This window comes from Streptomyces sp. NPDC020742, from assembly GCF_040641675.1.
Taxonomy (GTDB): domain Bacteria; phylum Actinomycetota; class Actinomycetes; order Streptomycetales; family Streptomycetaceae; genus Streptomyces.
Genome location: NZ_JBFAEA010000032.1, coordinates 1 through 55,632 on the forward strand (window position 1 = coordinate 1; position 55,632 = coordinate 55,632).

Here is a 55,632-nt window from a genome sequence, read left to right on the forward strand (position 1 = left end):
CGCCGATGCTGTGGACGATCGGCTTCCTGATCACCTTCACCTTCGGTGGTCTGACCGGTGTCATCCTGGCCTCGCCGCCGATGGACTTCCACGTCTCGGACTCGTACTTCGTGGTGGCGCACTTCCACTACGTGGTGTTCGGCACGGTCGTCTTCGCGATGTTCGCCGGCTTCCACTTCTGGTGGCCGAAGTTCACCGGCAAGATGCTGGACGAGCGCCTCGGCAAGATCACCTTCTGGACCATGTTCCTCGGCTTCCACGGCACCTTCCTCGTCCAGCACTGGCTCGGTGCGCAGGGGATGCTGCGCCGCATCCCCGACTATCTGGTCGCCGACGGCTTCACCGCCCTGAACACCGTCTCCACCATCTTCTCCTTCCTCCTCGGACTCTCCCTGCTGCCGTTCCTCTACAACGTCTGGAAGACCGCCAAATACGGCAAGCAGGTCGAGGTCGATGACCCCTGGGGCTACGGCCGTTCGCTGGAGTGGGCGACCTCCTGCCCCCCGCCGCGGCACAACTTCCACACCCTGCCGCGCATTCGCTCCGAATCCCCGGCGTTCGACCTGCACCACCCGGAGATCACCGGAGAGATCGAGGCCATGGCGGACGGCCGAGAGGCGCGCGGCACCGAAGTCGGTACCCGCGCATGAATCACCGTCGTACGGAAACCGGCCGAGCTACGCGGACAGGTGGGTGAGGGCCATGGGTGGCAACGAGGAGATGCGCCAGAGCGAGGGCAATCTGGAAACTCCGGGGCTGGAAACGTCCATGGACGAGGCCATCAACGAGATCGAGGGATATCTGCTCTGGGAAGCGGAGAAGGACCGGGCACGCGCCCGTGCGGACGCCTTCTGCGCCGGTCTGCCCTGGCTCACCGACAGCCAGCGGCGGGAGGTGGAGTCGCGCTACTGCGACGACCAGCGCACCGCCTCGCGTGCCTACCTGGAGCGCATTGCGGTCCGCAGCGCCACCCTGCGGACCGAATACGAGGGCGTCTACCGGGTCCTTCGGCGACGGCTGATCGCCGGGTTCCTCAGCGGCACGGTGGCCATGACGGCGCTGGTCACGCTGGCGGCAGGCAGTCTGGTCGCGCGCTGAGCGAAGGACGTGGACCGGCCCCGCTCAGCCCGCGACGGCGATCTGGGACGCGGGGTCGGTGGTGTCGCTGACCTTGTAGGTGGCGTTGAACGTCGAGCTGGTCGCACTGGTGGGGCAGCCGAAACCGCCCGTCACCTTCACGGGTACCGCGGCATGGGTGAAGGTGAGAGTGGCGGGCGCGCCGTTGCTCCAGGTGCCGTTCACGGTGGCCGCTGTGCTGGGGGCGGCGGTCACCGTGCAGGACGCCAACCCGCTGGTCTTGAGGACGAACCCGCCGGAGGGGATGCTCAGCCCGGCGGTCACCGGTGTCCCGTTCTGGATGGCCACACTCCAGGCGCCGGTCGTGCTGACCGCGGCGCTGACGCCGGGCATGCTCGTCGTGCACGAGCGGTACGTGGCCGGGGTGATGGAACTGCCCACCGGGCCGGCCGCGTTGTGGTTGCCGGGGGCCGCCGGTACCTGCCCGCTGGAGGTCGAGACCGTGCAGGTCACGGTCACCGAGCCGGCGGTGAAGGTGGCCTTGCCGCTGAGGGCGGCGGTGAAGCCGTGACCGGCGGGGGTCACCGTGGTGGAGGCGGGTGCCGCCGGGGTCATGGTGGTGGAGGCGGGAGCGGTCGCTGTCCCGACGGGCTGCGCCGCGGCGGTACCCGCCGCCCCGACAGTCAGCCCGAGCAGCGGGACGATCCCGATGCCGACCACGGACAAGGCGCGTCTCCGGGGCGCGCCGTGCAGAGTCTTCGCCATCTCCTGAACGTCCTTCCAGAGGGGGGTGGTTACGGACGTGACTCACTGCTTCTGCCGACGCCGGCTCGCTGCGTACGCCGGCTCATGGGCTCACCGGCTCATGGGGTCGGTGCGGGGCGCTCGCTGCCGGGTTGCTCCCGCTCACCGGCCACCGGCTGCCAGGCGAAGACCATCGAGCCGCCGAGAATCCCGATGACCGTGCCGACGAGAAAGCCACCGAGATTGGACATCACCAGTGCGGCCGCGGCACACAGGACGGTCAGTACGCCCGCGATGCCCCGGTAGTGCGGCGCGAACCACGCCGAGAGCCCCATCACGATCATCACCAGCCCCATCAGCACCGAGGGGATGCCGGCGATGCCCTGTTGCAGCATGACCTTCAGCGGTGCCAGAGGGATGGCGCAGATCTCGGCGCCGGCGAGGACGGTCGCCAGTCCGCCCCAGAAGGGCCGTCCCCTCCTCCAGCGCCGCCACCTCAGAAGCATTCCTTGGCGCCCTTGGAGATCTTCATGCTCAGCCCGGACAGCGTGAAGGTGCCCGCATTGGTGGCCCAGGCGGTCTGCCGCAGCGCGCTGATGCGGACATCGTCGGCCTGCTGGGCGAAGAGGTCCTGCATCCCCTGGGCACTGGCCGGTCCCTTGTCCAGGGTGGAGGCGTCCCGGCCGATCTCGATGTTGTGGAAGGACGCATTGCCGGAGAGCTGGGTGGCGTCCACGAAGAGATTGGATGCCTCAACGGGCCTGCTGCCCGTCCCCGCATGGAGGTTGAGCGAGATATCGCCGATGACCGGCAGGTGCGTGACCACCGACTGACAGAGATTGTTCATTTTGGCCGTCTTGATCGCGGTGACGGCCACCGGCAGCAGATCCCCTCTGGCGTTGGTGTCCACGCTGCCGTACTGGGCGAACCCCTCGCCCGTGAGACTGTCCGCGGAAACCTTGAACTGCTGTCCCGATACGGCGAATGACGCCGCGAGTGCGCCGTTGGCCAGGGCGATGCCGAGGGCCGCGGTGCCGGCGAGGGCCGGAACGGACAGCACGGCGAACTTCCGCCAGCTGATGCGTCCCGTGACGGGTCTGCCTTGGGTGTCCTTCATGGTGTGGGTCCCTTTCGAAGAGCGTGGGGGGCGCTGTCGAAACAAAGTGGGAGGGAATGCGTAAGGGAGGTGCTGAAGAGGCGGGGAGGCGTGGGCCGGTGAGGAGGTGCCCCGGGGCACCACGATTCCGGTTCACGCCGCGCCGAGCCGTCCGCAAGCGGCGGAATGCCGTGCGGCCGTGCTTGTCGTGCGTGCGGGCACAGCTGAGTTGCTGTATGCCGGGCGCAAGGGAATGCCGTGCGGTATTGCCTGCCGTGTGTTACTGGCGAGTTGAATGTAAGTCTGCCCATGACGACTGGCAAGGTTGAGCGACACGCCTTTTTCGGACATAACACGGTGGCCGGTGGTCTTTGCCGTCCACCGGCCACCGCATATGCGCGCTGCGGGGTGTTGCCCGTACGCCGCAGGCCCGTGAGCCGTCAGCCATCGGCCGCCGGCCGGCCGTCAGCGGTCAGCGGTCGGCGATTGGTTGCCCTGCGGCCGTACCACCGCCCCGACCGCAGGTCAGCCGTCCCGCTGCCTTGCTCAGCCGTACTGGACCTGAAGCTCCTTCACCCCGTTGAGCCAGGCCGAGCGCAGCCGTCGGGGGTCACCGATGAGCGAGATGTCGGGCATGGCGTCGGCAATGGCCTGGAAGATCAGGTTGATCTCCAGAACGGCCAGGGACTTCCCGAGGCAGAAGTGCGGGCCGCCGCCACCGAATCCCAGATGCGGATTGGGGTCACGGGTGATGTCGAAGACCTCGGGGCGGTCGAAGACCTCCGGGTCGTGGTTGGCGGAGGCGTAGAAGATCCCCACCCGCTGGCCCTTTTTGATCCGGGCGCCGCCCAGTTCGGTGTCCTGAGTGGCGGTGCGCTGGAAAGAGACCACCGGTGTCGCCCAGCGCACGATCTCCTCGGCCGCCGTCTGTGGGCGCTCGCGTTTGAACAGCTCCCACTGGTCGGGGTGGGTGAGGAAGGCGTGCATCCCGTGGGTGATCGCATTCCGCGTGGTTTCGTTTCCGGCCACCGCCAACAGCAGCACGAAGAGGCCGAATTCGTCGGAGCCGAGATTGCCTTCGTGCTCGGCCGCCACCAACTGGCTGACGATGTCCTTGGCCGGGCATTCCTTGCGCGCCGCGGCGAGGTTCATCGCGTACGAGATCAGCTCCATCGCCGCATTCGAGCCGACCTCTTCGGTGATGGCGAGTTCGGGGTCGTCATAGGCGACCATCTTGTTCGACCAGTCGAAGATGCGGGCCCGGTCCTCCTGGGGGATGCCGATGAGTTCGGCGATCGCCTGGAGCGGGAGTTCGCAGGCGACGTCGGTGACGAAGTCCCCGGAGCCGCGCTCCCGGGCCGCGTCGACGATCTGCCTCGCCCGGTGGCGCAGCGCGTCCTCCAGCGCCCGGATGGAGCGCGGGGTGAAGCCCCGCTGCACGATCTGCCGGACCCTGGTGTGCTCGGGCGGGTCCATGTTCAGCATGATCAGCTTCTGCACGTCGATCTGCTCGCGGGTCATGGACGCGTTGAAGCGGATGATCGCGGTGTTCAGGCTTGCCGAGAAGACGTCCGGCCTGGTGGACACCTCCTTGACGTCCCGGTGACGGGTGACGACCCAGTAGCCGTCGTCGCCGAAGCCGGCGATGCCGTGGGGCTGGGCGTTCCACCAGACGGGCGCGGTCTGGCGTAGTCGCGCGAATTCGGGGAGCGGAACGCGGGACTGGTAGACGTCGGGATCGGTGAAGTCGAACCCCTCGGGCAGCGCTGGGCATGACATCGGCGACTCCTGGGGCCGTGGTTCCGTCCGACATTTTCTGACGATGCATCAGATAGGTTTGCGGTGAAGGTAGTGATGAGTCCCTGAAGTGGCAAGGGGCGGGGCGTCTGATGTTGTGGACGGGGCTTGCATGCCCCTTGCGCCCCGGAGAGCGGCTCATAAGACTGTTTGTAGAACTAGAACGCGTACTAGTTCTTCTTCCGTGGGTGCCGGGACGCCCGCGACGCGAGGAGAGGACGAGTCAGTCATGGCCGCGGAACCCGTCATCGTCGAAGCAGTACGCACCCCCATCGGCAAGCGTCAGGGCGCGCTCGCCAACCTCCACCCCGCCTACCTCCTGGGTGAGACCTACCGGGAACTCCTCGCCCGTACGGGCATCCAGCCGGACTGCATCGAGCAGATCGTTGGGGGAACCGTAACCCATGCAGGTGAGCAGTCCATGAACCCGGCACGCAACGCCTGGCTGGCGATGGGCCTGCCGTACGAGACCGCGGCGACCACCGTGGACTGCCAGTGCGGCTCCTCCCAGCAGGCCAACCACATGGTCGCCAACATGATCGCCGGCGGGGTCATCGACATCGGCATCGGCTGCGGCGTGGAGGCGATGTCCCGGGTGCCGCTCGGCAGCGGCTCCAAGCACGGGCCCGGCAAGCCCTGGCCCGACGAGTGGAACGTCGACCTGCCCAACCAGTTCGAGGCGGCCGAACGGATCGCCCGCAAACGGGGGCTGACCCGCGAGAACGTCGACTCGCTGGGTCTGATCTCGCAGGAGCGGGCGGGCGCGGCGTGGGCCGAGGAGCGCTTCAAACGGGAGACCTTCGCCGTTCAGGTCCCCACCACCGAGGAGGAGCAGGCTGCCGGACAGGGCATGTGGCGGCTGGTCGACCGGGACGAGGGGCTGCGCGACACGAACATGGAGGCGCTGGGCGGGCTCAAGCCCGTCATGCCGACCGCCGTCCACACGGCCGGCAACTCCTCCCAGATCTCCGACGGTGCGGCCGCGGTCATGTGGGCGTCCAAGCGGATGGCGCGGGCCCTCAAACTCAAGCCGCGGGCCCGCATCGTGGCCCAGGCGCTGGTCGGCTCCGATCCGCACTTCCACTTGGACGGCCCGATCGACGCCACCCGCGCCGTCCTCGGCAAGGCCGGGATGTCCCTCAACGACATCGACCTGGTCGAGATCAACGAGGCCTTCGCCTCCGTGGTGCTCTCCTGGGCGCAGGTCTTCGCACAGGACCTGGAGAAGGTGAACGTGAACGGCGGCGCCATTGCCCTGGGGCATCCGGTCGGCGCCACCGGTGCGCGGCTGATCACCACCGCCCTGCACGAACTCGAACGCAGGGACAAGGAGTTCGCCCTGATCACGATGTGTGCGGGCGGTGCGCTGGCGACGGGGACGATCATCCAGCGGTTGTAGTGGAGGCGGGGGGAGGGGCGGCTACCGGCGCCACTCACCCCGTGGAAGGGGAGGCACCTCCCTGCCCGGACTCACCGGCCGGCTCCGGCGCCGGCTCCGGCCCGGGCTCTGGGGCGGGCTCCGGCCCGGCGTCCGGTTCCGGCTTGCTGTCCGGCTCCGGATCAGGCTCCGGTCGTGGCTCCGGCCCGGACTTCGACGGCGGCTCCGGTGCGGCGAAGGAGACCGGGACGTCAAAGGCGGCGCGGCGGGTGGCGCGTCGGAGGGCCTTGAGGATGGTGCCGCCCAGAGTGAAGGTGAGGAGAACGGTGACCAGGGCCCGGGGGAGGTCCCAGCCCAGCGAGGTGGCGAGGCAGTAGGTCAGGAAGCGGGTGAGGTTCTGGCCGAGCGGGTCGCCCGGTACGAAGGAGACCCCCGAGGCCATCCCGCCGATGTACGGCCAGCCCTGGAGGTTCATGATCAGGCCGTAGAGGACCGCGGAGACGGCGCCGTAGCCGGCGAGCAGGGCCAGTTCGCCGCGCCCGCGGAGCCGGTCCGGCCCCGGCAGCAGACCGGCGCCCATCGACACCCAGCCCATGGTCAGCATCTGGAAGGGCATCCACGGGCCGACTCCACCGGTCAGCAGCGCCGAAGCGAACATCGACACGGAACCCAGCACGAAGCCGAAGCCGGGGCCGAGCACCCGTCCCGACAGCACCATCAGAAAGAACATCGGCTCGATACCGGCCGTGCCCGCACCCAACGGCCGCATCGCCGCCCCGGCGGCAGCCAGTACGCCGAGCATGGCAATGGCCTTCGCCTCCAGGCCGCTGTCGGCGATGGTCGCCACCACTACGGCGAGCAGCATCGGCAGCAGCGCGGCGAACAGCCAGGGCGCGTCCTTGGAGTGGGCCAGCCCAGACGTGGAGTCGGCGAGCAGCGGCCAGCCGAAGGCCATCACGCCGATGGCGGAGACCAGGGCCAGCGCGACGACGGACCGTGGGCCGAGCCGGACGGCGCGGGTCCGGCGGCCGGCCGCCTGGGAGCGCGTCCTCATCCGGTGGCCTCCAGGGCGCGGGCCACCTGCGGGACAGTCAGCCAGGGCAGTGGTGCCAGCACCTTGGCGACCTGCGGAGCGAAGGAGGGGGAGGAGACGACGATGTCGTCGGTGGGGCCGTCGGCGACCACCTCACCGTCGGCGAGGATCACCACACGGTGGGCCAGCTCGGCCGCGAGTTCCACGTCATGGGTGGCCAGGACGATCGCGTGGCCCTCGGCGGCCAGGGAGTGCAGCACCTCGATCAGACGGGCCTTCGCGGCGTAGTCCAGGCCGCGGGTGGGCTCGTCGAGGAGGAGCAGCGGAGGACGTGCGGTCAGTACGACCGCCAGGGCCAGGGCGAGGCGTTGGCCCTCGGAGAGATCACGGGGGTGGACGGAGTCCGGGACATCGGGGAGCAACTGGGTCACCAGGGCCCGGCAGGTGCCCTCGGGGGCGTCGGCGTCCTGGTCCGCCGTGGCGCACTCGGCGGCGACGGTATCGGCGTAGAGGAGGTCACGGGGTTCCTGCGGCACCAGCCCGACGTGCTGCAGCAGGGTGCGGGGCGCGGTCCGGTGCGGGGCGACTCCGCCAACCCGTACCGTTCCTGAGGACGGCTGATGCATCCCCACGAGGGTGCTGAGCAGCGTGGATTTGCCGGCACCGTTGCGCCCCATCAGGGCGACGGTTTCCCCGGCCCGGACGTGCAGGTCCACCCGGTACAGCGCATCGATGCGCCCCCGCCGGACACCGAGCCCGCTGACCTCCGCGGCCAGCGCATCCCGCGACGGCGCGGTGCTACCGGGGCCAACGCCCTTGTGTGCCCTGGCAATCCGCCTCCTGTCCGCCGCGGCCGGACCCTCGGTGCCGCCGGCCGTTCCCGCCGCCGGCCGCGTCCGTGCCGGTGCCCGTGCCGGTGTCTGTGCCCGTGCTCCGGGCTCCGGCGGAGTGATGCCGGTGAGGCGCTCCCGCAGCGGGGCGGCCTTCCGGCGTGCGTCGCGGACCGTGAGGGGGAGCGGAGACCACCCGGCCAGCCGCCCGAGCGCCACCACCGGGGGATGGACGGGGGAGCGGGCCATGATGTCGGAGGGGGTGCCCATGAGCGGGGGTGCGCCCGGAGCGGGGAGAAGGATGACCTGGTCGGCGTACTGGACCACGCGCTCAAGGCGGTGTTCGGCCAGCAGGACGGTGGTGCCGAGGTCATGGACCAGGCGCTGCAACACCGAGAGCACCTCTTCGGCGGCGGCCGGGTCGAGCGCCGAGGTCGGCTCGTCGAGGACCAGCACCTTGGGGTGGGTGGTGAGCACCGAGCCGATCGCCACCCGCTGCCGCTGACCGCCCGACAGCGTGGTGATGGCGCGGTCGCGCAGTTCGGCCAGGCCCAGCAGGTCCAGGGTCTCCTCGACGCGGCGGCGCATCACCTCGGGGGCGAGGCCGAGGGACTCCATTCCGTAGGCGAGTTCGTCCTCGACGGTGTCGGTGACGAAGTGCGCCAGCGGGTCCTGGCCCACGGTGCCGACGACATCGGCGAGTTCGCGGGGCTGGTGGGTGCGGGTGTCACGGCCGTCGACGGTGACGCGGCCGTGCAGGGTGCCGCCGGTGAAGTGGGGGACCAGACCGCACACGGCGTTGAGGACGGTGGACTTGCCGACGCCGGAAGGGCCGACCAGCAGGCACAGTTCGCCCTCGGGGACGGTCAGGTCGATCCCCTGCACGACGGGCGGCGCACCGTCCTCGTAGCTGACCGAGACCTGCTCGAACCGGATCACTGGGGCGGCTCCTTCGACTGCTGAGGGGGGTGCGGACCGTCGCCGGTCCGGCCTCGCTGTGGTGCTGCGGTTCCCGGGGCAGCCCTTCGGGGGCCGCGCTCGCGGACCCTTCGTTCCCGGGGTGCCTGGGGCACCGGCGCCACGAAGGCCGGTAGCAGCCCGACGAGCAGGGACGCCGCGGGCCAGAGCGGTAGGACGGGGGCGGTCAGCGGGACGGCAGGCGGGTGCAGGGCCGTGGGGGCGTAGGCGTTGGCCCAGATCATCAGGGCCGCCACGGCGACGCCGGAACCCGACACCAACAGGGCGCGCACTCCCCAGCGTTCGGGGCGGTAGCGGGTGCGGACCGAGCGCCGGCCGCCGAGCCGGAGCCCGCCGAGCGCGGCGGCCAGACCGGCCAGCAGCAGCGGCAGGCCGTAGCCGGACCCGGAGTCGCCGAGCAGGCCGTAAACGCCCGCGCAGACACCGAGCAGGCCGCCGAGGGTGAGCAGGGAGGTGAGGTGCCGGACGGCGGGCGGTACGTCGGCACTGCGGCCGTAGCCACGCGCGTCCATGGCCGCGGCCAGCGCCACCGAGCGCTCCAGGGCACCCTCCAGCACCGGCAGACCGACCTGGAGGAGCGCCGTGACCCCACGGTCCGGGCGACCCCGCAGCCGGCGTGCGGCGCGCAGCCGCTGGACATCGGCGACCAGGTTGGGGGCGAAGGTCATGGCGACGACGACCGCCACCCCCACCTCGTACAGCGCGCCGGGCAGGGATTTCAGCAGCCGGGAGGGGCTGGCGAGGGCGTTGGCGGCGCCGAGGCAGATGAGGAGGGTGGCCAGCTTCAGCCCGTCGTAGAGCGCGAAGACCATGCCCTCCGCGGTGACCCGGCCGCCGATCCGGACGCCCTTCGCCCAGTCCGGCAACGGCACTTCGGGCAGGGTGAGGAGGGTGTGGTTCCCGGGGATCGGGGAGCCGAGGAAGAACGCGAAGACCAGCCTGATGACGATCACCACCAGGCCGAGCTTGACGAACGCACCGTAGGAGCGGGCCCAGGGAGCGTCCGTCCGGCGGGCCGCAACGACATAGCCGGCCACGCCCAGCAGCAGCCCCAGCAGTAGGGGGTTGGTGGTGCGGGAGGCCGCGGTGGCCAGGCCGAGCGCCCACAGCCACCACGCACCGGCGTGCAGCGCGGTGGTCCGGGTCGCCCGAGGAGCCCGGGGCGGCTGCGGGGACCGGGTTGCCCGCGAGGCTTGTGTTGCCGCTGTTGCCGCTGTTGCCCGCGGTGTCCGGGGCGTTCCCGGGACTCGGGGGCCGTACGGGGCCCGGGCCGCTCGGGGCGTGTGCGGAACCTCGGTCGACCGCGGGGCCCGGGGGGTCCGCGGGGCGCTCATCCGCGCCGGCGGCGGGCCTGCCACACGGCCGCCGCGCCCAGTACGGCCACGACCGCGGCACCGCCCAGCAGCCCGGCGGACGGCCCACCGTCGTCACCGGCCGAGGAGTCGGCACGGGCTGACCCGCCCGGACGCCCCGCCGCCCGCGAGGCACCGGAACCCTCCGCACCGCCGGAATCCTTCACCTGCTCCGCGCACCCCGACTTCGGGTAGCCGGCGATGGCACACAGCAGCGCGTTGGAGTCGTAGCGCAGCGGCCGGGCCACCGCGGCCAGCGCGTCGCCCGCCGAGGCGTCCTCGGACACCTGGGCGCACTCCGTGCGCACCTCCGGCGGCCGTTCGCTGCCGGCCGCGTCCCGCGCGGTGCCGAAGTCGATCACGATGCCGATCCGCTTGCGCCCCTCCTTGGCGGGGGCGGCTCGGCAGATGTCCGCGAAGTCGGCCGCCGCGCGCGGCTTGCCGGCCGCCGCCGAGTCGGCGCTCACGGTGAAGCGGAAGCCCGCGACGGCGCCGTCGTCCGGGCGGACGGTGGCCGGCCCCTGGGTGGCGTACTTCCAGGAGCCGCCCGCGGCACCGTCCCAGAAGGCCCAGTAGCGGTACTCCTGCGCCTGGGCCGGTCCGGCGGTCGCCAGGCTCATCACCGCACCGGCCACCAGCAGCGCCCCGGACAGCCGACAGCGCCGCGGTGCGGACCGCACACGCGCCGCGGCCGCCGGGTGCGGGAGCCGGGGCCGGGAACGGAGCAGGGGAAGGCGAAGGGAAACGAGCAACCGCCGCATCAGAGCGCGTTCTTCTTCCGGCGGCCGCTCAGCAGGAAGCCGATGCCGGCACCGAAGGCGAGCCCGACGCCGATGACCCACCAGAGCTTGAAGCCGCCCTCGGAGCCCTTGGCGTCCTTGGAGTCCTGGGCACCCTTGCCGGGGGCCACCGCGGCCGGCTTGGGGCCGGTGGCGTTGAGCGCGGCCACCAGGTCGGTGCCGCCGAAGGACCGGGGGTCGGCGCCGGTGGCGTGTGCGGCGAGCACCAGCTGGGCGTAGGCGGCCGGACCGTTCTCCTTGGCCCAGGCCGAGGCGTTCTTCTTCAGCCAGGCGAGCGGCCGCTGCGCGGCGGCGCGGTGCCCTCCGGCCGCCAGTGCCACCACGGTGTCCGCGGTGTTGCCGACGTCCGGCTGCTTCTCCTGGCCGGGCATCGCGGAGGGCAGGTGCTGCCCGTTCTTGTCGAGCTGCGCGACGAGGTAGGCGGCGCCGCCCTCCGCGGCCCGCGCCGCGGGGCCGGCCACGCCCTCCTTGCTGCCCCGGGAGTCCTCGCCTTCCTTGCAGCTCAGCGGCTTGACGGGGCGGTCGGAACCGCCGCCGGCCGGGGCGACGACGAAGCCCTTGCGCAGGGCGCCGGTGGTGGCGGCCGCCGTGGCGTCCGCGTTCGGGGCCTTGCCCTTGAGCTGGAAGGTGAAAGCGCCGCGCTCGCCCTCCTTCGCGTCGCAGCCCAGCCGGAAGGTGAGCAGCCCGTCGTAGGGGGTCTTCCCGCCCTTCTTCGACGTGCTCGACTCCGGCCGCTCACCGGCCGCGACGAACGCGCCGATGACCACGGCGGTGGAGTTGGCGTCGCTGGGGGAGCCGGGCATCGAGCTCCAGCCGCCGTCGTCGTTCTGTACCGACTTCAGCCAGTTCAGTGCCTTGTGTACGGCCTCGCTGTGTCCACCGAGCGCGGCCAGCGCCTGTATCGCGGCGGCCGTCTGGTTGGTGTCCCGCATCGTCTTGGCGTTGCACGCCGTGCCCGGCTCGGCGCGGAAGGCGGTGAACGCCCCGTCCGCGCACTGCTGGCCGGCCAGCCACTCGACGGCCGGGGCCGCCGGCTTGACGCCCACCGTGTCCTGCGCGAGCAGCGCCAGCGACTGCCGCCAGACGCCGTCGTACTGGGGGTCCTTGGTGCCGTACAGCCCCTCGGGCAGCTTCTTGGGGGCCGCCGGTGCCGCCGGTGCCGCGGGCGCACCGGCCCCGGCCGCGGAGGCGGCGGGAGCGGTGGCCGCACCCAGCACGGTCGCGGCCACCACCGCCATGGCGGCGCGGCGCGCCAGGAAGGCGACGCGGTGCGTCGAAGGGACCTGGGGAGCCATGGGCGCCAAGGGAGCCATGGAAGACGTGCGGGCCATCGGTCGGTGCCTCTCGGGTCTGGGCGGGTCGCGCCGGCGGTACGCAGCCGCACTCGGCCGACCGGCGCACTCCGATCGGTGATCGGGCGCGGCGGCACCGGGCTCGGCTCCGTATACCTCGACGGTGCCGCGCACCGGGAGCGTCCGTGCGGACGGCGGTTCCGGTGGCGCGAGCCTTGGTCGTTGCCCCTCGGGTGCTCCGGCTCGTACGGCCGGCGCGCGGTGCGCGGACGGCCGTCCTCACGGTTGCGGGTCAGCGCCGGATTTCCACCGGCTTCCCCCGATCGGGCACGGATGAAGTTGTCCCGCACACCTTAACCGGCACCCGGACGGCCCTCGCCCGCCTGTACGGGACGGGGATGGCGGGCTGTGACGGAGGCGACAGGGGGCCGTCCCTCGGTCCATCGGCGGGGCACTGGCGGGGCACTGGCGGGGCACTGGCGGGGTCGGGCGGGGTCGGGCGGCGGTGACGGTGGCGGGGGCCGGGCCACCTCGTGCTGCCGGTGCCGGTGCCGGTGCCGGTGCCGGTGCCGGTGTCGGCGCCTGTGTGCCGGCGCCCGCGCGGGGCTCACACCGCCTGGTACGTCGCCGGGTCGGAGCCCGGCACCCGCTCCACCTGTCCCAGCTTCACCAGGCGCCGCAGATGCGCCTCGGCCTCCGATACCGCGATGGTGCGGGAGCCGTACGGGATCTGTTCCCACGGGCGGTTCCACTCCATGGCGACGGCGAGCTGCCAGGGGGTGCGGGGCTCGCAGAGCAGTGCCCGCAGTCCGGAGAGCCGCTCTTCGTGGTGGGCGAGGAGCTCGCGCACCCGCCCCTGGGCATCGGTGAACGCATGTTGGTGGGCCGGCAGTACCTCGGCGGGGGCGAGCCGTCCGATGCGTTCGAGGGAGTCGAGGTAGTCGCCCAGCGGGTCGGTGCCGTCCCCCAAGCTCTCACCTCCGTTCGAGCAGGGGGGACCCCCATGGTCGTCCGGGGCCTCGTACAGGCCGATGTGCGGGGTGATACCGGGCAGCAGATGGTCGCCGGAGAACAGCCGGCCGAAACCGTGCGGCGCCCGCCCCGACGGCCCGCCACTCGAACTCCCCGACGTCCCGCTACCCGAACTCCCCGACGTCCCGCCCGGGTTTCCTGTCCGCTCGCCCGCATTCGCGGGCGCCGCCCCCGAATTCGCCGGCGTCCCACCCCGGTTGGCTGTCCGCCCGACCGGGTTCCCCGCCCGTCCGGGGTGCTCCTCCTCCAGGTGGAGGCAGACATGCCCCGGTGTGTGCCCCGGCGTCCAGATGGCGCGTACCCGCCGCCCCGGCAGGTCCAGCAGCGCTCCCGGCTCGATCCCGCGGTCCGGGAGCGCGGCCCGCCGGCCGGGCGGTTTCCTGCCGCTCCCCTGGGCGCGCGCCGTGCGCAGCGGCGCCAGATGGTCGTCCGGCGCGCCCGCCGCCGCAAGCTTGGCGAGCAGATAGTCCCGCCACCGGCCCGGCTCCGCCTCCCGGGTGCGGCGCACCACCGCGGTATCCGCGGCGTGCATCGCGATCCAGGCCCCGGACGTCTCCCGCACCTTCGCGGAGAGGCCGTGGTGGTCGGGGTGGTGATGGGTGATCAGGACACCGTGGAGGTCGGTGACGGCGAAGCCGCAGGCCGCGACGCCGGCGACCAAGGCGTCCCAGGAGTCCGGGTCGTCCCAGCCGGTGTCGATGAGCACCGGCCCCCGGTCGGTCTCCAGGAGGTGGACGAGGGTGTGGCCGAGCGGGTTGTCCGGTATGGGGACGGCGATGCTCCACACTCCGCCGCGGTGGTCGATCACCTGCGTGGTCATCCCCGTCCCCTCTCGCTGCGGGGCGCCCGATGGGCAGCTGCCGGACGCGCGTCGGTGTGCACCTCTGCGGACACGCCTTCACTATAACTAGAACGAGTTTCAAGCTGGCCGGAAGTGGCGCCCGGGTGCCCCTCCGGGGTGCTCCCCCCAAGGTGCCCACGCCTCCCGCCCCCATCCGTCCCCGTCGCCCCGTCCGCCCACCTGAAGTCGACCTCCCGGCGGCGGGGTTGGTGGTGGCTACGCACCGTGGACTCCTCCAACTAGAACTGATATCAGTTCTGATGTGGCGTCAGGAACTGACGGGAGGCGACCGTGATGAGCGAGTTCGTGGAGCACGGAAAGCTCTACATAGGCGGGGGGTTGGTCGATCCGGCCGGCAAGGACACGATCGAGGTCGTCTCACCGCACACCGAGCAGGTCATCGGCCGCGTCCCGCATGCCTCGCGGGCCGACGTCGACCGTGCGGTGGCGGCGGCCCGTACGTCCTTCACGTCCGGGGTGTGGGCGAACGCCCCGTTGGCGGACCGGATCGCGGTGGTGACCCGGATCAAGGACGCCTTGGCGGCGCGCAGCGAGGAGTTCGCCCGGGTCATCAGCTCCGAGAACGGCACCCCGTACACCTCGGGCGTCATGGTGCAGTCGCTGGCCGCCGTCCTGGCGTGGGACGCGGCCCTCACGGTGGCCCGGGGCTTCGCCTTCGAGGAGCGGCGGGACGGGGTACTGGGGCCGATCCTCGTGCGGCGGGAGCCGGTCGGGGTGGTCGCGGCCGTGGTGCCGTGGAACGTCCCGCAGTTCACTGCCGCCGCCAAGCTCGCGCCGGCGCTGCTGGCCGGCTGTTCGGTGGTGCTGAAGGTGTCGCCGGAGACGCCGCTGGACGCGTACCTGCTCGCCGAGATCGCCGGCGAGGCCGGGCTGCCGGAGGGCGTGCTGTCGATCCTGCCGGCGGACCGCGAGGTCAGCGAGTACCTGGTCGGGCACCCGGGCGTGGACAAGGTGTCCTTCACCGGCTCGGTGGCCGCGGGCAAGCGGGTGATGGAGGTCGCGGCGCGCAACCTGTCCCGGGTCACCCTCGAACTCGGCGGCAAGTCCGCGGCAGTGATCCTTCCGGATGCGGATCTGGACGCGGCGGTGGCCGGGATCGTGCCGTTCGCCTGGATGATCAACGGCCAGGCCTGTGTGGCCCAGACTCGGATCCTCGCGCCGCGCAGCCGGTACGACGAGATCGCCGAACGGTTCACCGCGGCCGCCGCCGCGCTCACCGTCGGCGACCCGCTGGACCCGGCCACCGAGGTCGGTCCGCTGGTCGCCCGCCGTCAACAGCAGCGCTCGCTCGACTACATCGCGCTCGGGCAGCGGGAGGGCGCCAAGGTCCTCACCGGCGGCGGCCGGCCCAAGGAGCTGACCACCGGCTGGTACGTCGAACCGACCCTCTTCGGCGAGGTCGACAACGGGATGCGGATCGCCCGCGAGGAGATCTTCGGCCCGGTCATCTGCCTGCTGCCGTACGGGGACGAGGCGGAGGCGGTGCGGATCGCCAACGACTCCGACTACGGGCTCTCCGGGTCGGTGTGGACGGCCGACGTCGACCACGGCGTCGACCTCGCCCGGCGGGTGCGCACCGGGACGTACTCGGTGAACACCTTCAGCATCGACATGCTCGGGCCGTTCGGCGGCTACAAGAACTCCGGCATCGGCCGGGAGTTCGGGCCCGAGGGCTTCGGCGAGTACCTGGAGCACAAGATGATCCACCTGCCGGCGGGTGCCTGATGGCGGACCGCTGGCGGGTGGAGGTGGACCGCAGCGTGTGCATCGGGTCGGGGATGTGCGTGGGGGTGGCGCCGGACGGCTTCCGGCTGGACACGGCCCGGCAGTCGCACCCCGTGGCCGCGGAGTCGGAGGCCGACGAGGACGTCCTGGCGGCGGCCGAGGGGTGCCCCGTGGAGGCGATCCTCGTCACCCTCGCGGGCAGCGGTGAGGCGGTGTTCCCACCGGAGGAGTGAGCGGCGTCGGGCCCCGGGCCCGGCTGCCGGCCCGCCCGGTGGCCCGCTCGCCGCCCGGTGCCCCACGCCCGCCCGGTGGTTCGCTCACCGCCCGTTAGCCCACACCCCGCCCGTTGGCTCACTCCCCGCCCGGGGCCGTCACATCGATCAGCCGGCACACCGTCTCGATGTCTATCTTCACCTGGGCGATCGAGGCGCGGCCGGAGAGCCAGGTGATCAGGGCCGAGTGCCAGGTGTGCTCGATGACGCGGACCGCGGAGAGCTGTTCGGGGGTGGGCGGGCCGTCCAGGCCCATGGCGTCCAGGATGATCGCCGTGGTCAGTCGCGAGACGGTGTCGACCTCGGGGCTGACGGAGCGGTCGGCGAAGGTCAGGGCGCGCACCATCGCATCCGCCAGGTGCGGCTCGCGCTGGAGTGCGCGGAAGGCCCGCATCAGGGTCTGGGCGACCCGCGCGCCCGGATCCTGCTCCGACGGCGGGCGCTTGCGCAGCGTCTCGTGCATGTGCTGGAGCTGGTCCTGCATGGTGGCGACCAGCAGGTGCACCTTGGAGGGGAAGTAGCGGTAGAGGGTGCCGAGCGCGACGCCCGAGGACTCGGCGACCTCGCGCATCTGCACGGCGTCGAAACCGCCACGGGACGCCAGCTTGGCGCTGGTGTGCAGGATGCGGCGGCGCCGGGCCTCCTGACGCTCGGTCAGGGGAGGACTCGCGGGAAGCGCCGGCTTGGCTGCCTTGGACGCCTTGGATTCCGTAGTCATATTTCCCATTCCGTGGCATTCCGTCCGCGATGCGGTGAGTGCCGGTGGTGTGACCGCCACAGCATGGCAGGGGGGCGGGTGGTGGCGCGAATCACCTGGTGCGGCTCTTTTCGTCGCTGCCCTGGCCGGTAGATTCGACGCTCGGTGAACTGATCAGTAGCCCAGCGGTACTGAAACTTGTTCTAGATTACCGCCAGCGGTTACGCTCCGGCGAAAGTCCAGTGAGAAGGGGGCCGAGCGTGACCGCAGAGGCCGTCCAGGCAGCCGCGCCTCGCCCCGCAGAGGCCTCCTCCGCCTCCGCCCCGCCGCACGGCGAGCAGCCCCTGCGCATCGCGATGCTCACGTATAAGGGAAACCCGTTCTGCGGCGGACAGGGCGTCTATGTGCGCCATCTTTCGCGCGAACTGGCCCGGCTCGGCCACACCGTCGAGGTCATCGGCGCCCAGCCCTACCCCGTCGTCGACGAGGGAGTGACCCTCACCGAACTGCCCAGCCTGGACCTCTACCGTCAGCCGGACCCGTTCCGGACCCCGGGGCGCGGCGAGTACCGCGACTGGATCGACGCGTTGGAGGTCGGCACGATGTGGACCGGCGGCTTCCCCGAGCCGCTGACGTTCTCACTGCGCGCCCGCCGTCATCTCGCCGCCCACCGCGGCGACTTCGACGTGGTGCACGACAACCAGACCCTCGGCTACGGCCTGCTCGGCGGCCCCGGCGCGCTCGGCGCCCCGCTGGTCACCACCATCCACCACCCCATCACCGTCGACCGGCGGCTCGACCTGGCGGCCGCCGGCGACTGGAAGCGCCGCTTCTCGGTCCGCCGCTGGTACGGCTTCACCCGGATGCAGAAGCGGGTCGCCCGCCGGCTGCCGTCGGTGCTGACCGTCTCCGGCTCCTCCCGCACGGAGATCATCGACGACCTCGGGGTCCGTTCCGACCGCATCCACGTCGTGCACATCGGCGCCGACACCGACCTCTTCTCGCCGGACGCCTCCGTCCCCGAGGTGCCGGGCCGGATCGTCACCACCTCCAGCGCGGACGTCCCCCTCAAGGGGCTGATCCACCTCGTGGAGGCGCTCGCCAAGGTGCGCACCGAGAACCCCGAAGCCCACTTGGTGGTCGTCGGCAAGCGGGCCGACGACGGGCCGGTCGCCGCCGCCATCGAGCGGCTGGGACTGGCCGGCGCCATCGAGTTCGTCAAGGGCATCAGCGACGCCGAACTCGTCGACCTGGTCCGCGGCGCCCAGATCGCCTGTGTGCCCTCCCTCTACGAGGGCTTCTCGCTGCCCGCCGCCGAAGCGATGGCCACCGGCACCCCGCTGCTGGCCACCACCGGCGGTGCCATCCCCGAGGTCGCCGGGCCCGATGGCGAGACCTGCCTCGCGGTGCCCCCGGGTGACGCCGACGCGCTTGCGGGCGGGCTGCTCCGGCTCCTGGGCGACGAGGCGCTGCGCCGCCGGCTCGGCGCGGCCGGCCGGGAACGGGTGCTGGCCCGCTTCACCTGGCGGCAGGCGGCCATCGGCACCGCCGAGCGCTACCGGGAGGCGATAGCCCTCCAGGGCGGACGCACCGCCGCCGGGACGCTCCGCACCTGACCCGCGGCCCCGCCCGAGCCCCGGGCGCCCCGGGGCGACCACCGGCCCGGAGCCGTCCGCCGCCCCACAGTTGCCCGAAGCCCCCGAGCCGTCCACCGCCCCACAGCCACCCGGAGCGCCCGTCACCGACCTCGTCCACCTGCCGCCGACCTCGCCCGCCCACCGTCCTCCACGCCACCCACCGCCACCCACGCCACCCACCGCCGGACGAAAGCAGAACGCCGTGCTGACCGTCGACTTTTCCCGTTTCCCGCTCGCTCCGGGCGACCGCGTGCTCGACCTGGGCTGTGGTGCCGGCCGGCACGCCTTCGAGTGCTACCGGCGCGGCGCGCAGGTCGTCGCCCTCGACCAGAACGGCGACGAGATCCGTGAGGTCGCCAAGTGGTTCGCCGCGATGGAGGAGGCCGGCGAGGCCCCCGAAGGCGCCTCCGCGACCGCTATGGAGGGCGACGCGCTGAACCTGCCGTTCCCCGACGACAGCTTCGACGTGGTGATCATCTCCGAGGTGATGGAGCACATCCCGGACGACAAGGGCGTGCTCGCCGAAATGGTCCGGGTGCTGCGCCCCGGCGGCCGGATCGCGGTCACCGTGCCCCGCTACGGCCCGGAGAAGATCTGCTGGACGCTCAGCGACGCCTACCACGAGGTCGAGGGCGGGCACATCCGCATCTACCGCGGTGACGAACTCGTCGGCAAGATACGCGAGGCCGGCCTGGAGCCCTACGGCACCCACCACGCCCATGCGCTGCACAGCCCGTACTGGTGGCTCAAGTGCGCCTTCGGCGTGAACAAGGACGGCAAGGACGCGGCGCTGCCGGTGCAGGCGTACCACAAGCTGCTGGTCTGGGACATCATGAAGAAGCCGCTGGCCACCCGGCTCGCCGAGCGGGCGCTCAACCCGGTGATGGGCAAGAGCTTCGTCGTCTACGCCACCAAGCCGCACCTGCCCGAGGCGCCGGCCGCCGACGGCGCGGGCGCGACGGCCGAAGCCGCCGAGCCGGCCGCCGAGGCTTCCGCCGCCAAGACCCCTGTCGCCAAGGCCTCCCCGGCCAAGTCGGGTGCCAAGTCCGCCACCCGGACCGCCCGTTCCTCGGCCAAGTCCTCCGCCAAGTCCTCCACCGGGGCCGCCAAGTGACGAGTCCCGGCCGTACCGAACGGCTCGTCCTGCCGGGGGTGCTCACCGCCGAGGAGGCGGCCCGTACGGTCGCCGGCATCCTGGCGACCCAGCGGGAGGACGGCGCCATCCCCTGGTTCCGCGGGCACCACCTCGACCCGTGGGACCACACCGAGGCCGCCATGGCCCTGGACGCGGCCGGCGAGCACGAGCGCGCCGAGGCGGCGTACGACTGGCTGGTGCGCCACCAGAACCCGGACGGTTCCTGGTACGCGGCCTATGCCGACGGCGATGCCGAGGCACCCACCGACCGGGGCCGGGAGACCAACTTCTGCGCCTATATCGCGGTCGGGGTCTGGCACCACTTCCTGTCCACCGGCGATGAGGCCTTCCTCGACCGGATGTGGCCGGCGGTGCACGCCGCGATCGAGTTCGTCCTGGAGCTCCAGCAGCCCGGTGGCGAGATCGGCTGGAAGCGCGAGGACGACGGCACTCCCGTCCATGACGCGCTGCTGACCGGCTCGTCCTCCATCTACCAGGCGCTGCGCTGCGCGCTGGCGCTCGCCGAGCAGCGGGAGGAGCCGCAGCCGGACTGGGAGCTGGCGGTCGGCCGGCTCGGCCATGCGCTGCGCAGCCACCCCGAGCGGTTCCTGGACAAGTCCCGCTACTCGATGGACTGGTACTACCCGATCCTGGGCGGCGCGCTGCGCGGCGCGGCGGCCAGCGACCGGATCGACGCTGACTGGGACCGCTTCGTGGTGCCCGGCCTGGGCGTGCGCTGTGTGCTGCCCAACCCCTGGGTCACCGGCGGCGAGAGCGCGGAGCTGGCGCTGGCGCTGTGGGCGATGGGGGAGTCGGAGCGGGCCGTGCAGATCCTCGCGTGGATCCAGCACCTGCGCGCCGAGGACGGCATGTACTGGACCGGTTACGTCTTCGACGACGAGGCGGTCTGGCCGCGCGAACGCACCTCCTGGACGGCCGGTTCGATGCTGCTGGCGGTGGCGGCCGTGGGCGGCGACGAGGCGACCACCATCGTCTTCGGTGGCGAGCGGCTGCCGACGGGGCTGGCCCCGGACTGCTGCCGGTAGGGCCGGGCCCCGCAGCGGGGTGGGCGTCCCCGGACGCGGGGCGCCCTCCGCGGGCGGCGAGCCGCCTCGAAAGGAGAGGCCCGAGCCCGGGCGGGCGCATTAGTGTGCGCTGCATGACTCTCGAAGGCTCTCTCACCCACGAGGAATACTGCGCCCACCTCCTCGCCGAGACCGACCGGTTCCGGCAGATCGTGCGCACCGCCGATCTGTCGGTGACCGTGCCGACCTGCCCCGACTGGACGTTGGCCGAGCTGGCCCGGCATGTGGGCGGGGCGCACCGCTGGGCCGGCGCGATCGTCGCCAGACGGGCGACGGCGCCCGTCGATCCCGCGGACGTCCCGGACGGCAAGGGGCCGGCCGGCGAGGATGCGGCGGCGCTGGACGCCTGGCTGGCGGAGGGCGTCGAAGGCACCGTGGCCGCCCTGCGGCAGGCCGGCCCCGACGCGGAGGTGTGGACCTGGGCGCCGCCGGTGCAGCGGGCCGGCTTCTGGGCCCGCCGGATGGCCCATGAGACGGTGATCCACCGGGCCGATGCCGCGCTCACCGCGGGCGCCCCCTTCGACCTCCCGGCCGAGGTCGCCGCGGACTGTCTGGAGGAGTGGCTGCAGATCTGCGAACTGCCGGCCGCCATGGAGCGGTTCGCCGGCCGCGAGGACGCGGACGGCGACCCGCTGTTCGGCCCCGGCCGTACGATCCACCTCCACGCCACCGACGCCCCGGCCGGGCTGAACGCCGAGTGGGTCCTCGACCTCACCGGGTCGGCCCCCTCCCACCGCCGCGCGCACGAGAAGGCGGCGGTCGCCCTGCGCGGCCCGCTCACCGACGTCCTGCGCGTCGTCCACCGCAGGCTGCCCACCGACAGCGACCGGGTCGAGGTGCTGGGCGACCGCGCCCTGCTCGACCGGTGGCTGGCGTGGGCGACCTTCCAGTGACCGGCCGGGCGCGGTCAGCGGTTCAGCTCGGCCAGCACCCGTAGCGTGTGCGGGTCCGGCGCGGTGACCAGCAGGTCGGTGACCGGGCCCGCACGCCACAACTCCAGCCGCTCGGCGATCCGTTGCCGCGGCCCGACCAGCGAGATCTCATCGGCGAAGGCGTCCGGCACGGCCCGTACGGCCTCCTCCCTGCGGCCTTCGAGGAAGAGCCGCTGCACCCGCCGGGCCTCCTCCTCGAACCCCATCCGGGCCATCAGATCGGCGTGGAAGTTCTTCGCCGCATGGCCCATGCCGCCGATGTAGAAACCCAGCATCGCCTTGACCGGCAGCAACCCCTCGGCGAGGTCGTCGCAGACCACCGCGCGCGCCATGGGGGCGATCAGAAAGCCGTCCGGGGCATCGGTCAGGGACGCCGAGTAGACCTCGGTGCGCAGCGGCGACCAGTACAGCGGCAGCCAGCCGTCCGCGATCCGGGTGGTCTGGGCGATGTTCTTGGGCCCCTCGGCGCCCAGCAGGACGGGGAGCTCGGCCCGCAGCGGGTGGGTGATGGGCTTGAGGGGTTTGCCCAGCCCGGTGCCGTCGGCGCCCCGGTAGGGGTGCGGATGGAAGCGCCCGGCTGTCTCCACCGGCCCTTCCCGGCGCAGGACTTGGCGGATGACCTCCACGTACTCGCGGGTCGCGGTCAGCGGGCTGGTGGGGAACGGCCGCCCGTACCACCCCTCGACGACCTGCGGCCCGGACAGCCCCAGCCCCAGCATCAGCCGGCCGCCGGAGAGGTGGTCGAGGGTGAGCGCGTGCATCGCGGTCGCGGTGGGGGTGCGGGCCGCCATCTGCGCGATACCGGTGCCGAGTGCGATGCGCGAGGTGTGGGCGGCGATCCAGGTGAGCGTGGTGAAGGCGTCCGAGCCCCAGGCCTCCGCGGTCCACACCGAGTCATAGCCCAGGCGCTCGGCTTCCTGGGCGAGTTCGAGGTGTCGGGGGTCGGGGCCGCGGCCCCAGTAGCCCAGTGCCAGACCGAGTCGCATGCCGACCGCCTCTCTTCCGAGGATGCTCACGCGGGGCGGCGGGGCCGCCCGGAGCCGCCAACGGCCGCGCGTGGGGCGGCTTCCACAGCCTTACGGCGGCTAGCTGCTGACGGTGCGTCAGATGCATCCGCTCGGCGCACTGTACGACCGCCCCGCGGGCAGCGCAACGGCCCCCCGCCCGCTGGGGCGAGGGGCCGCGAAAAGGACCGCTGAGCGTCCGGCCCGGCGGGCGCGGGTCAGCCGCGCTGGATGCCGGTGGTGTCCTGCAGGATGCCGCGCCGGCCGTCCTGGGTCTGCGCGATCAGGGCCTGACCGCGCTGCTCCACCGCCAGGTACCAGGTACCGGGCGCCAGTTCGGCGATCGGCGCGGGCGAACCGTCCTCGCCGTACAGCGGACGTGCGACCGGCACCGCGAACCAGAACGGGGCGAAGTCCGCCGGGGCCCCGGCCGCCGGGGTGGCGGCAGCGGCGGGGGCGGCACCGGCGGGGGCGGCACCGGCCTGGCCGCCGGACGTGGCGTCGCCGCCGCCCTGCTGACCGTGCGTCGGACCGCCCGGGTAGCCGTAGCCCTGGCTCGCCTGTTGGTGCTGCTGTGCGCCCGGGTAGCCGTAACCCGGGTTGGGGCCCGCCCCGTACGGAGCGGCCTGCGGCTTGGGGGCGCCGATCAGCGCCGGCTGGAGCGCCGGGACCAGCGGCCCGGCGACCGCACCGCCGGCCAGGACCAGTGCGGCGATCAGGCCGATGATGAGGCCGGCGCCGGCGCCGTGCGAGCCGATGAGGGTCCACAGCGCCGTCCACGCCACGAAGACGGTCAGCGCGACGCCGAACTGGCCGAGGTCGAGACCGACGACCTTGCGCGGCTGCGGCAGCGCACGGCTGAGAACGATGAGCGCCGCCCCGATCACACCGGCCAGGTACAGGCTCATCAGAGTGGGCAGCGAGTCCCAGGCGTTGATGCTGTAGTTCTGAGCCTGGGCTTCGCAGACCTTGGCGTACGGGCCGGAGCAGTCCGGGCTGCCGGTGAGGTCGAAGAACGAGGCGATGAACAGCAACACCGCTGCTCCGATCACCACGCCGTCACCTCGAGTGAGGGAGCGGATGTTCACGTAAGGGTCCTTTGTCTCTTTCGTGGGTCTGGTCGTCGCTGCTGCGGTGCGCGCGGTGCGGGGCACGGCGGGGCCCCCATCGTAAAGGGGAACCTATCGCCGAATCCGGCGGGCCGTCCTGTTCGTTTTCAAAAGCCCTATCGGACGCCGTATGGCCTCTGGTATCCGCGAGGCATCGGGCTGGGGCGCCGGCGGGCGGTCAGCGCGTCAAGAAGTCCGTAATGCCCTCGGTGATCCCGCGGGCCGCCTTTTCCCGCCACTGCGCGTCGGTCAATTGCGCGGCGTCCTTCGGATCGCGCATATTGCCGCACTCGATGAACACCTTCGGCACCGTGGAGAGGTTGAGGCCGCCGAGGTCGGAGCGGACGTCGAGCCCGGTGCCGTGGCCGATGTAGTTGGACGGCGCGCTTCCGGTCACCGTACGGAACCGGCCGGACAGCCGCTCGCCCAACTGCCGGGAGGGCCCGACGACGGCGGAGGTGTCGGCCGCGCCGGCCGTCACGCGCGCGGGCAGGATGACGTGGAAGCCGCGGTTGCCGGCCCCCGAGCCGTCGGCGTGGATCGAGACCGAGGCGTCGGCGTGCGCGGAGTTCCCGATGTCCGCCCGCTCGTCCACGCACGGCCCGTACGGGCGGTTGCCGTCCTGGGTGAGGACGACCTTGGCGCCCTGGTGCTGGAGCAGCGTCCGGGCGCGGCGGGCCACGTCCAGGGTGAAGGAGGCCTCGGCGTAACCGTCGTTGGTGGCGGTCCCGGTGGTGTCGCACTCCTTGCGCTCATTACCGATGTTCACCTGGCGGGCGATCTGCCGGCCGTGCTCGCCGTTGTGCGGGTTGTGGCCGGGGTCGATCACCACGGTCCTGCCCTTGAGGCTCGCGTGCAGCAGGTCCCGGCCGGCGCCGCCGCCGTGCCCCGCCCCGCCCTCGCTCTCCCCGGCGCCCGGGGACCGGCTCGGTGCGGGCTGCCCGGCGCGCGGCGGTCCGCCGGCGTCACCAGGGGGCCGCCAGAGCAGCCAGCCCCCCACGCCGGCGACCGTCACGGCCGCCAGCAGGAGGAGCAGGGCGCCGCGCAGGCGGCGGGGAGGGGGAGCACTGCCGTTCGACACGTTCGCGATGGTAGCTCCCTCAGATTCCGGGCCCGGTGCGCCGCAGGACGTGCAGCGAGCGGTGCACCGCGACCTCGGTGAACGCGCCGGACGCCAGGGCCCTGCGGTAGACGCGGTACGGGGCCTGGCCGCCGTCCGCCGGGTCCGCGAACACGTCGTGGATCACCAGCAGCCCCTCGGGCGCGAGGTGCGGCGCCCAGCCCTCGTAGTCGGCGGTGGCGTGCTCGTCGGTGTGCCCGCCGTCGATGAACACCAGGCCCACCGAACCCTGCCACAGCGCCGCGACCTGCGGCGAGCGGCCCACCATGGCGACCACCTGGTCCTCCAGGCCCGCGGCGTGCAGGGTGCGGCGGAAGGTGGGCAGGGTGTCCATCCGACCGACCTCGGGGTCGACGACGGTCGGGTCGTGGTACTCCCAGCCGGGCTGCTGCTCCTCGCTGCCCCGGTGGTGGTCCACGGTGACGGCCATCACCCCGACGGTACGGGCCGCGTCCGCGAGCAGAATCGTGGACCGGCCGCAGTACGTACCGACCTCCACCAGCGGCAGCCCGAGCTCTGCCGCCCCGACCGCCGCCGCGTAGAGGGCCAGCCCCTCGTCCACGGGCATGAAGCCCTTCGCCGCCTCAAAAGCGGCGAGGACCTCCGGCTGCGGAACGGGCGGAGCCGCGGGAGCGGACATGCTTCCTCCTGGTGGTGCGGTCGGAGGGCTCATCGTGCCGTATCGGGTGGGGCCGGTGGTGTGCGGGTGCACCGGTGGTCCGGTGCGGGGCCGTGGCGCGGCGCCCGGCGCTCGCTCTCCGGAGCGCCGCGGTGCCTTCTTCGCACCTCTTCGGCGCCTCTTCCGGGCCTTGCCGGTTCCTCATCCGCGCCTCGCCCGTTCCTCTCCGTTCCTCATCCGTGCGCCCGTCGTGTGCCTTCCGTGCACCGCCGGCCCCGCCTTCTCCGCTCTCCCTTCGCCTTCCGGCCGTCTGTCGTGCCGCTCCCTTCTCTTCCCTCTTCTTCCGCCCTTCTTCCCCTCTTCTCGTTCCGCTTTCCTTCCGTCCGATTGCCGACCGTTCTCGTCCGTTTATTGCCGCTCGTTTCCTCGGGCGCCTCGAAAGCGGCGCATTTATCGGCGGGGGGAACGGGGGAGGGGAAAGGGTGGCGCGAAGTGGAATTCACCGGACCGTTTCTCGTTCGCAGCCGAACCGTTCCCTGCGGCGGGCGGGCGAGTGCCCCCCGCGCACCCCCGAGTCCCGCGCACCCCCGGAGTCCCGCGCACCCCCGGAGTCCCACGCGCCCCCGGAGTCCCGCACGCGTCGGCCTCCCGCGGCCCGCCTGGCGCCCCGCACCCACCCCGCATCTGACCTTCCGTCAGATTGAAACGTGTTCTAGTCTGCTCGTATGGGCATCGGAATCACACAAGAGCAAGGTGACCTGGCCGAGGCGGTGGCGGGCTGGGCCGCGCGGACCGTACCGCCCGAGGAGGTCCGCGCGCTGCTGGACTCCGCACCCGGCCGGCGCGGACGCCCCGCGTACTGGGACGCGCTGGCCGCCCAGGGCCTGCTCGGACTCCACCTCCCCGAGGCCGACGGCGGAGGCGGCGGCGCACTGCTCGACCTGGCCGTCGTCCTGGAGGAGTTGGGCCGCGCCGCGCTCCCCGGCCCCGTGCTGCCCACCACCCTCGCCGCCGCACTGCTGCACCGCGCCGGCGCCCGGAGCCTGGTACCGGCCCTGGCCACCGGGGAACTCCTCGGTGCCGTCGCGCTCGGCCCGGGCTCGCTCACCGCCGTCCAACAGGCGGACGGCTACGTCCTGGACGGCACCGCGCCCCCGGTTCTGGCCGGTGCCGACGCCGACGTCCTCGTCCTGGCCGCACGGGCCGCCACGGGCACCCTGTGGTTCGCGGTCGACGCCGGGTCGCTGACCGTACGCGCCCAGGAGAGCGCCGACCCGACCCGGCCGACCGCCGAGGTGGCCGCCGACGCGGCCCCGGTGCCCGCCGAGCGGCTGCTGTCCCTGGACAGCGCCCTGGTCCGCGACCTGGCCGGTGTCCTCTTCGCCGCGGAGGCCTGCGGTACGGCGGCCTGGGCGCTGCACACCGCCACCGGACACGCCGCCGTACGTGAGCAGTTCGGCCGCCCGATCGGCCAGTTCCAGGCCGTCAAACACCTCTGCGCCGACATGCTCGTACGCTGCGAACAGGCCCGCGCCCTGGTCTGGGACGCGGCCCGCGCGGTGGCCGAGCCGCCCGAGGTCCGGGGGCTGACCGCCGCGCTCGCCACCGGCAGCGCGCTGGACGCCGCCTTCAGCTGCGCCAAGGACTGCATCCAGATCCTCGGCGGCACCGGCTTCACCTGGGAACACGACGCCCATCTGCATCTGCGCCGGGCGACCGTGGCCCGCCAGCTGCTCGGCAGCGGCGACAGCCACCGGCTGCGCGCCGTCGGCCACGCCGCCGACGGCGCCCGGCGCGCGCTGCGCCTGGAACTGCCCGCCGCGGCGGACGCGTACCGCGCCGCGGCCCGCAGCGCCCTCCAGGGAGTACGGGGCCTGGACCCCGCCGCGGCCCGCCGCGCCCTCGCGCCCACCGGCTACGCCGCGCCGCACCTCCCCGCGCCCCATGGCCTGGGCGCGGGCCCCCTCCAGCAGCTGGCGATCCAGCAGGAGTTGACCGCCGCCGGGGTGCGGATCAGCGACCTGGGCATCGCCACCTGGGTGGTGCCCTCGCTGATCGCCCACGGAACCAAGGAGCAGCAGGAGCGCTATCTGCTGCCGTCGCTGCGCGGCGAACTGCGGTGGTGCCAGCTGTTCTCCGAGCCCGAGGCCGGCTCGGACCTGGCGTCGCTGCGCACCCGGGCCGAGCGGACGGAGGACGGCGGCTGGCGGATCAACGGCCAGAAGGTGTGGACCTCGGCCGCCCAGTGGTCGAGCCACGGGATCCTGCTCGCCCGCACCGATCCGGACGCGCCCAAGCGCAAGGGGCTGACCTTCTTCCTCGTCGACATGAAAACCCCCGGGATCGACATCCGCCCGCTGAAGGAGATCACCGGCGACGCGCTCTTCAACGAGGTCTACTTCGACGAGGTGCTGCTGCCCGCCGATGCGGTGGTCGGCGAGGTGAACGACGGCTGGAAGGTCGCCCGCACCACCCTGGACAACGAACGCGTCCACATGGCCGACCAGTTGACCTTCGACACCGGCCTGGAGGCGCTCCTGGACCGCTCGGCGGAGCTGGACGGTTCCGTACGGGCGCGGGTGGGCGCGCTGGCCGCCGAGGCGCACGCCCTGGGCTGCATCGGGCTGCGCACCACGCTCCAGCAGGTGTCGGGGCTGGAGCCGGGGGCCGGTGCCAGCATCCGCAAGCTGGTGCAGACCCCGCACCAGCAGAAGGTCGCCGAGCTGGTGCTGGAGCTGCTCGGCCCGGCCGGCGCGGTGCGGGAGGGCGCCGGCGAGCGGGCGCTGCACGACTTCCTGATGGCGCGCTGTCTGACCATCGCCGGCGGCACCACCCAGGTGCAGCTGAACGTCGTGGCCGAGCGGCTGCTCGGCCTGCCCCGCGATCCCGAACCCCGGCCCCTGATCTGACCGGCCCGCCCCGTTCCCGGTGACTTCCCTGGAGGACCCGTATGACTGGCAAGGCGTACCTCGTCGGCGTGGGGATGACGACGTTCGTGAAGCCCGAGACCCGCGAGTGGCAGTACTGGGACATGGCCAAGGAGGCCGGCGGCGCCGCCCTCGCGGACGCCGGGGTCGGCTACGACGCGGTCGAGCAGGCGGCGGTCGGCTACTGCTTCCAGCCCTCCACCGCCGGCCAGCGCGCCGTGTACGAGCTGGGCCTGACCGGCATCCCCGTCTACAACGTCAACAACAACTGCGCGACTGGCGCCACCGCGCTGATGATGGCGCGGCAGTTCGTCGAGGCGGGCGTCAACGACTGTGTGCTGGCGCTCGGCTTCGAGAAGATGAAGCGCGGTGCGCTGGGGGGGTCGGACGGCGGCGACTTCGCGACCTCGCCGGTCGCCCGGCACTACGGCGTGATGGCGGCGGCCCACGGCTTCGAGCGGACCCCGCCCACCGCCCAGATCTTCGGCAATGCGGCCCGTGAGCACATGGAGCGCTACGGGACCACCGCCGAACAGCTCGCCGCCGTCGGCGCCAAGAACCACCGGCACTCCGCGCACAACCCCTACGCCCAGTTCCGGGACGTCCACACGGTCGCCGACGTGCTGGCCGCCACCCCCGTGCACCGGCCGCTGACCAAGCTGCAGTGCTCGCCGACCTCCGACGGCGCCGCGGCGGCGCTGGTCGCCTCCGAGCGGTTCGTCCGCGAACACGGCCTGGCCGAGCGGGCGGTGGAGATCGTGGCCCAGGCGATGACCACCGACACCGAGGAGAGCTTCGCCTCCGGCTCCTGCATCGACGTCGTCGGCAAACCGATGACCCGGGCCGCGGCCCGGCAGGTGTTCGCGGCCGGCGGGCTCGGCATCGAGGACGTCAACGTCATCGAGCTGCACGACTGCTTCTCCGTCAACGAGCTGCTGACCTATGAGGCGTTGGGGATGTGCGCGGACGGCGAGTCCGGAAAGCTGATCGCCGAGGGCGCCACGACCTACGGCGGGCGCTGGGTGGTCAACCCTTCCGGCGGGCTGATCTCCAAGGGCCATCCGCTGGGGGCGACGGGCCTGGCCCAGGCCGCCGAACTGGTCTGGCAGCTCCGCGGCACCGCGGCCGAACGCCAGGTCCCCGACGCCCGGGTCGGCCTGGCCCACAACATCGGCCTGGGCGGGGCGGCGGTGGTGACGCTCCTCCGGAAGTGAGCCCGCCGGGGCGGGCGGGCCCACCCCGAACCAGCGGTCCCGTCCGCCCCGCACCCCTCACCCGCCCCGACCCCGCACTCCGTGCGCCCCGCCCGCGCCTCCGTCCGCCGGCCTAGGTCTCCGGTCAGGTGGTACCTGCACCGATGTTCCGATGTGGGGGCGCGCGCCGAATGCGAGCATGGTCCGCATGCCCCCGATAACCGCCGCCGCCCAGTCCAGCACCTCCCGCCGGACGGCCGCTCCGGCCTGGCTGGTGACGCTGCTGGTCTGCGCGGGGCAGTTCCTGGTCATCCTCGACGTCTCCGTCGTGAACGTGGCGCTGCCCGCCATGCGCACCGGGCTGGGGCTGAGCGAGTTGGGCCTGCAGTGGATCGTCAACGCCTACGTCATCACCTTCGCGGGCTTCATGCTCCTCGGCGGCCGGGCCGCGGACCTCTTCGGGCGCAAGCGGATCTTCGTGCTGGGGCTGGCGCTGTTCACCGTCGCGAGCCTGGCCGGCGGACTGGCCCAGGAACCCTGGCAGTTGATCGCGGCCCGTACGGTGCAGGGCGTGGGCGCCGCGGTGCTCTCCCCGGCCACCCTCACCATCCTCACCACGTCGTTCCCGGCCGGCCCGGCCCGTACCCGCGCCATCGCCACCTGGACGGCGGTCGGGGCCGGCGGCGGCGCGGTGGGCGGCCTGGTGGGCGGGGTGCTCACCCAGTGGCTGTCCTGGCGCTGGGTGTTGCTGGTCAACGTGCCGATCGGCGCGGTGGTGCTGCTGGGTGCGGTGCGGTGGCTGTCCGAGAGCCGGCGGGACGCGGTACGGCGGCTCGATGTGCCCGGCGCGTTGCTGGTGACCGGCGGGCTGGGGCTGGTGGCGTACGGGATCGTGCAGACCGAGACGGACGGCTGGGGTTCGGCGTCGGCGCTGCTGCCGCTGGCCGCGGGCCTGGCCGTGATCGCGGTCTTCATCGCCGTCGAGGCGCGCGCCAAGGCGCCGTTGATGCCGCTGGGGCTGTTCCGGCTGCGCTCGGTGTCCGCCGCGAACGCGGCGATGGTGCTGGCCGGCGCGGCGATGTTCTCGATGTGGTACTTCCTGTCGCTCTACGTACAGAACGTCCTCGGCTACCGCCCGCTACAGGCCGGACTCTCCTTCATCCCGCATTCGCTGTCCATCGTCCTGGGCTCCAAGATCGGCCCGCGGCTGATGAACCGGGTGGGCGCCAAGACCCTGGCGGTCACCGGCGCGGTGCTCTCGGCGGCCGGTATGGCCTGGCAGGGCACGATGGACGTGCACGGCACGTACCTCGGCACGATCCTGGGCCCCGGCATCCTGATGGCGCTGGGCGCGGGCCTGACCGCGACCCCGCTCGCCTCCATCGCCACCTCCGGCGCCGACCCCGCCGACCAGGGGCTGGTCTCCGGCCTGATGAACACCTCGCGCCAGATGGGCGGCGCGCTGGGCCTGTCGGTGCTGTCCACCCTCGCCGCCTCCCGCATCGAGCAGGGGCACGGCCCGCAGGCGCTCGCCGACGGCTACGGTCTGGCCTTCCACATCGGCGCGCTGGTGCTGCTCGCCGCCATCGCCCTGATGGTCACCGCCCTGCCCCGGCGCCGGGCGGACCTGACCCACGGCTAGCGCCTCGCCGGGCGGACATCGCCCACGGACATCGCCCACCGGCAGCGTCTCGCCAGGCGGCCGCACCGCTCCGCGCCCGCCCGCCCGCCGGGCACCGGCGCGGCCCCGGGGCACCGCCCTACAGCCAGCCGTTCCGCCGCGCCGCCCGTACCGCCTCGATGCGGTTACGGGTGCCGGTCTTGCCGATGGCCGCCGAGAGGTAGTTGCGGACGGTGGCCTGGAGAGGTGGAGCTTGCCGGCGATGTCGGAGACCGTCGCGCCGTCCACCGCCACCGTGAGGACGTCGCGCTCGCGCTGGGTCAGCGGGTTGGGCCCGGCACTCAGCGCCGCCGCGGCCAGACCGGGGTCGATCACCTGCTCCCCGGCGAGCACCCGGCGGATGGCCGCCGCCAGCTCCTCCACCGGCCCGTCCTTCACCAGGAATCCGGACGCGCCGGCCTCCATGGCGCGGCGCAGATAGCCGGGCCGGCCGAAGGTCGTCACGATCAGGACCTTGCAGGACGGCAGCTGCGTGCGCAGGTCGGCCGCGGCGTCCAGCCCACTGCGGCCCGGGAGTTCGATGTCCAGCAGGGCGATGTCCGGACGGGCCTCCAGGGCGGCGGCGACGATCTGGTCGCCCGCCGCGACCTGGGCCACGACCTGCATGTCCTCCTCCAGGTCGAGCAGCAGCGCCAGCGCGCCCCGCATCATGCCCTGGTCCTCGGCGAGGAGGACTCGTACACATCGCGCGGGCGGCTCGGCGGGCTCGTCAGTCATGGTCCAAGAGTAAACAGCGCAAGGCCCGCCCGAGGGTCGCTGCGGGCGGTCCTTCTCCTCGCCTCCGGGGGGCGGTTGTTCGACAGCCGCGGGACGACGGAGCGAGGAGCGGGCCTCGCTCAGGAAGGCGCATACGAGGCGGGGGAGCTCCCAGGCGGGTCGAAGCGGCCTTTGCGCTCGCCGGGCAGGCGCTGGACGCCGGCCTTCAGTACCGTTCGGGCCGGATCGTCGAGCGGGTGCGAGCGGTGCGCCGTACCCTCAGCACCCCTACGCCGCCCAAACTGGTGCGGGACTTCGACGAGCGCCTGCACGACGTTTACCTGTAGGGAGAGCAGCGATGCGCGTAGGGATCACCGGCCACCGCGGGCTCGGCACAGAGGTCGAGCGACGCGTACGCGACGTGCTGGACCAAGCCCTGGACGGATACGACCCCGCCGAGTTGGTGGGCGTCTCCTGCATCGCGGACGGCCCGGATGCCTGGTTCGCCGAAGCCGTGCTGAAGCACGGCGGCCGCCTGGAGGTCGTCGTCCCGGCCGCCGCGTACCGCGAGGGCTTGCCGCAGTGGCACCACGCGACGTACGACCGGCTGCTCAGCGATGCTGCCGAGGTGCACCGGACCGGGCGCACGGCCTCCGACCCGGAAGCGCACATGGCGGGCTCCGAAATGCTGGTCGGCCGGTCCGACGAGCTGTTGGCCGTCTGGGACGGGATGCCGGCGCGGGGTTACGGAGGCACGGCGGACGTGGTGGCTTATGCGGAACGGACGGGCGTACCGGTACGCGTGCTGTGGCCGGAGGGCGCGACGCGATAGCTCGGGTGTCTCCCCGGCCTACGGAGCGGCCTCAACTCCCGGTCAGGGCCGGGTGTCCAAGGGCCCACTCGCCGCTGCCCGCAGGACCTTGATCACCTGGTGGGCTCCTCCGTGTCCGCCACCGCGCCCGTGCCGAGCGGCAGTTCGGCCGTGACGCGGAAGCCGCGTCGGCCGTCGGGGCCGCTGTGCAGGGTGCCGCCCGCCGCGGCCAGCCGCTCGGCCAGGCCCTTCAGGCCGGTGCCACCGACCGGGCCGGACGCGGTGGCAGGGGCGGCGGGGCCGGCGGGCGGGGAGACGGCCCGGCCGTCGGTGTCCGCGGCGGGGGTGCCGTCCGTAGCGTCCGCGCCGTCCGCGCCGGGGGGCCGGCCCGCGTCGTGCGTCTCCGGTTCGTCGGCCGCTCCGCCCCGCCCGGGGGCGCGGTCGAAGAGCCAGGCCATGCCGGAGCCCGGGGTGGTGGCGGAGCCGGTGGTGCCGGGGCTCACGGGGCCCCGGCCGTCGTCGGTGAGGGTGAGCCGGACCCGCTCCTCGTCGGCGTGCACCGTGATCTCGCAGCGGGTGGCACCGCTGTGCCGGATGGTGTTGGTGACGCCCTCGCGGACCACCCAGCCCAGCAGCGCCCCGGCCTGCGGCGGCAGCGGTGGTCCGGCCTGGCGTACGACGGGTTCGATGCCGGCCGCCTCCAGGACCGAACGGGCCCGGTCCAGTTCGGTGGTGAGGCTGCCCTCGCGGTACCCGGTGACCGCCTCGCGGATCTCGGTCAGCGCCTGCCGGCCCACCGCCTCGATGTCGGCGACCTGGGCGAGCGCCGCGTCCAGGTTGCGCGGCGCCAGCCGGCGGACCGCCTCGGCCTTGACGACCACCACGGACAGGGTGTGGCCCAGCAGGTCGTGCAGGTCGCGGGAGAACCGCAGCCGCTCCTTCTCCACGGCGCTGCGGGCGAGTTCCTGGCGGGTGGCCTTCAGCTCCTGGACGGTGTCGAAGAGGCTGAGGACGGTGGCGGTCACCATGCCGGACAGGAACGTGCCGTAGCCGATGCCGAACGAGTTCCCGGCGTCGCCGCCGCTGTCCCAGCCGCTCAGGTAGCCGGCCAGCCCGCTCAGCGTGATCAGCCAGAGGGCTAGCTTCTTGCCGCGCAGCGCACGGACCGTACCGGAGGCCAGCGACAGCAGCGGGAAGAACAGGAACCAGTTGCCGCCGAACCCGAGCGCGATGGCGAAGGTGACGGCGGTCAGCAGCCCCAGGGCGATCAGCGGGCGGCGGGAGTCGCGCAGCCGGGGGCTGAACGACGTCCAGACCACGGTGATGTAGAGCGAGTTGAAGGTGAGCAGCCCCAGGCCGGCCAGCCAGGGGTTGCTCGCCTTGCCCTGGATGATGTTGGAGAAGGCGCCCATGCCCATCAGCAGCCAGGGCAGGAACGCGTACCTGCTCGGTCCCCGGTCCGGCTTCTTGGCCCGGCGCTCCGGCAGGCACTCCGCACCGTCCGTGCCGGCCGACACCGCACTGTTGCCGGCCGCACCGTCCGTGCCCGCGCGGCCCTCCGGCCCGGCCGTCGTGCCCGTGCCGCCCGTCTCCCGCTGCTGTGTGTGTCGCACCATTGCTTCCCAGAGCTGCGCCAACGCCGGTCACACCGTTTCTGCAGCCCGACGGTACGCGTACACCGCGTATCCGCCGAAGAGTGCCAGCCAGGCGGCCAGTACCGCCACTGTGGCCAGGCCCGGGGCGCCGCCCTCGGTGACGCTCCGCCCGAGTTCGGCGAAGCGGTTGCCGGGGGTCCACGCGGACAGCGTGCGCAGCCAGCCGGGGAACAGCTCGGTGGGGAACCACAGCCCGCCGATGATCGAGAGCAGCAGCATGCAGCCGGTGTTGACCACGCCGGTGGACTGCGCGGAGAGGCGGTAGCCGTTGCCGAGCCCGAGGAGGGTGAAGGGCGCGGTGCCGATCCACAGCAGCCCGGCCAGCGCCGCCCACTGCCAGGCCGGCATCCGCACACCGTTGACCAGCGCGCCCACCAGGAGGACCACGGCGATGGCTGGCAGCACCGTCACCGAACCGCTCAGCCCACGGCTCACCACGACCCGTGCCGGGCTCAGCGGGGTGATCCGCAGCTGGCGCAGCCAGCCGAGCTGCTTGTCCTCGGCGACGCCGGTGCCGGTGCCGAGGGCCGCGCCCAGCGCGCCGTACGCGGCCATCCCGACCATCGAGGAGATCTTCCAGTCCATGCCGGGCCCGCCGGGGCCGATATTGGTCATCAGCAGGTACATCAGCACCGGCATTCCGATGCCGAAGAGGACGAAGCCCCGGTCGCGCAGGGTGCGGCGGACCTCCAGCCGGATGTAGTCGAGCATCACACGTTCTCCTTCGCGGAGCGACCGGCGCCGGCGGCCCGCGCCGGGGCAGGGGCGGGGTCGGTGGAGGTGAGGGCGAGGAAGGCGTCCTCCAGGCTGGCGGGGGCGACCTGGAGGCCCCGGACGAGGCCGAGCCCGGCCAGCGCCAGGACCGTGGTGTCGGAGTCGGTCGTCCGCAGCCGGGCGCGGTCGCCCCGTATCTCCACCGAGGTCACACCGGGCAGTTCGGGCAGCGGCGCGGTGGCCGCGCCCCGCAGGTCGAAGGAGACCAGGGAGCCGCCGCCGCGCCGCCTGATCGACTCGCCGCTGCCGTCGGCGACCACCCGGCCGTGGTCGATCACCACGATCCGGTCGGCGTTGTCGTCCGCCTCCTCCAGGTAGTGGGTGGAGAACAGGATGGTCTTGCCGCGGTGGGCGTAGGCCCGCATCGAGCGCCAGAAGACCCGACGGGCCTCGACGTCCAGTGCCGCGGTCGGCTCGTCGAGGACCAGCAGGTCGGGGTTGCCAGCCAGTGCCACCGCGAAGCGGACCCGCTGGGCCTGCCCACCGGACAGCCGGTCCACCCGCCGTCCCCCGAACTCGGTGAGGCCCGCCAGCTCCAGGGCCTCGGTGACGTCCATCGGGTCGGGGTAGGTGGCGGCGACGAAGGTGACCAGCTCGCGGACGGTGACCCGCGGGACGGGCTTGCCGTCCTGGAGCATCGCGCCGACCCGGCCGGCCCGTACGGCGGTCTCCGGAGCGCCGCCGAACAGCCGCACCGTCCCCGAACTCGGCTCCGTCAGGCCCAGCAGCATATTGATCGTGGTGGACTTGCCGGCGCCGTTGCGGCCCAGCAGGGCCACGGTCTCGCCGCCGGCGATCTCCAGGTCGATCCCGTCCACGGCCCGCACCGCGCCATAACTCCGCGTCACACCCGAGAACGCCACGGCCGTGCCGTCCCCGGCCGCGCGCGGCGCCGTGGGCACCGCCCCGGGAACCACTCCGTGCACCGGCCCCACCGGCTCCGTCGTCCCCGGCGCACCCGTCGGCCGGCCCGCTGCCCTGCCCGCTGTCGTCATCTCCGCCTCCGCTCGTCTGCTGTCCATGACGCTACGGAGCGTCGCCGACCCGCGGCAGAGGCGAATGTGGGTGATCCGCCCTGACATCAGTGGGCAGGATCCCCTGACAAATGTCATGGGTGGCGTCCGGGCGCGCGTCCGGGCCCCTTGGGACCGGCCCCATCGTGCGTCCAGGCCCCTCCGGAGCGGCCGGAACGCGCGCCCGGAGGCCGCCGGGGACCCGGAACTGACACTTCGTCAGGGGGTCTTCCGGGTGCCGGATGGATCGGCTATACATGAGGCCATCGGCTAGAACGCGTTCTAGAACTGTGCACCTGCCCGTCGGCACCGGCCGTCGAGGCGCCCGTAGCGCTGCCGGAGCGCGGCCGGGCCGACCAGATACGACCCCGGCGCGGTCGACGGTGCGGACGGCCGGGCCGGGGTCTTCCACCGTGGTGAAGGAGCAACCGCCCGATGCCCATCGACGCCGCCAAGGCCACCTCCGCCGAGCCGCGGACCACCGAACTCGCCTGGGACCACAAGGACGTCCAGCTCTACCACCTGGGCATCGGTGCCGGCGCGGCCACACCGGAGAAGCCGCACCCCGCCACCGACCCGGACGAACTGCGCTACACCCTGGAGAGCGCCCTGCACGTCCTGCCCAGCTTCGCCACCGTCGCGGGCGGGGGAATGGCCCTCGCCGGCGGGCTCTCCGCCCCGGGCATCGACGTCGACCTCGCGGCAGTCCTGCACGGAGGCCAGACCGTCACCGTGCACCGCGCCCTCCCCGTGCGCGGTCGCGCCACCCAGACCTCGACCGTCCCGGCCGTGTACGACAAGGGCAAGGCCGCCGTCATCGTGCTGCGCTCCGAAGTCGCCGACGGGGACGGCCCGTTGTGGACCTGCGACACCCAGATCTTCGTCCGCGGCGAGGGCGGCTTCGGGGGCGACCGCGGGCCCTCCGTCCGCCATGAGCTGCCCGAACGCACCCCCGACCTGATCACCGAGCGGCAGATCCGCGAGGACCAGGCGCTGCTCTACCGCCTCTCCGGGGACTACAACCCGCTGCACGCCGACCCGGAGTTCGCCGAGCTCGCCGGGTTCGACCGGCCGATCCTGCACGGGCTGTGCACCTACGGGGTCGCGCTCAAGGCGGTCGTCGACACGGCGCTCGGGGGCGATGTGGCGCGGGTGCGGTCCTATACGACGCGGTTCACCGGGGTGGTCTTCCCCGGCGAGACGCTGCGGATCCGGATGTGGCGGGAGCCCGGCCGGATCCAGGTCTCGGTCACCGCGCCGGGGCGCGAGGACGCCGCGGTCCTGGCGGACACCGTCGTCGAGCACAGCTAGGGCGTCGCCGGACGCGGCCGGGCCGGGCGCCGGGGCCCGGTCGCGTCCGGCGGGCCGTCGTCGTAGGCGTCGTACGAGAGGAGCCGTGAGATGCGCGCAGCCGTACAGCACGAGACGGGGCAGCAGACGCTGGAGGTGCTCGACGACGTCGAGGCCGTGGGGTTCGGACCCGGGAAGGTCCGGATCCGGATCCGGGCGACCGGCCTGTGCCACTCCGACCTCTCGGCGATGAGCGGGGTGCTGCCGCAGCCGGCGCCCTTCGTCCCCGGGCACGAGGGCGCGGGGGAGATCCTCGACGTCGGGGACGGGGTCACCGGCCTCGCCCAGGGCGACCGCGTCCTGATGTGCTGGCTGCCAGCCTGCGGCAGCTGTCCGTCCTGCAAGCGCGGCCAGACCCACCTCTGCCTGGCCGGGTTCCTGAACGCCGGCACGCCCAACTTCCGACGCGCCGGCGCCGACCCCGCCGATGTCTTCGGCTTCGCCGGCACCGGCACCTTCGCCGAGGAGGTGGTGGTGCCCGCCCACTGCGCGGTCCCGATCCCCGACGACGTCCCGTACGAGATCGCCGCGCTGATCGGCTGCGGGGTCACCACCGGCCTGGGCGCGGCCCTCAACACGGCCAAGGTGGCGGCCGCTTCCTCGGTCGCGGTGATCGGGTGCGGCGGCGTCGGGATCTCCACCATCCAGGGCGCCAGGGCCTGCGGCGCCGCCCGGATCGTCGCCGTCGACCCGGTGCCCGCCCGACGGGAGGCGGCCCTGCGCTTCGGCGCCACCGACGCCGTCGCCCCCGAGGAGCTCGCCGACGCCAAGGCGCGGATCACCGGAGGGGAGGGCTTCGACTACGTCTTCGAGGTGGTCGGGAAGTCCGCCACCGCCCGCACCGCCTACGAGACGACCCGGCGCGGCGGCACCCTGTGCGTGGTCGGCGCGGGTGCCATGGACGACACCTTCCAGGTCAACATGTTCGAGCTGTTCTTCGACGAGAAGCGCATCCTGCCGTCCCTGTACGGCGGCGCCGACGTGCTGCGCTCCTACGAGCGGGCCATCGCCCTGTGGCGGGCCGGCCGGATCGACCTCGAAGGCCTGATCACCCACCGGGTCCGACTCGACGAGGTCAACGACGCGCTCGACCAGATGCGTTCGGGGACGGCGCTGCGGACCTGCATCGAGATCTGAGGTCCGAACGCCGGCCGGAGCGGACCGGCACCGTGGTGCGAGAGCTGACCGAGAGGACGGGAAGAGCCATGGCACAGCCGCTTGAGGACCTGACCGCGATCGTCACCGGAGCCGGACGCGGCCTGGGCCGCGCCGAGGCACTGGAACTCGGCCGCCTCGGCGCCCGGGTCATCGTCAACGACTACGGGCAGCCCGGCCGCGACGGCTCGGGGGAGGCCTCTGCGGCACCCGCCGAGGACGTCGCCGCGGAGATCCGGGACGCGGGCGGCCGGGCCGTCGCCCACCTCGGCGACGTCGCCGACCACGAACAGGCCCGCGGTCTCGTCCAGTTGGCGATCGACACCTTCGGCCGGCTGGACATCCTGGTCAACAACGCGGGCATCCTCCGGGACCGGATGGTGTTCTCGATGACCGAGGACGAGTGGGACTCGGTGATCCGGGTCCATCTCAAGGGCCACTTCAACACCACCCACTTCGCGGCAGCGCACTGGCGCGAACGGGCCAAGGCGACCGGCGGCCCGGTGCACGGCAGGATCATCAACACCTCCTCGGAGGCGTTCCTCGCGGGCTCGGCGGGCCAGCCCAACTACGCGGCGGCCAAGGGCGGCATCGTCGGCCTGACGACGTCCACGGCGCTGGCGCTCGCCAAGTACGGCGTGACCGCCAACGCGATCTGCCCGCGGGCCCGCACCCGGATGACCGAGGACGTCTTCGCCGGCTTCCAGCAGCCGGCCGACGGCACGCTCGACGCGTTGGCGCCCGAGCACGTCGCACCGCTCGTCGGCTATCTGGCCTCCCCGGCCGCGGCCCGGGTCAACGGGCAACTGCTGGTGGTGCACGGCGGCATGGTGGCGATCGCCGAACGCCCCCGGATCGCCGCCAAGTTCGACACCGCCAAGGAGGTCTTCAGCTACCAGGAGCTGGACGAGCTGCTCACGCCGTACTACGCCGAGCGCCCGCCGAACGAGACGTTCGCGGCGGCCGAGGTGCTGGGCCTGAAGCACGGCTGAGGCCTGCGCGCGGGGAGCCCTTGGCCGTCACCGCAGCCGCACGGTCCCTTCCCGCAGCAACGGCCGTGGCCGCCACCCGCTGAGCAGCGGTGCGGCGGCCACGGCCGACGGTGTGCGCCCGGCGGCCGGAACCACCTGACCGGGACCGACCACCAGGCGCTCAGGCCTCCTGCGGCTGCTTGTCGCGGCGGTGCCGGCCATGGGCGGCGGCGTTGGCCTCCTCAGAGGCGGCCGGGCCACGGTGCCTGCCGGAGCCTGCGGCCTCGGCGGCCTGGGCGGATGCCTCCTGAGGGCGCGCCTGGGTCGTGTCGGTTCGGGCTTCGGACATGGAAAGAGTCACTCCGTCAGGTTGCTTACGGCGGTACGCGTCGGGACCTCGCCCGACGACCGCCGAGGCTGACCCCGAGCGGCACTGCCGGTGGCCGGTCAACCGGCTGCGCAGCTCCCACCCGAAAGTCTAACGGGGTGGTAAATGACGCTCCACCGGATCTACCGAGCCGCGAGAGGTGCCTGTTGCAGGGGAACTGGCCTGCACATTCGAGGATGTGCGGGAGTTCGCTGTGGTTCCGCGGCGGCAGCCTTCGGATGTGCAGATGCTGTGGAGCCAGTGTCGCGATCTTCGGCATCCGGGACAATCCCCACACCGCCGACGGCCCTCGTTCCCGGGGGCGGATCGACCGTCTCCACCCGTACCGCGGCGGCGGCCCCCTGCGCGGCCGTATCCAGCCGCTGCCGTACCGGCCCCGCCGGGCCCCGTGCGCCTGTCGGCTCCTGTGCCCCTGTCGGCCCGGCCGGCCCCTGCGCCCCCGTCGGCCCGGCCGGTCCCTGAGTCGCCGTAGGTCCGTTCGGGGTCGGCGTCCGCCCTGGGTGTACCGGTGCCCCGCTTGCCACCGGCGCGGCCCGCCGCGCCATCGGTGCGACGGGCGCCATCGATGCGACGGGCGCCACTGGTGCGACGGGCGCCACCGGCGGCAGTGGTGCGGTCATCCGCGCCACCCCGCACGGCTCCGCGTCCGTCGCGTACGGCAGGAGGAGTGCGCCGCTCGGTGTCCACAGCCCCGCGCCCAGCCATCCGTGCGGTACCGCGAAGTGCCGCAGGCCCCGCCCCGAGGGCCGCCAGATCCCCAGCCAGGTGCCGCCCGCCGCGTCCATCCGGAACGCCACCGCGCAGCTCTCCGGCGCCAGCATCTGCCGCGGCTGAACGGCGAGCGGGGTCACCGCGACCCCGTCCGGCCGCAGGCATTCCGGGAAGCGCACCGGACGGCTGCTGCCCCACACGCCCCAGCCCAGCCGGTCGTGCCCGGGCGCGTCGGACCGTACGAGCAGCAGACCGCTGTCGGGATCGGCGAGCAGCAGCCGGTCGTTGCTCTCTTCGGTGATCTGTAGGAGCAGGCTGGTTTCCCCGCCCCGTTCGAGATCGACCACCACCGTCTTGGTGCGGCCGTCCAGCTCCCGGTCCAGGGCGAGCAACCGGCCGCTGCGGTCCAGCCAGGCGCCGCCCGTGCAGCGCCCCGGGATCTCGACGATCCGCTGCGGCCCGTCCGCGCCGCCGTGCACCAGCCACAGCCCGGTGCGGTCCGCACCCGGGGCCAGCGCGTAGCCGAGCGTCCCGTCGGGGGCCGGCGGCAGCAGGGTCAGCCGGGGCGCTGCCACGGTGCCCAGCAGGAGTTCGCCGGTCCCCGGGCCCGTGGGGTAGAGCAGGGAGAGGGCGAACCGGTCGGCGACCCGGCGCAGGATCAGCACCCGGCCGTCGGCGAGCGGCAGCAGTTCGCTGTCCGGCTCCTCGGGCTGGCTGCCCGGCAGCGGCACGGCGTACGGCTCCGGCCCGCTCAGCGTCCAGCGCTCCGGGAACCAGCTCCCGGCGGCGTCGTCGTGCCGGGCGAGCCGGGCGGCGTACGAGCCGTCGGCGGCGATCGTCAGCGCCCTGCGGTGTGGGCTGTCCAGCGCGGTGGCGTCCTCAGTGGCACAGATCGTCATCGGGTGGTCACCTCCAGTCGGCGACCGACGGTAGTTTTCGCACTTCCGGCCGAACAGGGCGAGTTGCCGCACTTCACGCGTAAGGATGGCGATTGTCCGGTTCGTCGATCGGAGAGGAGGAGGCTGTGCTTCGCAGGCCCCCGCCCGTCCCGCGCCGGACGTGTCCCCGTCCCGCGCCGGACCTGTCCCCACCGCCGTCCGCGCCCCCGTCCCGTCACGGCCGGGAGGTAACCTTCACCCGTGCCCGTACTGTCTGAAGTCCTCGCCGCGCTCGACGCACTCTGGCCCCCCGAGCGGGCCGAAGGGTGGGATGCCGTCGGGACGGTCTGCGGAGACCCCGATGCCGAGGTCCGCCGCGTGCTGTTCGCCGTCGACCCGGTCCAGGAGGTCGTCGACGAGGCGGTGCGGCTCGGCGCCGACCTCCTCGTCACCCACCACCCGCTCTACCTGCGCGGCACGACGACGGTCGCGGCCTCGACCTTCAAGGGCAAGGTCGTGCACACCCTCATCAAGCACGACATCGCGCTGCATGTCGCGCACACCAACGCCGACACCGCCGACCCGGGTGTCTCCGACGCCCTGGCCGGCGCTCTGGACCTGCGCATCCTCGGCCCGTTGGTGCCGGACCCGAGCGACCCGGCGGGCCGCCGCGGCCTCGGCCGGATCTGCGAGCTGACGCATCCGATGACGCTCGCCGAGTTCGCCGCGCACGCCGCGGCCCGCCTCCCGGCCACCGCGCAGGGCATCCGGGCGGCCGGCGACCCGGAGCGCGAGATCCGCACCATCGCCGTCTCCGGCGGCTCCGGCGACAGCCTCTTCGACGACGTACGGGCTGCCGGTGCGGACGCCTTCCTCACCGCCGACCTGCGCCACCACCCGGCCTCCGAGGCCATCCAGACCACCGGGCGGAACAGCCCGTTGGCGCTGCTCGACGCCGCCCACTGGGCCACCGAGTGGCCGTGGTGCGAACAGGCCGCGGCCCAACTGGACGCGGTCTCCGACCGGCACGGCTGGGGACTGCGTACGCATGTCTCGCGTACCGTCACCGACCCCTGGACCGCCCACGCGGCGTCCGCCCCCCTCCCCACCCCGACGAACACCACAGGAGCCCCCCGCTGAACGCCGCGCCCGCCGACCAGATCCGCCTCCTCGAGGTCCAGGCCCTCGACGTCCGGCTCACCCAGCTCGCCCACCGGCGCAAGAACCTCCCCGAGCTGGCCGAACTGCAGACCCTTGAGGCCGACCTCATCCAGCAGCGCGACCTGCTCGTCGCCGCGCAGACCGAGGAGAGCGACACCAGCCGCGAGCAGACCAAGGCCGAACAGGACGTGGACCAGGTGCGCCAGCGCGCCGCCCGCGACCAGAAGCGCCTCGACTCCGGCGCCGTCACCTCGCCCAAGGACCTGGAGAACCTCCAGCGCGAACTCGCCTCGCTGGCCAAGCGCCAGGGCGACCTGGAGGATGTCGTCCTGGAGGTCATGGAGCGCCGCGAGGCCGCCCAGGAGCGGGTCACCGAGCTGACCTCCCGGGTGGACGCCATCCAGGGCAAGGTCGATGACGCCGTCGCCCGCCGGGACGCCGCCACCGGCGAGATCGACGCCGAGGCCGGCACGGTCTCCAAGGAGCGCGAGCTGACCGTCGCCGACATCCCCGCCGACCTGCTGGGGCTCTACGACCGCATCCGCACCAAGGAGGGCGGCGTCGGTGCGGCCCGCCTCTACCAGCGCCGCTGCGAGGGCTGCCGCCTGGAGCTCAACATCACCGAGCTCAACGACGTGCGGGCGGCCGCCGCCGACACCGTCGTACGGTGCGAGAACTGCAGCCGGATCCTGGTCCGCACGCCCGACTCGGGCCTGTAGGCCATGCCGCGCACGCTGATCGTCGAGGCCGACGGCGGGTCCCGGGGCAACCCGGGGCCGGCCGGCTACGGCGCGGTCGTCCTCGACCCCGAGACGGGTGAGGCGCTCGCCGAGGCCGCCGAGTTCATCGGTACTGCGACCAACAACGTCGCCGAGTACAAGGGCTTGGTGGCCGGGCTGAAGGCGGCGCGTGCGCTGGACCCGCAGGCGCAGATCCAGGTGCGGATGGACTCCAAGCTGGTCGTCGAGCAGATGTCCGGCCGCTGGCAGATCAAGCACCCGGACATGAAGCCGCTGGCCGCCGAGGCCCGGTCGGTCTTCCCGCCCGGGCAGGTCGGCTACGAGTGGATCCCGCGCGCCCGGAACAAGCACGCCGACCGGCTCGCCAACGAGGCGATGGACGCCGGGAAGAACGGCAGGCAGTGGGAGCCGCGGGACTCCCGCGCGGCGCTGGACGCGGCCGCCGCGCCCGCCCGCAGCGCCGCCGCCCGGGCCGCCGACGGGGCCGCGGAAGCGGCGGAGGCCGCGGAGGCCAGCGGGGAGGCCGCTGCGCCGGCCGGCTGGGGCGCCCCCGACCTCGGTGCGCCCACCACCCTCGTCCTGCTGCGGCACGGCGAGACGGCCCTGACGCCGCAGAAGCGGTTCTCCGGCAGCGGCGGCAACGACCCCGAACTCTCGCCCGCCGGCCGCCGCCAGGCCGAGGCGGCCGCCGCCGCGCTGGCCGCCCGCGGCACCGTCCAGGCCGTCGTCACCTCGCCGCTGCGGCGCTGCCGGGAGACCGCCCAGGCGGTCGCGGACCGGCTCGGCCTGGAGGTCCGGGTCGAAGAGGGCCTGCGCGAGGCCGACTTCGGGGCCTGGGAGGGGCTGACCTTCGCCGAGGTGCGCGAGCGCTTCCCCGAGGACCTCGACGCCTGGCTCGGCTCGACGAAGGTGGCGCCCACCGGGGGCGGCGAGTCCTTCGCGACGGTGGCCCGCCGGGTCGGCGCCGCCCGCGACCGGCTGCTCGCCCGTTACGCGGGCCGGACCGTGCTGCTGGTCACGCACGTCACGCCGATCAAGACGTTGGTCCGGCTGGCGCTGGGCGCCCCGCCGGAGTCGCTCTACCGGATGGAACTCTCCGCGGCCTCGCTCTCCGCCCTGGCGTACTACGCGGACGGCAACGCCTCGCTGCGCCTGCTGAACGAGACCGCACACCTGCGGTAGCCGTCCGCCCCGCGGGCGCGGGCGGCCCGCCTGGTCAGGCCGTCAGCGCCGCCGCCTGCTGGGCGAGCCGGCGTACCCGGTCCCAGTCCTTCGCCGCGAGCGCCTCGTCCGGCAGCATCCAACTGCCGCCCACACAGCCGACGTTCGGCAGCGCCAGGTACGCGGGCGCGGACGCCGGGGTGATCCCGCCGGTGGCGAAGAAGCGGGCCCGCGGCAGCGGGGCGGCCAGCGACCGCAGATAGCCGGTGCCGCCCGCCGCCTCCGCGGGGAAGAACTTCAGCTCGGTGACGCCCTCGTCCAACAGCGTCACCACCTCCGAAGCCGTCGAGACGCCCGGCAGGAACGGGATGCCGGAGTCCCGCATCGCCCGCAGCAGCCGCGGCGACCAGCCGGGGCTCACCAGGAACTGCGCGCCGACCGCTCCGGCCGCGGCGACGTGTTCGGGGGTGAGCAGGGTGCCGGCGCCCACCACCGCCTCCGGGACCCGGTCGGCGATGGCCCGGATCGCGTCCAGCGCCGCGGCCGTCCGCAGCGTCACCTCGATCGCCGGCAGCCCGCCGGTGACCAGCGCGCGGGCGAGCGGTACGGCGTCGGCGGCATCGTCCAGCTCCACGACCGGGATCACGGGCGCGAGCCCGAGGACCGAGGGGGCGGTGGGCACGGGGGAGGCGGCGCTGGTCACGCCGCCCATGGTGCGCCACCACCCCACTCTCCGCAACGAACGTTGCGCACTCTGCAACGGCGGGGGCGACGCCTGGAGCGGGCCACTCGGGGGCGGTGCCCGGAGCGGGCCGCTCGGGGGCGGTGCCCGGAGCGGGCCACTCTGGGACGGTGCCCGGAGCGGGCTGCTCTGGGGCGGTGCCCGGAGCGGGCGCCCTACAGCTCCGTCACGATCACATCGAGGGCCCACGCCTTGCCGCTCTTCGCCGGAGCCGCCGCCTCCACGGCGTACCCCAGCTCCCGCAGCGCATCCACCAGCTCCGCCGGGTCCGCCGGGGTCAGGCCCGCCGACAGCAGATCACGCACCAGCCGGCCCTTGGTCGCCTTGTTGAAGTGGCTGACCACCGAGCGCTTCTCCACCCCGTCCACGACCCTGGACTGCAGCACCCGCACCGTCGCGGTCCGCCCGGCGATCTCGCCCTTGGGCTTCCACGCCGTCGCATACGCCGCCGAGCGCAGGTCCAGCACCAGCCCGTCCCCGGCCGCCTCCGGCAGCACCTCCGCCATCGGCGCCCGCCAGAACGCGCCCAGCGCGCCAAGCCCCGGCAGCTTCACCCCCATCGAGCAGCGGTAGGACGGAATCCGGTCGTCGATCCGCACGGCGCCCCACAGACCGGAGAACACCAGCAGCGACCGCTCGGCCAGGGCGCGGGCCCGCGCGTCCAGGGTCGCCAGCCCGAGCGCGTCGTAGAGCACACCGGTGTAGATCTCACCGGCCGGCCGGGTCCCGGCCGTCGGCAGGCCCGCGTTCTTGGCGATCTCGCCCCGGAGGCCGTCGCTGAGCCCAAGTACCTCCTGGGCCTTGCCCTCGTCCGCCCGGCACAGCTCGACCAGCTCCCCGAACACCGCCTCGCGCGCCGCGGTCAGCCCCGGCAGCGACAGCGCCCCGGTCTCCAGCGGTGCACCGGCACCTCCCGCGGCCTTCCCTTCGGACGGCGGCAACAGCACGAGCACGGTGTTTCTCCTTCACGGCGGTACGGGCGGGCTGCGGTCCCGCGGTACGGGCGGGGCGCGGCCCCGGCGTTACGGGCTTCCGGGTGGCCCCGGAAGAGCGTATGGCCTCCGGCCCGCGGACGAGGAACCCGGCGGCCACCCTGCGGACGTGCAGCCCGGCCGCGGCCCTGCGGACGAGGAACCCGGCCGCGGCCCTGCGGACGTGGGAACCCGGCCTCGGCCCCGCGGACGTGGGAACCAGCCTCGGCCCTGCGGACGTGGGAACCGGCCTCCGCCCTGCCCCGCCCGGTGCCGGTTACTCCCCACCCCTCACCCCGCGTGAGCGGCCCACCCCACCCGCGTGAGCGACCCCCGGTGCGCTCCGGGCTCACCCCACCCCGCACCCACAGCGCTCGTGCGCCCCCGGTCCCACCCCCACGCCGCGCCACAAGCGCCGTCCGGTCCTACGCTCGGTTTCATGCCCCGTCTCCATATGCATGTGACCGACGCAGCCGACGCCCCGCTGCGGGCCGCGCTGCAGGAGTTGCGCGGAGAGCTGGAGATCCCGCACCACTTCCCACCCACGGCGCAGGCCGAGGCGGAGAGTGCCGCCCGGGCCCCGCGGATCCCGGCCGCCGACGGCGCAGTGGCCACCGAGCACACCTTGGACGACGCCACCGATCTCCCCCTCTTCACCATCGACCCGCCCGGATCCCTCGACCTCGACCAGGCCCTGTTCCTCTCCCGGCGGCCGGGCGGCGGCTTCCGGCTCCACTACGCCATCGCCGATGTCGCCTCCTTCGTGACGCCCGGCGGCGCCCTGGACGCCGAGGCGCACCACCGCGTGACGACCCTCTACTTCCCCGACGAGCGGGTCCCGCTGTACCCGTACGTGCTGAGCGAGGGCGCCGCCAGCCTGCTCCCCGACCGGGACCGCCCGGCGGTCCTGTGGCAGCTGGACCTCGACCCGGAGGGCGCCCTGACCAGCGTCTTCGTGCGCCGCGCGCTGGTCCGCTCGCGCGCCAGGCTCGACTACGCCGGCGTCCAGCGGGTGATCGACGACGGCACCGCCGAGGAGCCGCTGGCCCTGCTCCGGGAGATCGGGCTGCTGCGCGAGGACCTGGAGGTCGCCCGGGGCGCGATCTCGCTGCACGTGCCCGAGCAGGAGATCGTCGAGCAGCACGGCCGCTACACCCTCGCCTACCGCGCCCCGCTCCCGTCCTACGCCTGGAACGCACAGATCTCCCTGCTCACCGGCATGGCCGCGGCCGAGCTGATGCTGGCCTCCGGCACCGGCATCCTGCGGACGCTGCCCTCCCCCAAGCTCTCAACTTCGTTCGAGCAGGGGGGACCCCCATCCAAGCTCTCAACTTCTCCCCCACTCTCGGCTTCGCTCGAGCGGGGGGACCCCCATGAGCAGGGGGGACCCCCCTCCCGGAGCGTCTCGGTGGCCCGGCTGCGGCTGACCGCCCGGGCCCTCGGCGTCGACTGGCCGCACCACACCTCGTACTCCGCGCTGATCCGCACCCTGGACCCGCGTCGCCCCGCGCACGCCGCGTTCCTCCAGGAGTGCACCGCCCTGCTGCGCGGCGCCGGTTACACCGTCTTCGACGGGACCCCGCCCAGCGCCTCCCAGGCGCTGCACGCCGCGGTCGCCGCCCCCTACGCCCACGCCACCGCCCCGCTGCGGCGGCTCGCCGACCGCTACACCTCGGAGCTGTGCCTGGCCGCCTCGGCCGGCGCGGAGCCACCCGCCTGGGTCCGCGGCGCGCTGCCCGCCCTGCCCCGCGAGATGGAGGCCGGCGCGCAGCGCGCCAACCAGGTCGAGCGGGCCTGTGTGGACCTGGTCGAGGCGGCGCTGCTGCGCGACCGGATCGGTGAGACCTTCGAGGCGCTGGTCGTCGACATCCAGGAGAAGGACCCCACCCACGGCACCGTCCACCTCTACGACCCGGCCGTCATCGGCCCCGTGGAGACCACCCCGGAGGGCCCCGCGCTGCCGCTCGGCCACCACATCCAGGTCCGCCTCGCCGAGGCGGACCCGGGCCGCGACCCGGTCCGCTTCACCCCTGCCTGACCGGATCCGGCGCCGCCTCCCGTGCCGTCACCGCCGCCCGCAGGGCCGCCACCGCGCCCCGTGCGTCATCGGCGTGGAACCGCACCGTACGGACCTGCTCCGACCGCCCCAACAGCCGTACCACCTCGACCGGTTCGGCCAGCTCGACGGTCACCGACGTCTGCCCGCCGACCGCCAGCTCCGCCACCCCGCCCGGCACGTCCCGCGACTCCTGCCGGCTGAAGCGCAAGTCGTAACGGACCGCGACGATCCCCGCCACCGGTATCCGCACCTCCGCCCGACCGCCGTCCCGCAGCCACAGTGCCCCGGTGCCCAGCACATGCGGCCGGGTGACCGCCGCCGCCTGCAGCCCCAGCACCATCAGCACCGTGTAGACGTCGACGAACAGCAGCACCGTCCGCACCACCGGAAGGCCGCTGAGCAGCACATGCAGCCCGGCGGTCTCCACCGCGCAGACGAAGGCCAGCCCGTAGACCATCGCCGCCTGCGCCCCCGCGTACGGCAGCATCTGCTCGCCCGGCCCCACCCCGTGCCGGCGGCGCACCACCCACCGGCCCAGGCTCGCCAGCCAGCGGCCCTCGTGCCGCAGCAGCCGGCGCGGCAGCGCCCCGCCCCGCCGGCTCATCGCGCCCGCTCCGCGACCCGCCGCATGGCCAGGCGCAGCACCTCGGCCTGTGCGGGCGAGAAGGCCGCGTAGTACGCCGCGAGGAACCCGTCCCCGGCCGCCGCGTCCGGGGACGTCACCTGCTCCCAGCGCGACCCGTCGACCGCGGCGACCACCGCGTCCGGGATGCAGTCGGCGAGCGCTACGGCGGTCTTCGCCACCTGTGGGTCGTCCGGCGCGGCGTCCGCCAGCGCGTCGAGCATCCCGTACACCTCGTACGTCCGCTCCATCGCACCGGGCGCGGAGACGGCCTCGGCGAGCAGGTCCGTGACCCCGGTGTCCCCGCCGCCCGCCGACTCCAGCAGCGCCAGCACCTCCCGCTCCGTCGCCGCCATCGCCGGCTCCGGGCCGGGGCGGTCCGCCGAGAAGCGGGCCATCTCCCGGAACAGCGCCGCCAGTTCGTCCGACACCGGCCCCTCGGCGGGCAGCCCGCCGTGCTCCTCCGCCTGCTGCCGCAGCGCCGCCAGCCGGGCCCGCCGCGCCCGGATCTCCTCCTCCTGGCGGGCCAGGTCCGCGTCCAGCTCGGCCAGCACCTCGTGCAGTTCGCGCCCGGAGTCGTCGGCGAGGACGTCCCGCACCTCCTCCAGCCCGAGCCCCAGCTCCGTCAGCCGGCGCAGCCGTGCCAGCGCCACCGCGTCCCGCAGCCCGTACTCCCGGTAGCCGTTGGCCCGCCGCTCGGGCTCGGCCAGCAGCCCGAGATGGTGGTAGTGCCGTACGGCGCGGGTACTCACCCCGACCAGTCCTGCGAGCTCTCCGATTCTCATGCCGTCAGTAGAAACGTTGCCGCTGCGACAAGGTCAAGCCCCTGCCGTGGCTCGGCGCAGGCGGGGCGGCAGGTAGCATGGTCGGCACGGCGGACGAGCCGGCCGGACGGCCGCGGAGGGATCCTGGATCCCGCCGAGGAACGTCCGGGCTCCACAGGGCAGGGTGGTGGGTAACGCCCACCCGGGGTGACCCGCGGGACAGTGCCACAGAAAGCAAACCGCCGGAGGCTTCGGCCTCCGGTAAGGGTGAAACGGTGGTGTAAGAGACCACCAGCCTCCGAGGTGACTCGGAGGGCTAGGTAAACCCCACCCGGAGCAAGGTCAAGAGGGGGCGTCGATGACGCCCCTGCGCGGACGACCGAGGGCTGCCCGCCCGAGTCCGCGGGTAGACCGCACGAGGCTGCCGGCAACGGCAGCCCTAGATGGATGGCCGTCTCCCCCCGGCCCGCAAGGACCGGGGGTGACAGAACCCGGCGTACAGGCCGACTCGTCCGCCATTACGGCTCTGACCTGGGGTAATGCCCTGGTCAGGGCCGTTGTGCGTCCCGGCTGGCCTCCCTTCCGGACCTGCGGGTTCCCGGGAGTTCCCGTGGGGATGTGTGCACTGGTTGTGCACTGGAGCGTGTATGTGTCTGCCGAAGCCGGCAGGAGCTGGACGCATCGACTGGCGATGTTGCGCGGTGTGGTTGGCGCTCGATGTGGGACAAGGCTGCGCTGTGACCGTCTTGACCCGACCGGATCCGCTGCTGGCCGCCGTCGCGCTGCCACGGCAACGCTCCACGTGCTGCCATCGGTTGGCGCCACCATCCCCGTCGGCAGCTCTCCGCTGGGGGTGGCCCTGACGCCGGACGGGGACGCGGCTACCTCGCGAACCGGGCCTCGAACAGCATCAGCGTGATCGACACCCGGCACATGACCGGCCTGAGCGAGCTCGACCAGCTGCTGCTGGAAGTCCTCGCCCCGCTCGACTGGCCTTGTTCACGAGAACGGGTTCTGGCTCGCTTTCGGTGAACAAAGCCATCGCCCCATGTCCGCCTGCTCGGAGTGGCTGTATGGGTGTGGAGCTGGTTGTGCACCAGTCACATGCTGGTGGTTGCCGCTCGATGTGGGCGCGTCAAGAATGCGTGAAATCAATGGCCGGTGAAACGAATCGACGGCTTTGGTATGCCTACGCTCCTTGGGCCAATTGATCACACACGGCTTCACCGGGGGGCATGCCGCGATGACGCACGAGCACTTCTCGATCCATCCCGAGCCGGTCACGGCACTGGCCAAGGACTTCGTCTCGTCCTCCGACCACTTGGATGACCGCATCAGCGCCTTTGCCTCGCGGGCGGAGAACGTGGATGACGCCTTCGGAGTGATGTCCGAGTCCACGGAGGTCCTCTCTCAGTACGTGGCGATGACCCGTCACACGGTGACGTCGCTGCGGCAGCTGAGCGCCGGGCTCAAGCACTATGCCGCCGGCCTGCACCACACCGTCGCCTCCTACCACGGCGCGGACGCAGCGCAGGCGAAGCACTTCGGGGGGCAGTGACATGGCCGGACAGCAGCAAGAGCAGCAGCCGCAGATCGAGAAGAGCTTTGACCTGTTCAACCCCGGCGGGGATCCGTCCGTGCTGCGGGCCTGTGCCGAGGCGTGGCGGCACATGGCTCATGATGTGAAGAGCACGATCGAGACGCAGGATCAGGAGGTCACGCGGCTCGGCGACAACTGGACCGGCGCCGCCGCGGACGCCTTCCACTCGCACTGGGCGCACACCAGGGGCCAGGCGGAGAAGGTGTTGCCGCAGTTCGCTTCCGTGGCTCATCAGCTGGACACCACCGCTGATGCCATCCAGAAGGCCAACGACGAGGTGCACCGCGTGGTCGAGGAGATCGCCGCGACGGTGGCGATCGGAATCGGCCTGACGGTGCTGACCGCGGGGGTTCTCCGACGCCATCGCGGCGGGCGCGGCCGCGGCGGAGATCGCCGAGGCGACGGCGGAGGTCACCCGGCTCGGACAGCTCCTGATCAGGGCCGCGAAAGCGATCGAGACGGTGAAGAAGGCGATGGAGACGAGCAGGCTGCTCAAGTTCACCATCGAGTTCGGGAAGGGTACCGGCGCCAACTTCATCGGTAACGTCGGTGGCCAGGCCCTCACCGGGCAGAAGATCACCTGGGGGCAGGACCTCCAGGATGCCGCCATAGCCTCCGGGGTGGGCACGGGCATCTCGGCGGGTGCCGGGAAGCTCGGGGAGAAAATCGGGAGCTGGGCGCGCAGTTCCGGGGAGCACGGAGCGGACTGGGCCCCCGGCAAAGCCATCGGCGCGGGGCTGGAAAGCAAGAATCTTCTCGGCAGGATGACTGTGGAGGGCGCGGGCGGTGCCGCCGGACAGGCCGCGGCGGACGGGGGCGAAATGTTGATCGAAGGTGAAGACAGGAGCGTTGGGCGGGACATGCTCTTCAGCGGCGCCGGCGGAGCCGTTGGCGGGGCCGCGAACCACGCAGGAGACAAAGCCTTCGAGTCCATCAGCGGCGCGCACCGCAAGGGCGGTCCTGCCCATTTCCCCGCCTTTCAGCAGATTGCCGTCGACGGCCTCATCTACGGCAACGCCAACAAACTCAACACTGATACAGCATCGGATGATTGATCAATCGTGTTCGAGGTACGCAAAAGCATCAAACGCTTCCGAGAGGACCCGGCCTGGACGTACCGCAAGCATGGCCGAAAGCGTGGTCCGGACCACCTCGACAACTTCGATCGCCTCGGCTATCCGTTCAGCCTAGGCCCCGATGGCGTTGATATTCGTGATCTGCTCCAGGGCATTTTTCGCGGTCGAGAGGTGAGCCTGTTCCATGTCCTTGCATGGCAGCGCAGCGGCAAGGCCAGTGTCGCGAGTACCTATTCCGTGGCCGTTCTCCCCCTGCCCCGCGCGCTTCCGGCCACCGCTTTGACGAGCCGTCGCCTGGCATCGTCCCGGGTGGAACGGTTTCCCGCGCTCAACCGCGTCACCGGCCGCGGCAGGGATCTGCCCGACCTCGGCACCCACCTGGTCCGTTACTGTGCCGATGATCCCGAGTTTGCTGCTCTTATCAGCACATACGCCATGGAACGGCTCATGCACAAAGCCCGCATCGGCTGGCGCATCGAGGGAAACCGAATGATCGGGTGGACGTCCGGGCGCAAGACGTACGAGGATCTCCTGTCCCTCGTCGAATCGCTGATGATGGTCATTGACGGCTTCCCCGAAGAGGCGTGGAACTGGCCACAACAACAGGAATCCGGCAGCGTTCCGCGCAACGGCGTGGGCAAGCATCGTGCGCCCACTCGGGAAGGGCGTATCCGCCTGGCCGCGGATCCCAGCCGGTGGCCTTTGCGGCGACGGCCACGTTCTCAGCCTGAACAGACGGATGACTGAACGCTCCAGCCCGCTTGGGCCAACCGGTGAGCGATGCCCGTACCGGTCCTGATGGAGCTGTTGTACGAGCGGACACACCTGGGTCCGTGCGCCGCTGGACCGTCGCTCTCGCTTATCTCGTCCGCATTGTCGGCGAGTACGGGTAGTCCGCGGGGGGATTGTTCATGGACACTGGCTGACATGGTGACCGTCCTCGGCGTCGACGCCTGTCCGGGTGGCTGGGTGGCGGTTCAGCTGTGTGATGGCCGCTTTGCGGAGGCGCGGGCCGTCACGACCCTGCGCTCCCTCCTGCCCGTTGCCGCGGCTGGTGGCGTCGCGGTCGTGGCCGTGGACATGCCGCTGGGGCTCCTCGAAACCGGGTGGCGGCGGGCGGACACCGAGGCGGCGGCCCTGTTGGGACCGCTCAGGGGGAGCGTCTTCCGGGTGCCGCCGCGCGCGGTGTGGCAGGAGGAGACCTACGACCAGGCACGGCGCCGGTGCCGCGAACTCACCGGGGCCGGGCTGAGCCGTCAGAGCTGGGGGCTTGCGGCCAAACTCCGTGAGGCGAACGCCTGCTTGGCGGAACCTGGGGGTGACCGGCTCTTTGAGGTGCACCCGGAGGTGTCGTTCCGGGCCCTGGCGGGCGAAACGGGGCTGCTTGCTCGCAAGAAGAGCTGGGCGGGGCAGATGGCGCGGCGTTCGCTCCTCGCCACGGCCGGCATCGTCCTCCCGGACGAGTTGGGTGCCGCGGGGCGCACCCCGCCGGACGACGTGCTGGACGCGGCCGCGGCCGCATGGACGGCCCACCGGATCGCCCACGGCCGTGCGCGCCCCTTCCCGGACCCGCCCGAGCGCGATGCCGACGGGCGCCCGATTGCCATCTGGTGCTGATGCTGAGGGTTCATCCCGCGTCCGCCCGCGTGCAGTCGCGTCCGTCCCGTCCCGTACGTCGGTACGTCGTGCACCGGATGTGCATTGCGGTGGTCCGGGGGCGTGTCCGCGCAGGTCACAACGCCTTCCGCCGCAAGCACCAATTGTCCCCCGGCGTAGAGGTCGTCTCGTCCGCCGTTATGGCCCTGACCCGGGGGAATGCCCTGGTCGGGGCCGTTGTGCGTTCAGCTGGACTTCCTGCCCTGACCTGTGGTTTCCCGGGAGTTCCCGTGGGGACGTGCACTGCTGGTGTCTGCAAACCCGGCGCTTACGGCTCGCGCGGCCGCAAATCTGATGGGGGTGGGTGTGGTGACGGTCGACTCGTGGGCCCGCCGAGGCCACCTGAAAGTCGAGGACCTCGCCGATGTCATGACAACAGAGGCGTGTCAAAGGGGAATCCAGAGTGCAGCGGCAGACTCGAGGCCATGTCCTGACCGTGCAGACGCCGGGCGCCGGTACCTGGCGAGGGCTCGCCGCAGGGTGCCTCTGCACCGCCGGGCCGATGTCGTCCGGGCTGCCCGCAAGTGGGGTGAGCAGTGGCTGCAGTTCGCCGGTGAACTCGTCCTGCGGGGCGGCACGCAGAGCCATGGCCAGGCCGGATGACTGCGGGGCGGGGTGGTAGCGTGCAGCGGTGGATGATCTTGAGATACGTCTCCTGCACGCTCTGAAGATCGATGGCCGGGTTTCGTTCAGCAGGCTGGCCAGGGTGCTCGGCGTGTCGGACCAGACCGTCGCACGTCGTTACCGCAAGTTGCAGTCGGATGCCTCGATGCGGGTGATCGCCCGCCCCGATCCCCAACTGCTGGGAATGTCCGAATGGTTCGTGCGATTGAAGGGCGCGCCCGCCACGGTGGCGGGCGCCGCATCCCTCCTGGCCCAGCGCGCGGACACCTCATGGGTGAGCCTGAGCTTCGGCGGGGCAGAGGTGGTGTGCCTGGTCCGCTCGGGCAGCGCGCGCAGTGAACAGCATGCGCTCCTGCACCACTTAGGAGGCCTGCCGCAGGTCAGTTCGGTCGTCGCACACAATGCGCTGCACACCTTCCTGGGTGAACAGATGCTCTGGCCGGGGCTGACGAGCGATCTCACCGACGCGCAGGTCGGGTTGTTGCGTGCCGGCCTGCCCGCGCCCCTCGATGCGGAGGGACTCCGACTCACGGCGGGGGACCTGGCGTTGATCGAGGCGCTGTCGGAGGACGGCCGTGCTCCCCTGCAAAGGCTCGCGGTGGCGATGGACGCGGCGGAGAGCACCGTGCGCCGCCGACTGGAGTATC

At 72.8% G+C, this 55,632-nt stretch carries 51 protein-coding genes, 1 other RNA gene, 1 pseudogene and 1 riboswitch (1 of these 54 only partly in view); of the genes and pseudogenes, 28 read left to right on the plus strand and 25 right to left on the minus strand.

Translation table 11 applies throughout. The features are described 5' to 3' along the window. Both AB0G84_RS32485 and AB0G84_RS32490 read left to right on the plus strand, forming a co-directional pair. A partial coding sequence (locus AB0G84_RS32485; protein ID WP_361328926.1) for a cbb3-type cytochrome c oxidase subunit I occupies positions 1–650 on the plus strand: 650 nt, incomplete at its 5' end. Between the two features lie 52 nt (positions 651–702). Beyond that, positions 703–1,098, plus strand: a complete 396-nt coding sequence (locus AB0G84_RS32490) for a hypothetical protein (protein WP_361328929.1) — start codon at positions 703–705, stop codon at positions 1,096–1,098. Positions 1,099–1,122: 24 nt separating this feature from the next. On the opposite strand, the gene AB0G84_RS32495 is transcribed toward AB0G84_RS32490, so the two are convergent. The 4 genes from AB0G84_RS32495 to AB0G84_RS32510 form a co-directional block, all read right to left on the minus strand. Beyond that, positions 1,123–1,842 (minus strand): hypothetical protein, encoded by a 720-nt coding sequence (locus AB0G84_RS32495; RefSeq protein ID WP_361328932.1) that lies wholly within the window; start codon positions 1,840–1,842, stop codon positions 1,123–1,125. A 98-nt stretch (positions 1,843–1,940) separates the two neighbouring features. Continuing rightward, complete coding sequence (locus AB0G84_RS32500) at positions 1,941–2,327, minus strand: DUF6114 domain-containing protein (protein ID WP_361328935.1); 387 nt, start codon at positions 2,325–2,327, stop codon at positions 1,941–1,943. Further along, on the minus strand, positions 2,318–2,938 hold the full coding sequence (locus tag AB0G84_RS32505; RefSeq protein ID WP_361328938.1) for a DUF6230 family protein: 621 nt from the start codon (positions 2,936–2,938) through the stop codon (positions 2,318–2,320). The genes AB0G84_RS32500 and AB0G84_RS32505 overlap by 10 nt, the downstream gene beginning before the upstream one ends. A gap of 525 nt (positions 2,939–3,463) precedes the next feature. Further along, entirely contained in the window at positions 3,464–4,696 is a 1,233-nt protein-coding gene (locus AB0G84_RS32510; RefSeq protein WP_361328941.1) for a cytochrome P450, read from the minus strand. Positions 4,697–4,943: 247 nt separating this feature from the next. On the opposite strand from AB0G84_RS32510, the gene AB0G84_RS32515 reads away from it, so the two are divergent. Continuing rightward, positions 4,944–6,113: a steroid 3-ketoacyl-CoA thiolase gene (locus AB0G84_RS32515; protein ID WP_361328944.1), complete on the plus strand. Its 1,170-nt coding sequence runs from the start codon at positions 4,944–4,946 to the stop codon at positions 6,111–6,113. A 34-nt stretch (positions 6,114–6,147) separates the two neighbouring features. Here AB0G84_RS32515 and AB0G84_RS32520 read toward each other — a convergent pair whose 3' ends face one another. From AB0G84_RS32520 to AB0G84_RS32545, 6 genes are all read right to left on the minus strand, one after another. Then, entirely contained in the window at positions 6,148–7,146 is a 999-nt protein-coding gene (locus tag AB0G84_RS32520) for an ECF transporter S component (RefSeq protein ID WP_361328946.1), read from the minus strand. Beyond that, positions 7,143–8,894, minus strand: coding sequence for an ATP-binding cassette domain-containing protein (locus AB0G84_RS32525; protein ID WP_361328949.1), 1,752 nt, complete (start codon positions 8,892–8,894; stop codon positions 7,143–7,145). Before AB0G84_RS32525 ends, AB0G84_RS32520 begins: the two co-directional genes overlap by 4 nt. Further along, a complete protein-coding gene (locus tag AB0G84_RS32530; RefSeq protein WP_361328952.1) occupies positions 8,891–10,267 on the minus strand; it encodes a CbiQ family ECF transporter T component in 1,377 nt (458 codons plus the stop codon). The genes AB0G84_RS32525 and AB0G84_RS32530 overlap by 4 nt, the downstream gene beginning before the upstream one ends. Next, the gene (locus AB0G84_RS32535; RefSeq protein ID WP_361328955.1) at positions 10,264–10,905 is read right to left on the minus strand and encodes an SCO2322 family protein; all 642 of its coding nucleotides are present in this window, start codon (positions 10,903–10,905) and stop codon (positions 10,264–10,266) included. The genes AB0G84_RS32530 and AB0G84_RS32535 overlap by 4 nt, the downstream gene beginning before the upstream one ends. 140 nt (positions 10,906–11,045) lie before the next feature. Beyond that, a complete protein-coding gene (locus AB0G84_RS32540; protein ID WP_361328958.1) occupies positions 11,046–12,380 on the minus strand; it encodes a prenyltransferase/squalene oxidase repeat-containing protein in 1,335 nt (444 codons plus the stop codon). A 207-nt stretch (positions 12,381–12,587) separates the two neighbouring features. Beyond that, positions 12,588–12,734, minus strand: a riboswitch (cobalamin riboswitch). A gap of 250 nt (positions 12,735–12,984) precedes the next feature. Beyond that, a complete protein-coding gene (locus AB0G84_RS32545) occupies positions 12,985–14,229 on the minus strand; it encodes an MBL fold metallo-hydrolase (RefSeq protein WP_361328961.1) in 1,245 nt (414 codons plus the stop codon). Positions 14,230–14,544: 315 nt separating this feature from the next. Between AB0G84_RS32545 and AB0G84_RS32550 the strand changes: the two genes are divergently transcribed. Both AB0G84_RS32550 and AB0G84_RS32555 read left to right on the plus strand, forming a co-directional pair. Next, a complete protein-coding gene (locus AB0G84_RS32550; RefSeq protein WP_361328964.1) occupies positions 14,545–15,996 on the plus strand; it encodes an aldehyde dehydrogenase in 1,452 nt (483 codons plus the stop codon). Next, positions 15,996–16,229, plus strand: coding sequence for a ferredoxin (locus AB0G84_RS32555; protein ID WP_361328967.1), 234 nt, complete (start codon positions 15,996–15,998; stop codon positions 16,227–16,229). The genes AB0G84_RS32550 and AB0G84_RS32555 overlap by 1 nt, the downstream gene beginning before the upstream one ends. Positions 16,230–16,347: 118 nt before the next feature. Here AB0G84_RS32555 and AB0G84_RS32560 read toward each other — a convergent pair whose 3' ends face one another. Then, positions 16,348–16,986, minus strand: a complete 639-nt coding sequence (locus tag AB0G84_RS32560) for a TetR family transcriptional regulator (RefSeq protein WP_361328970.1) — start codon at positions 16,984–16,986, stop codon at positions 16,348–16,350. A 239-nt stretch (positions 16,987–17,225) separates the two neighbouring features. On the opposite strand from AB0G84_RS32560, the gene AB0G84_RS32565 reads away from it, so the two are divergent. The 4 genes from AB0G84_RS32565 to AB0G84_RS32580 all read left to right on the plus strand — a co-directional run bounded on the left by AB0G84_RS32565 (position 17,226) and on the right by AB0G84_RS32580 (position 21,715). Continuing rightward, on the plus strand, positions 17,226–18,581 hold the full coding sequence (locus AB0G84_RS32565; protein WP_361328973.1) for a glycosyltransferase family 4 protein: 1,356 nt from the start codon (positions 17,226–17,228) through the stop codon (positions 18,579–18,581). Positions 18,582–18,804: 223 nt separating this feature from the next. Further along, positions 18,805–19,716 carry a class I SAM-dependent methyltransferase gene (locus AB0G84_RS32570; RefSeq protein ID WP_361328976.1) on the plus strand — a complete coding sequence of 304 codons (912 nt, stop codon included), beginning with the start codon at positions 18,805–18,807 and terminating at the stop codon, positions 19,714–19,716. After that, complete coding sequence (locus AB0G84_RS32575) at positions 19,713–20,783, plus strand: prenyltransferase/squalene oxidase repeat-containing protein (RefSeq protein ID WP_361328979.1); 1,071 nt, start codon at positions 19,713–19,715, stop codon at positions 20,781–20,783. The genes AB0G84_RS32570 and AB0G84_RS32575 overlap by 4 nt, the downstream gene beginning before the upstream one ends. 113 nt (positions 20,784–20,896) lie before the next feature. After that, the gene (locus AB0G84_RS32580) at positions 20,897–21,715 is read left to right on the plus strand and encodes a maleylpyruvate isomerase family mycothiol-dependent enzyme (protein WP_361328982.1); all 819 of its coding nucleotides are present in this window, start codon (positions 20,897–20,899) and stop codon (positions 21,713–21,715) included. Positions 21,716–21,729: 14 nt separating this feature from the next. On the opposite strand, the gene AB0G84_RS32585 is transcribed toward AB0G84_RS32580, so the two are convergent. The 4 genes from AB0G84_RS32585 to AB0G84_RS32600 form a co-directional block, all read right to left on the minus strand. After that, a complete protein-coding gene (locus AB0G84_RS32585) occupies positions 21,730–22,740 on the minus strand; it encodes an LLM class F420-dependent oxidoreductase (RefSeq protein WP_361328985.1) in 1,011 nt (336 codons plus the stop codon). A gap of 236 nt (positions 22,741–22,976) precedes the next feature. Beyond that, complete coding sequence (locus AB0G84_RS32590; RefSeq protein WP_361328988.1) at positions 22,977–23,846, minus strand: DUF5336 domain-containing protein; 870 nt, start codon at positions 23,844–23,846, stop codon at positions 22,977–22,979. Between the two features lie 199 nt (positions 23,847–24,045). After that, on the minus strand, positions 24,046–24,948 hold the full coding sequence (locus AB0G84_RS32595) for an N-acetylmuramoyl-L-alanine amidase (protein ID WP_361328991.1): 903 nt from the start codon (positions 24,946–24,948) through the stop codon (positions 24,046–24,048). Between the two features lie 19 nt (positions 24,949–24,967). After that, entirely contained in the window at positions 24,968–25,627 is a 660-nt protein-coding gene (locus AB0G84_RS32600; protein ID WP_361328994.1) for a class I SAM-dependent methyltransferase, read from the minus strand. Between the two features lie 704 nt (positions 25,628–26,331). On the opposite strand from AB0G84_RS32600, the gene AB0G84_RS32605 reads away from it, so the two are divergent. The 3 genes from AB0G84_RS32605 (at position 26,332) to AB0G84_RS32615 (ending at position 31,368) form a co-directional block, all read left to right on the plus strand. Further along, on the plus strand, positions 26,332–28,515 hold the full coding sequence (locus AB0G84_RS32605) for an acyl-CoA dehydrogenase (protein WP_361328997.1): 2,184 nt from the start codon (positions 26,332–26,334) through the stop codon (positions 28,513–28,515). 41 nt (positions 28,516–28,556) lie between these two features. Then, positions 28,557–29,747, plus strand: a complete 1,191-nt coding sequence (locus tag AB0G84_RS32610; protein ID WP_361329000.1) for a lipid-transfer protein — start codon at positions 28,557–28,559, stop codon at positions 29,745–29,747. Positions 29,748–29,934: 187 nt separating this feature from the next. Continuing rightward, entirely contained in the window at positions 29,935–31,368 is a 1,434-nt protein-coding gene (locus tag AB0G84_RS32615) for an MFS transporter (protein WP_361329003.1), read from the plus strand. Positions 31,369–31,486: 118 nt separating this feature from the next. Here AB0G84_RS32615 and AB0G84_RS32620 read toward each other — a convergent pair. Further along, positions 31,487–32,124: pseudogene (locus tag AB0G84_RS32620) on the minus strand (response regulator transcription factor). A gap of 337 nt (positions 32,125–32,461) precedes the next feature. Between AB0G84_RS32620 and AB0G84_RS32625 the strand changes: the two are divergent. After that, positions 32,462–32,935 (plus strand): hypothetical protein, encoded by a 474-nt coding sequence (locus tag AB0G84_RS32625; RefSeq protein WP_361329006.1) that lies wholly within the window; start codon positions 32,462–32,464, stop codon positions 32,933–32,935. Between the two features lie 92 nt (positions 32,936–33,027). Here AB0G84_RS32625 and AB0G84_RS32630 read toward each other — a convergent pair whose 3' ends face one another. The 3 genes from AB0G84_RS32630 to AB0G84_RS32640 form a co-directional block, all read right to left on the minus strand. Further along, positions 33,028–34,332 carry a histidine kinase gene (locus AB0G84_RS32630; protein ID WP_361329105.1) on the minus strand — a complete coding sequence of 435 codons (1,305 nt, stop codon included), beginning with the start codon at positions 34,330–34,332 and terminating at the stop codon, positions 33,028–33,030. Positions 34,333–34,557: 225 nt separating this feature from the next. After that, positions 34,558–35,280, minus strand: a complete 723-nt coding sequence (locus tag AB0G84_RS32635; RefSeq protein WP_361329009.1) for an ABC transporter permease — start codon at positions 35,278–35,280, stop codon at positions 34,558–34,560. Further along, positions 35,280–36,206 carry an ABC transporter ATP-binding protein gene (locus tag AB0G84_RS32640; RefSeq protein WP_361329108.1) on the minus strand — a complete coding sequence of 309 codons (927 nt, stop codon included), beginning with the start codon at positions 36,204–36,206 and terminating at the stop codon, positions 35,280–35,282. Before AB0G84_RS32640 ends, AB0G84_RS32635 begins: the two co-directional genes overlap by 1 nt. 585 nt (positions 36,207–36,791) lie before the next feature. Here AB0G84_RS32640 and AB0G84_RS32645 point away from each other — a divergent pair. The 3 genes from AB0G84_RS32645 (at position 36,792) to AB0G84_RS32655 (ending at position 39,853) form a co-directional block, all read left to right on the plus strand. Continuing rightward, positions 36,792–37,667 carry a MaoC/PaaZ C-terminal domain-containing protein gene (locus AB0G84_RS32645; RefSeq protein ID WP_361329012.1) on the plus strand — a complete coding sequence of 292 codons (876 nt, stop codon included), beginning with the start codon at positions 36,792–36,794 and terminating at the stop codon, positions 37,665–37,667. A 90-nt stretch (positions 37,668–37,757) separates the two neighbouring features. After that, a complete protein-coding gene (locus tag AB0G84_RS32650) occupies positions 37,758–38,843 on the plus strand; it encodes a Zn-dependent alcohol dehydrogenase (protein WP_361329014.1) in 1,086 nt (361 codons plus the stop codon). 68 nt (positions 38,844–38,911) lie between these two features. Next, the gene (locus AB0G84_RS32655; protein ID WP_361329016.1) at positions 38,912–39,853 is read left to right on the plus strand and encodes a 3-oxoacyl-ACP reductase; all 942 of its coding nucleotides are present in this window, start codon (positions 38,912–38,914) and stop codon (positions 39,851–39,853) included. Positions 39,854–40,013: 160 nt separating this feature from the next. Here the strand turns inward: AB0G84_RS32655 and AB0G84_RS32660 are convergent, their stop codons facing one another. Both AB0G84_RS32660 and AB0G84_RS32665 read right to left on the minus strand, forming a co-directional pair. Continuing rightward, on the minus strand, positions 40,014–40,181 hold the full coding sequence (locus AB0G84_RS32660; RefSeq protein ID WP_361329019.1) for a hypothetical protein: 168 nt from the start codon (positions 40,179–40,181) through the stop codon (positions 40,014–40,016). A gap of 161 nt (positions 40,182–40,342) precedes the next feature. Then, entirely contained in the window at positions 40,343–41,830 is a 1,488-nt protein-coding gene (locus AB0G84_RS32665) for a hypothetical protein (RefSeq protein ID WP_361329022.1), read from the minus strand. A gap of 240 nt (positions 41,831–42,070) precedes the next feature. On the opposite strand from AB0G84_RS32665, the gene AB0G84_RS32670 reads away from it, so the two are divergent. The 3 genes from AB0G84_RS32670 to AB0G84_RS32680 are packed head-to-tail and all read left to right on the plus strand — an operon-like array spanning position 42,071 to position 44,892. Continuing rightward, entirely contained in the window at positions 42,071–42,949 is an 879-nt protein-coding gene (locus AB0G84_RS32670; protein ID WP_361329025.1) for a Nif3-like dinuclear metal center hexameric protein, read from the plus strand. Next, positions 42,946–43,689 carry a C4-type zinc ribbon domain-containing protein gene (locus AB0G84_RS32675; RefSeq protein ID WP_361329111.1) on the plus strand — a complete coding sequence of 248 codons (744 nt, stop codon included), beginning with the start codon at positions 42,946–42,948 and terminating at the stop codon, positions 43,687–43,689. Before AB0G84_RS32670 ends, AB0G84_RS32675 begins: the two co-directional genes overlap by 4 nt. Before the next feature lie 3 nt (positions 43,690–43,692). After that, the gene (locus tag AB0G84_RS32680; protein ID WP_361329028.1) at positions 43,693–44,892 is read left to right on the plus strand and encodes a bifunctional RNase H/acid phosphatase; all 1,200 of its coding nucleotides are present in this window, start codon (positions 43,693–43,695) and stop codon (positions 44,890–44,892) included. A gap of 34 nt (positions 44,893–44,926) precedes the next feature. Here AB0G84_RS32680 and eda read toward each other — a convergent pair whose 3' ends face one another. Both eda and yaaA read right to left on the minus strand, forming a co-directional pair. Further along, complete coding sequence (gene eda, locus AB0G84_RS32685; protein ID WP_361329031.1) at positions 44,927–45,583, minus strand: bifunctional 4-hydroxy-2-oxoglutarate aldolase/2-dehydro-3-deoxy-phosphogluconate aldolase; 657 nt, start codon at positions 45,581–45,583, stop codon at positions 44,927–44,929. Positions 45,584–45,768: 185 nt separating this feature from the next. Beyond that, positions 45,769–46,566 carry a peroxide stress protein YaaA gene (yaaA, locus tag AB0G84_RS32690; RefSeq protein ID WP_361329034.1) on the minus strand — a complete coding sequence of 266 codons (798 nt, stop codon included), beginning with the start codon at positions 46,564–46,566 and terminating at the stop codon, positions 45,769–45,771. A 457-nt stretch (positions 46,567–47,023) separates the two neighbouring features. On the opposite strand from yaaA, the gene AB0G84_RS32695 reads away from it, so the two are divergent. Then, the gene (locus tag AB0G84_RS32695; RefSeq protein ID WP_361329037.1) at positions 47,024–48,622 is read left to right on the plus strand and encodes an RNB domain-containing ribonuclease; all 1,599 of its coding nucleotides are present in this window, start codon (positions 47,024–47,026) and stop codon (positions 48,620–48,622) included. Here AB0G84_RS32695 and AB0G84_RS32700 read toward each other — a convergent pair. Both AB0G84_RS32700 and AB0G84_RS32705 read right to left on the minus strand, forming a co-directional pair. After that, a complete protein-coding gene (locus AB0G84_RS32700) occupies positions 48,609–49,247 on the minus strand; it encodes a hypothetical protein (protein WP_361329040.1) in 639 nt (212 codons plus the stop codon). The two genes, AB0G84_RS32695 and AB0G84_RS32700, sit on opposite strands and share 14 nt — an antisense overlap. Then, a complete protein-coding gene (locus AB0G84_RS32705; RefSeq protein WP_361329043.1) occupies positions 49,244–50,050 on the minus strand; it encodes a MerR family transcriptional regulator in 807 nt (268 codons plus the stop codon). The genes AB0G84_RS32700 and AB0G84_RS32705 overlap by 4 nt, the downstream gene beginning before the upstream one ends. Positions 50,051–50,144: 94 nt before the next feature. Here AB0G84_RS32705 and rnpB point away from each other — a divergent pair. From rnpB to AB0G84_RS32745, 8 genes are all read left to right on the plus strand, one after another. Then, positions 50,145–50,544, plus strand: an RNA gene (gene rnpB / locus AB0G84_RS32710) — RNase P RNA component class A. A gap of 728 nt (positions 50,545–51,272) precedes the next feature. Then, complete coding sequence (locus AB0G84_RS32715; protein WP_361329046.1) at positions 51,273–51,587, plus strand: ESX-1 secretion-associated protein; 315 nt, start codon at positions 51,273–51,275, stop codon at positions 51,585–51,587. 1 nt (position 51,588) lies between these two features. Next, positions 51,589–52,173, plus strand: a complete 585-nt coding sequence (locus tag AB0G84_RS32720) for a WXG100 family type VII secretion target (RefSeq protein ID WP_361329049.1) — start codon at positions 51,589–51,591, stop codon at positions 52,171–52,173. Next, a complete protein-coding gene (locus AB0G84_RS32725) occupies positions 52,091–52,684 on the plus strand; it encodes a hypothetical protein (protein ID WP_361329052.1) in 594 nt (197 codons plus the stop codon). The genes AB0G84_RS32720 and AB0G84_RS32725 overlap by 83 nt, the downstream gene beginning before the upstream one ends. 6 nt (positions 52,685–52,690) lie before the next feature. Continuing rightward, positions 52,691–53,452, plus strand: a complete 762-nt coding sequence (locus AB0G84_RS32730) for a hypothetical protein (RefSeq protein WP_361329055.1) — start codon at positions 52,691–52,693, stop codon at positions 53,450–53,452. 180 nt (positions 53,453–53,632) lie between these two features. Further along, complete coding sequence (locus tag AB0G84_RS32735) at positions 53,633–54,322, plus strand: DUF429 domain-containing protein (protein WP_361329058.1); 690 nt, start codon at positions 53,633–53,635, stop codon at positions 54,320–54,322. Positions 54,323–54,841: 519 nt separating this feature from the next. Beyond that, positions 54,842–54,964 carry a hypothetical protein gene (locus AB0G84_RS32740; protein ID WP_361329061.1) on the plus strand — a complete coding sequence of 41 codons (123 nt, stop codon included), beginning with the start codon at positions 54,842–54,844 and terminating at the stop codon, positions 54,962–54,964. A 28-nt stretch (positions 54,965–54,992) separates the two neighbouring features. Next, a protein-coding gene (locus AB0G84_RS32745) for an AsnC family transcriptional regulator (protein WP_361329064.1) crosses the window boundary here: on the plus strand, positions 54,993–55,632 show its 5' portion. Its footprint extends 356 nt past the window's final position; 640 of the gene's 996 nt are visible here — the first part of the coding sequence; it begins with the start codon at positions 54,993–54,995; its stop codon lies beyond the right edge, outside the window.

What these genes read in the sequence shown, in the direction of transcription:
- AB0G84_RS32490 (WP_361328929.1), top strand. Translation starts at nt 703, where the DNA reads ATGGGTGGCAACGAGGAGATGCGCCAGAGCGAGGGCAATCTGGAAACT.
- AB0G84_RS32495 (WP_361328932.1), bottom strand. Translation starts at nt 1,842, where the DNA reads ATGGCGAAGACTCTGCACGGCGCGCCCCGGAGACGCGCCTTGTCCGTG.
- AB0G84_RS32500 (WP_361328935.1), bottom strand. Translation starts at nt 2,327, where the DNA reads ATGCTTCTGAGGTGGCGGCGCTGGAGGAGGGGACGGCCCTTCTGGGGC.
- AB0G84_RS32505 (WP_361328938.1), bottom strand. Translation starts at nt 2,938, where the DNA reads ATGAAGGACACCCAAGGCAGACCCGTCACGGGACGCATCAGCTGGCGG.
- AB0G84_RS32510 (WP_361328941.1), bottom strand. Translation starts at nt 4,696, where the DNA reads ATGTCATGCCCAGCGCTGCCCGAGGGGTTCGACTTCACCGATCCCGAC.
- AB0G84_RS32515 (WP_361328944.1), top strand. Translation starts at nt 4,944, where the DNA reads ATGGCCGCGGAACCCGTCATCGTCGAAGCAGTACGCACCCCCATCGGC.
- AB0G84_RS32520 (WP_361328946.1), bottom strand. Translation starts at nt 7,146, where the DNA reads ATGAGGACGCGCTCCCAGGCGGCCGGCCGCCGGACCCGCGCCGTCCGG.
- AB0G84_RS32530 (WP_361328952.1), bottom strand. Translation starts at nt 10,267, where the DNA reads ATGAGCGCCCCGCGGACCCCCCGGGCCCCGCGGTCGACCGAGGTTCCG.
- AB0G84_RS32535 (WP_361328955.1), bottom strand. Translation starts at nt 10,905, where the DNA reads ATGAGCCTGGCGACCGCCGGACCGGCCCAGGCGCAGGAGTACCGCTAC.
- AB0G84_RS32540 (WP_361328958.1), bottom strand. Translation starts at nt 12,380, where the DNA reads ATGGCTCCCCAGGTCCCTTCGACGCACCGCGTCGCCTTCCTGGCGCGC.
- AB0G84_RS32545 (WP_361328961.1), bottom strand. Translation starts at nt 14,229, where the DNA reads ATGACCACGCAGGTGATCGACCACCGCGGCGGAGTGTGGAGCATCGCC.
- AB0G84_RS32550 (WP_361328964.1), top strand. Translation starts at nt 14,545, where the DNA reads ATGAGCGAGTTCGTGGAGCACGGAAAGCTCTACATAGGCGGGGGGTTG.
- AB0G84_RS32555 (WP_361328967.1), top strand. Translation starts at nt 15,996, where the DNA reads ATGGCGGACCGCTGGCGGGTGGAGGTGGACCGCAGCGTGTGCATCGGG.
- AB0G84_RS32560 (WP_361328970.1), bottom strand. Translation starts at nt 16,986, where the DNA reads ATGACTACGGAATCCAAGGCGTCCAAGGCAGCCAAGCCGGCGCTTCCC.
- AB0G84_RS32580 (WP_361328982.1), top strand. Translation starts at nt 20,897, where the DNA reads ATGACTCTCGAAGGCTCTCTCACCCACGAGGAATACTGCGCCCACCTC.
- AB0G84_RS32585 (WP_361328985.1), bottom strand. Translation starts at nt 22,740, where the DNA reads ATGCGACTCGGTCTGGCACTGGGCTACTGGGGCCGCGGCCCCGACCCC.
- AB0G84_RS32600 (WP_361328994.1), bottom strand. Translation starts at nt 25,627, where the DNA reads ATGTCCGCTCCCGCGGCTCCGCCCGTTCCGCAGCCGGAGGTCCTCGCC.
- AB0G84_RS32605 (WP_361328997.1), top strand. Translation starts at nt 26,332, where the DNA reads ATGGGCATCGGAATCACACAAGAGCAAGGTGACCTGGCCGAGGCGGTG.
- AB0G84_RS32610 (WP_361329000.1), top strand. Translation starts at nt 28,557, where the DNA reads ATGACTGGCAAGGCGTACCTCGTCGGCGTGGGGATGACGACGTTCGTG.
- AB0G84_RS32615 (WP_361329003.1), top strand. Translation starts at nt 29,935, where the DNA reads ATGCCCCCGATAACCGCCGCCGCCCAGTCCAGCACCTCCCGCCGGACG.
- AB0G84_RS32625 (WP_361329006.1), top strand. Translation starts at nt 32,462, where the DNA reads ATGCGCGTAGGGATCACCGGCCACCGCGGGCTCGGCACAGAGGTCGAG.
- AB0G84_RS32630 (WP_361329105.1), bottom strand. Translation starts at nt 34,332, where the DNA reads ATGGGCATGGGCGCCTTCTCCAACATCATCCAGGGCAAGGCGAGCAAC.
- AB0G84_RS32635 (WP_361329009.1), bottom strand. Translation starts at nt 35,280, where the DNA reads ATGCTCGACTACATCCGGCTGGAGGTCCGCCGCACCCTGCGCGACCGG.
- AB0G84_RS32645 (WP_361329012.1), top strand. Translation starts at nt 36,792, where the DNA reads ATGCCCATCGACGCCGCCAAGGCCACCTCCGCCGAGCCGCGGACCACC.
- AB0G84_RS32650 (WP_361329014.1), top strand. Translation starts at nt 37,758, where the DNA reads ATGCGCGCAGCCGTACAGCACGAGACGGGGCAGCAGACGCTGGAGGTG.
- AB0G84_RS32655 (WP_361329016.1), top strand. Translation starts at nt 38,912, where the DNA reads ATGGCACAGCCGCTTGAGGACCTGACCGCGATCGTCACCGGAGCCGGA.
- AB0G84_RS32660 (WP_361329019.1), bottom strand. Translation starts at nt 40,181, where the DNA reads ATGTCCGAAGCCCGAACCGACACGACCCAGGCGCGCCCTCAGGAGGCA.
- AB0G84_RS32665 (WP_361329022.1), bottom strand. Translation starts at nt 41,830, where the DNA reads ATGACGATCTGTGCCACTGAGGACGCCACCGCGCTGGACAGCCCACAC.
- AB0G84_RS32680 (WP_361329028.1), top strand. Translation starts at nt 43,693, where the DNA reads ATGCCGCGCACGCTGATCGTCGAGGCCGACGGCGGGTCCCGGGGCAAC.
- eda (WP_361329031.1), bottom strand. Translation starts at nt 45,583, where the DNA reads ATGGGCGGCGTGACCAGCGCCGCCTCCCCCGTGCCCACCGCCCCCTCG.
- AB0G84_RS32695 (WP_361329037.1), top strand. Translation starts at nt 47,024, where the DNA reads ATGCCCCGTCTCCATATGCATGTGACCGACGCAGCCGACGCCCCGCTG.
- AB0G84_RS32700 (WP_361329040.1), bottom strand. Translation starts at nt 49,247, where the DNA reads ATGAGCCGGCGGGGCGGGGCGCTGCCGCGCCGGCTGCTGCGGCACGAG.
- AB0G84_RS32705 (WP_361329043.1), bottom strand. Translation starts at nt 50,050, where the DNA reads ATGAGAATCGGAGAGCTCGCAGGACTGGTCGGGGTGAGTACCCGCGCC.
- AB0G84_RS32715 (WP_361329046.1), top strand. Translation starts at nt 51,273, where the DNA reads ATGACGCACGAGCACTTCTCGATCCATCCCGAGCCGGTCACGGCACTG.
- AB0G84_RS32720 (WP_361329049.1), top strand. Translation starts at nt 51,589, where the DNA reads ATGGCCGGACAGCAGCAAGAGCAGCAGCCGCAGATCGAGAAGAGCTTT.
- AB0G84_RS32735 (WP_361329058.1), top strand. Translation starts at nt 53,633, where the DNA reads ATGGTGACCGTCCTCGGCGTCGACGCCTGTCCGGGTGGCTGGGTGGCG.